The organism is Flavobacterium ponti, from assembly GCF_042652765.1.
GTDB classification, from domain to species: Bacteria; Bacteroidota; Bacteroidia; order Flavobacteriales; family Flavobacteriaceae; genus Flavobacterium; species Flavobacterium ponti.
On record NZ_JBHSGW010000004.1, the window covers coordinates 115,344 to 173,014 of the forward strand.

Here is a 57,671-nt window from a genome sequence, read left to right on the forward strand (position 1 = left end):
TTTTAGAGGAATTATTTGCTAAGTATCATTTTGACGGAGTACTACATTTAGCAGCAGAATCTCATGTAGACAGATCGATTACTGACCCTTTGGCATTTGTTAAAACCAATGTAATTGGAACAATGAACTTGTTAAATGTATGCAAAAAGCATTGGAAGGATAATTTTGAAGGCAAACGATTTTATCACATTTCAACCGATGAGGTATATGGAACATTAGGAGAAACAGGTCTTTTTACTGAAACAACAGCTTATGATCCAAATTCTCCTTATTCAGCCTCAAAAGCAGCTTCTGATCATTTTGTTAGAGCTTATGGAGAGACTTATGGATTGCCTTATGTGATTACGAATTGTTCTAACAATTATGGGCCTAATCACTTTCCAGAAAAATTAATTCCATTGTTTATAAATAATATAATTGAGAAAAAACCTTTACCAGTTTACGGTGATGGAAAATATACGCGTGACTGGTTGTTTGTAGAAGATCATGCCGTGGCTATTGATTTGGTTTTTCATGAAGGTAAAAATTATGAGACCTACAATATTGGAGGATTCAATGAATGGCAAAATATCGATTTGGTAAAACTATTGTGTCAACAAATGGATGCCAAATTAGGAAGAGAAGTTGGTGAGTCTGAACAATTAATCACTTACGTAAAAGACCGACCAGGACATGATTTACGCTATGCGATTGATGCTTCCAAAATCAACAAAGAACTAGGTTGGAAACCATCAGTAACCTTCGAACAAGGCTTGGCTAAAACTATTGATTGGTATTTGGCTAATGAAAAATGGTTGAAAAATGTTACTTCTGGAGAATATCTGAAGTATTATGAGGAGCAATATAAATAAAAGTTACTTTCTGAAAGTTAATTAAACAAATCAAACGAATAATTGAAAGAAACTAAAAGTCTATTAAGTCTAACAATTCTTTATACTGTAGGAAATCTATCTTCTAAAGTAATTAGTTTTGTATTGGTTTTTTTTACAACTTTTTATCTTTCAAAAGAAGATGTTGGGGCTTATGATTTAATTCTTATAACGTTAAGTTTAATTAGTCCTTTTGTAACTTTTCAACTTACAGATGCTGCATTGCGATGGCTTTTGGACAATGATAAAGAAGAAAATAGTAAAAAAGTATTTTCAACAATCACAGCGATTTTTTTAGTTTCACATAGTATATTATATGTTTTAATGTTTATATATGATTACTTTTTTTCCATAAAATATTTTAACCTGCTTTTTACTTTAGTACTTTTTCAGTCTATATATTTGTTTTTGTTGCAATGTATTCGTGGTTTAGGAAAAAATAAGATGTATGTAGGTGTTGGATTGATTAATACTTTTATTTACGTAAGCTTAGCAATTATTGCTTTAGCCATTTTTAATTTTAAAGTAGAAGGTTTAATATATGCTAGCATAATTGCAGGATTAGTTACTAGTATAATTCTTTTATTTTCAGGTAAATTATACACATTATGGGATTCTAAAAGTGTTACGGTTGAATTTAGTAAAACACTATTACTTTATTCAGTTCCTCTAATTCCAAATTCATTAAGTTGGTGGGCTATTTCTTCTGCAAATCGCTATATAATATTATTGTATTTAGGAGCAGCTGCAAATGGAATATTTGCAATAGCTTATAAATTACCTACTATTTTATTAATGTTTGTAAATATATTTTATTTAGCTTGGCAAGAAAAATCAATATTGAGTTATGAAAGAGAAGACAGAGACGAATATTATACTACAGTATTAAAGAAATACATTCGCATATTGTTTTCCATATCAATTTTGATAGTTGCTACCAATAAAATAGCCTTGTCTTATATTGTAAGTAAAGAATTTTTTGAAGCATGGCAATATACTCCTATATTGTTGTTAAGTATTATTTTTAGTTCAATCGCTGGGTTTTATGGTACAGGATATCTAAGTGCTAAAAAAACAAGAGGAGCTTTAACTAGTAGCCTTTTTGGAGGAATTGCAACAGTTGGTTTGTCTTTTTTACTAATCCCTAAGTTTGGTTTATTTGGTGCAAGTTTTGCAATTGTATTTGGATATTTAGTATTGTTGATAATTAGAATCATTCACATGAAGAATATATTTTCAATAATTTTTCCATATAAATTGGTAATAATAATGTCTTTTTTATTGATATTAGTTTCCGTTTTGAATTATGGGAATAATTACGTTTTATTTGGGAATGTTTTATTAGCTATTATTTTGTTAGCTTTTATTAATAAAAAAGAATTAATTGAGATGAGAATATTAATTCAAAACAAGTTTGGAAGATGATTTCAATTATAATGCCCGTTTACAATGTTGAAAAATACATTGCTAAAAGTATTCAAAGTGTTTTAAATCAAACTTATCAAGATTTTGAGCTTTTGGTTATTATTGATGGTTCACCTGATAATAGTAAACAGATTGCTGAAACATTTAATGATGAAAGAATTACTATTTATGAAAAATCAAATGGAGGACTTTCTGATGCAAGAAATTATGGGTTAAAAAGAGCTAAAGGAGAATTTGTTTATTTTTTAGATAGCGATGATTGGATTGAGCCAACATTATTACAAGATACTATTTGCGTTTTTGATAAAAAAGAAATTGATTTAGTAATCTTTGGTTATTTTTTAGACAATGAAGATTTAGAAGGAAATTTAATATCAACTAAAGAAATATCAACCAAAGATATTCAATTTGATAAGGATTTAAATAATTTAGATTTAGACGAAAAAACTTTAAATATATTAGGCTATGCTTGGAATAAATTATATAGAATTAGTTTTTTGAAAAATAATAATATTATTTTTGACAAAGGTGTTTCATTGGTTGAGGATATTTTATTCAATTCAAAAGTATATAAGAATTCAAATACATTAACTTTCATAAATAAAAGATTATATCATTACATTAATAGACCATCTGAATCTTTAATTAAAACATTTCATAAAAATTCATTTGAATTATATCTAGAAAAGAGTAATTCAATTGAAAGCTTTCTTGATTCATGGAATATTTCAAATGATAAAAAAAATAAAATTTTAGCTTCAGTTATTGTATCAGGAATTAGATATTGTGTGAACAATTTATTTGCCTTTAAAAATGATTTAAATGAGGGACAAAAAATCGCTTACATAAAAATGATGTTGCATAATGCTGACACACAAAAGTTTATAAAATCTTATGATGCTATTTCTTCATTTGATAAATTGTATAAAAAAATAATTAGTAATAAAGCAGTCTTTCTATTGTACCTGCTTTGCAAAATAAAAAAATAAAATGTTTTTAAGTAAATATATTTCATTCGAAAATAAAACAAGGATTCTTTTGTTTTTACAAAAATTTAAAAGCCAAAATTCTTTTTCATTTTTAAAAGGTAATACAGCAAAAAAGGCTTTTGTTTTTTTAGCAGCTGATTATGGAAATTTAGGAGATGTTGCCATTACTTATGCACAAACTCAATTTTTAAAAAATTCACTACAAGGCTATGAAGTTATTGATGTACCAATTAGTAAGACACTAGAAGGAATCTCTATGATTAAAAAAACAATAAAAAATAGTGATATTGTTACCACTGTTGGTGGAGGAAATTTTGGGGATTTATATGATCAAATTGAGTTTTATCGTCAGCTGGTTGTGGAAAGTTTTCCCAATAACAAAGTAGTTTCTTTTCCTCAGACTATGGATTTTTCAAATTCAGAAAAAGGGAAAAAAGCATTAATGCAAGCTAAAAAATGTTACAGTAAGCATAAGAACATGATTTTTATTGCAAGAGAGCAAATGTCATTTAATATGATGCAAGATAATTTTACAAATAATACTATTATTTTAACTCCAGACATTGTTATGAGTTTAAATAAAATGAAACCTGAACTTGAAAGAAAAGGGGTTGTGTTGTGCTTGAGAGATGATGACGAAAAGTTATTGAAACCTAATGAAAAGGCAAAACTTTTAGAGTTAGTTGATGAAAACTTTGAAGTTAAAAGCAATTATGATACACACATCAATAAAAATAATTTAAGTATTGAAGAACGAATTGATGAACTAGATAAAATTTGGACTGCCTTTAAAAAAGCAGAATTAGTAATAACAGATAGGTTGCATGGAATGATTTTTTGTTATATAACTAAAACTCCTTGTTTGGTATTTCAAAATAATAACCATAAAGTAAAAGGTTCATACCAATGGATTAAAGATAAGAGCAATATAAAATTAATTGATAATTTTTCAGAAAGTGAAATAAATGACTTTCTAAAGAATCAAGAATTTTCAGAATTGAATTTTCAAACTTTAAAACATGATTTTAATGTTTTAACAAACTTATTAAATTCATGAAACGAATACTACATATAACAGGCTCAATGAATAGGGCTGGAGCAGAAACAATGTTGATGAATTTATACAGAGAAATTGATAGAACAGAATATCAATTTGATTTTGTGGTTTTTACTAATAAAAAAACTGATTATGAAGATGAAATCATTTCATTGGGTGGTAGAATCTATAAAATAAATGAATCAAACCCATTAAAAAGATTTAAAGCTTTAAAACATTTATTTATAACTAATGAAGATTATCAAATAGTTCATTGTCATACAAATTTCAGTAATGCATTACATTTATTAGCTGCTAAGTTTGCTAAGGTTAAAAAAAGAATAGCACACTCACACAATACTGTTGATAAATCTCACAACAAAACAATCAGATTTTTTTATCATTCAATTTCAAAATTTATTATCAATAATGTTGCGACACATTTTGTTTCATGTGGACAAGAAGCCAGTGATTTGTTATTTTATAAAAATAAAAAAGTTCTATTAATTCCAAACTCTGTAGATGTCACTTCATTGTCAAATTTTGAAAACACACATAAGAATTATGTTAATGAAATGTTTAATTTAGAAAGTACAGTTTTAAAGTTGATCCAAGTAGGCAGATTTCAAAATGAGAAAAACCATGAGTTTACTATAGAAATAGCAAATTTGTTAAAATCTAAAGGAGTCAATTTTAAAATGTTTTTTTTAGGTGTTGGAGAATTAGAGCACATTTTAAAAAATAAAGTAAGTGAATTAAATCTTGAAAAAGAAGTTGTTTTTCTAGGTATAAGAAGTGATGTGCCTGAATTTATGGCAGGTTCAGATATATTATTAATGCCGTCTTTATACGAAGGTTTTCCTGTCGTTTTGGTTGAGTCTCAAGCCGTTGGAATTCCTTCATTGATATCGGATTTAATTTCTCGAGAAGTTGATTTGGGTGTAGGAAAGATATTTTTTGAAGACATTACTAAACCACAAATTTGGGTTGATCAGATTAATAATGTTATGAATTCAAAAAAAATATCTACAATTGATAGATTAGATATAATAACAAAAAAAGGTTTTGATACAAAAAGTAATGTTCAATTTTTATTGGAATTCTATAATTCAAATTAAATATATATATGTGTGGATTTGCAGGTTTAATAGCTAAAACTAGTCTTGAAAAAGAACAATTTACAAAATTCATTAAATCAAGTGAATTAATGAATCATAGAGGTCCAGATTATAGAGGGATTTTTCAAGAAGATAATGTATTGTTAATCCATTATAGATTAAGTATTTTAGACTTGGATAAAAGATCAAACCAACCTTTTTATTCAAAATCTAAGAATAACATATGTGTTTATAATGGAGAAATTTATAATTATAAAGAAATAGCAAATAAAAATCAAATTGAAACTATAACTACTTCTGATACTGAAGTTATGATAGAAACTTTTGAAAAAAATAGTTTCAATGCAATAAAAAATTGGAATGGTATATTCGCAACTGCGATATACGATAGACAAAAAAAACAAATTCATATTCTAAGAGATAGATTAGGTATTAAGCCATTGTATATTTATGAGAATGAAGATGTATTATTATTTGCCTCTGAAGCAAAAGTAATTTTAGATTGGTTAGAATCATTTGAAATAAATTATAAAGGATTGTCTCAATATATGTGGTTTGGTAACACAACTGGTGAACAAACCATGATAGAAAACTTAATTAAATTAAAACCAGGAACTGTAAATACTTATTCAACAGTTGATGGTGCATGTTTAAATAAAAAAGAGTATTGGTCTATTAAAAATGATGTAAAAGAGAATAATTTATCTGAAGCAGAAACTATTGATGAAATAAAAATTAGATTAGAAGCTGCTGTTTCAAGACAGTTAATTTCTGATGTTCCAATAGGAGTATTATTGAGTGGAGGAATTGACTCAAGTAGTATGGTGGCTTTTGCGTCAAAAAATTATTCATCTAAAATTGACACTTACACAGTATCATATGATTTTAATACAAATGGAAAAGATGAGTTACAAAATGCAAAATTGATAGCCCAAAAATTTAATACAAACCATCATGAATTAGTTGTAACTTCAAATAATGTTAAAGAAATATTTTGCAATTTAGTTTTTCAATATGATGAACCATTTGCAGAAGCAGCAAGTATTCCTCTTTATCAAATTAGTAAATTGTGCGCACAAGATAAAAAAGTTATTCTTCAAGGTGATGGAGGTGATGAATTATTTGCAGGTTACAGAAGATATAATGTATTAAATTCGTTTAATTTTTGGAAGTTTACCTCTAATTTATACCCCTTGATACCAAAGAAAGAATGGAAGGAAAGAATGAGACGAATGGCATTTATATTAAATCAAAACACTGATGCATCTATAATGGCTTATTACATGTCTCAAGATGTCCCTTATAAAAGTCCTTATCAAATTTTTAATAAAGAAATACAAGTTAAACTAGAAAATCAAGCTTGGGATGAGGATTATATTAAGCAAGCAGATAATTTTGTGAATGAGGATAAGGTTCAAAAAATGCTTAAAACAGATGGTAATATTTTGTTACCACATACTTATTTAGAAAAAGTTGATAAAGCTACAATGATAAATAGTATTGAAGCTAGAGTCCCTATGTTAGATAATGATTTAGTAGATTTTGCATTTTCTATTCCTTCTAGGTTAAAAGTAAAAAATAATGAAAAAAAGTACTTATTAAAAAAAGCTCTCGAAGGTATTATACCTAATCAAATTTTGTATGGTCCAAAAAATGGGTTTAATACACCAATTAGTTCATGGTTAAAAAGCGATTTGTATGATTTTGCAAAAGAATCCTTTGAAAATAATCAAAATATTTTATTAGACAAAAACAAATGCTTAGCTATTTTAGAAGCACACAAAAAGAATGAAAAAGATTATAGTTTTCTTTTGTGGAAGATTTTAGTTTTAAATACTTGGCTAAGTTTCTACAAAAACAAGTTTAAATTGAAGAGTAGTATAATTTTATAATATATGTTTGATTTTATTCCTGTAAATGATTATTCTTATTATTATTATCAATTCTATTTGATAGTAATACTTTTTATATTTATAAACTCTTACTTACATAATCTTAATAATAAAAAAAGCATTGGAGTTTTAAATCTTTTAGGTTATATATCATTGTTCTTTACAATCTTATATATGGGGTTAAGACCTATAAATGGTGTTTTTATTGACATGACCATGTATGCATATATGTTTGAAAGATTTCAAGATAATGATCCTGTAATTATTTATGATGACTTTGGATTTTATTATTTTCTAGAGTTTTGTTCAAAGATTATGACTGTTGAGTTTTTCTTTTTTATTTGTGTATTATTATATGTTGTTCCATTATATTTCTTTTCTAAAAGAAATTTTAAAAAATACTGGGCTTATTCTTTTATAATGTTTTGTATTTCTTTTTCTTTTTGGGCATATGGAACTAATGGAATTAGAAATGGAATAGCAACCTCTTTTTTTATCTTAGGTTTAGCTTATCGTAAAAATAAATATTTGTCTTTTGGTTTGATGTTGTTTGCTTGTACATTTCATCAAACTTTATTACTTCCTACCATAGCATATTTGCTCACAAATTTTTATAAATCCACGAAAGTATATTTGTTGATTTGGCTTATTGTTATACCAATTTCTATAATATTAGGGAATTATTTTGTTAAACTTATTGAAATATCTGGTTTTGGTTCTGATAAGGTAGGTGTGTATTTTACAGATGAAGTTAATGAAGAATTTGTTGGGTCAGGCTTTAGATGGGACTTTCTTATTTATAGTGCAACAGCAGTTATTATAGGTTGGTTTTATATTTTTAAAAGAAATTTTAATGATGTTTTTTATAAGCATATTTTCAATACATACTTAATATGTAATGTTTTTTGGATTTTAATCATTAAAGTAAATTTTTCAAATAGATTTGCATACTTATCATGGTTTCTTATGGCTATAATTTTCATTTACCCATTATTAAAAGATAAAATTTTTAAGTTTCAAAATGCAAGAATAGGATTATTAGTATTTTTATACTTTATTTTTACTTACTTGATGAATGTTATATTAATAAAATAAAAACTATGAAAGTTACAATAGCTATTCCATTCTACAACGCAGAAAAGTTTTTAGCAGAAGCTATAAAATCTGTTTTTGCACAAAGCTTTCAAGATTGGGAATTATTACTTATTGACGATGGTTCAACAGATAATTCATTAGCTATTGCAAAATCAGTCCAAGATGATAGAGTTAGAGTTATTTCTGATGGTAAAAATAAAAGATTAGCTGGCAGATTAAATGAAGTTTCGCATTGGGCAAAATATGATTATATTCTAAGAATGGATGCTGATGATTTAATGATGCCTAACAGAATTGAAAAACAATTAGATATATTGATAAATAATGATGTAGATATAGTAACAACTGGTGTTTATTCTGTTCTAAATAATTTAGAACTTATTGGAACAAGAGGGATGAATTATGATTCAGCAACTTTTGATGAGATTATATCTAAAAAGGTTGGAATCACTCATGCCGCATTAATTGCTAAAAAATCATGGTATCTTAGAAACCAGTATGATGAAACATTAAGTATAGCTCAAGATTTAGATTTATGGTTGAGAAGTTCCAAAAATAATGATTTAAAAATTATCTCGATAAAAGACCCTTTGTATATTTATCGCGAAGAAAATAATGTTACTAAAGATAAATTATTGAGAGCATACAAGAATGAAAGAAATATGATTAGGAAGTATAAAGGAACCTCTTTTGATGGTCTAATTTTTAAATCCTATCTAAAATCAGTTATTGTTAGTGTTCTAAGTATGTTGAAAAAAATAGATGTTTTGCAAAAAAGAAGAGGACAGAATCAAATTTCCGAAAAGGATAGTAAAGCTTATAATGAAGCCATAGCTGTAATAAAAGGCACAAAAGTAAAAGGACTAAATGCGTAAGAAGAAATTTTTTATTGTTACAACTATACCCTTATCACTTATTTTTTTTAAGGGGCAACTTTTATTGTTACAAGATGAGTTTGATGTGACCTTGATTTCTTCTCCTGAAGAAGAGCTTTTTAAAACGGCAAATTATAATAAAGTTAAGAGTTATGGTATTGTCATGAAACGTGAGATTTCATTGCTTTATGATTTTCTCAGTTTATTTAAATTGGTTGTTTATTTTTATCGAAATAAACCGGATATAGTTCATGGTAATACCCCAAAAGGGAGTTTTTTATCAATGATTGCTTCTTGGCTTTGTCGAGTTCCTACTAGAATTTATTACGTACATGGTTTACGATATCAAGGAACTACTGGTTTAAAAAAAAGAATATTGATTTATATGGAGAGAATATCCTGTAAATCAGCTACGGATATTTTTGCAGTTAGTAAAGGTGTTAAAGATGTAATGTATGATGATGGTATTACAAGAAAAAAAATAAATGTAATATGGAATGGCAGTATTAATGGAATAAATTCTGATTTTTTTGATCCAGAAATTATAGAATGTAATAGTTTACAACAACAGTATAAAATTAAAAATGGAGATTTTGTTTTTGGTTTTATTGGTAGAATTGTTGCTGATAAAGGAATTAATGAATTAGTTGGGTCTTTCAAAAATCTGAATGAGTTATATCCAAACACAAAGTTGTTGTTAGTTGGAAACTATGAGCATGATTTAGACCCTTTGTTACCCGAAACAAGAATTGAATTAGAACAAAATAAAAATATAATTATAGCTGGTTTTCAAAAAGATACAAGACCATTTTATAAATTGATGAATTTATTTGTTTTTCCATCATATAGAGAAGGTTTTGGTATTTCACTTATGGAAGCTGCTGCAATGAATATTCCTGCGATTTCATCTGACATAATTGGATGTAATGAAATTATTGAAGATAATGTAAATGGTTTTTTAATTCCTTCAAAAAATAAAAATGCACTTTTCGAAAAAATGAAATTTAGTATTGAAAATATTGATAAAATTAACTTAATGTCAACTATAACAAGAGATATTATCCTATCTAAATTTGAACAAAAGAAACTTTGGAGTAAAACAATGGATATCTATAAGCAAATAAGTGAATAAATGTATAAATCCTTTTTTAAAAGACTATTAGATTTTACGGCAGCCTTAGTAGGTTTTATCCTTTTAAGTCCTGTTTTTGTGTTTGTAATGATAGGATTGTTTTTTGCCAATCAAGGGAAACCATTTTTCTTTCAAACACGTCCTGGTAAAAACGAAAAACTTTTTAATATTATCAAGTTCAAAACCATGAATGATAAAAAAGATAGTAATGGAGAGTTGTTGTCAGATAGTGAGCGATTAACTACCATTGGTTCTTTTGTTAGAAAAACGTCTTTAGATGAAATTCCTCAATTATTAAATGTAATCAGAGGTGACATGAGTTTAATTGGACCAAGGCCTTTGCTGGTTCAATACTTACCTTTGTATAATGTTTTACAGAAACAACGACACAACATAAGACCAGGTATAACAGGTTGGGCACAAATCAATGGTAGAAATGCCATCAGCTGGACTCAAAAATTTGAGTATGACGTTTGGTATGTGGAACATTGTAGTTTTTTATTAGATTGTAAAATACTATTTTTAACCCTAAAAAAAGTATTTGTGAGAGAAGGCATTTCTCAAGAAGGGCAAGCTACTATGGAAGCCTTTAAAGGAAACGATTAAAAAAAAACAGTATATGAAAAGTAGTAAGTATCTTTATGGAGCAAGTGGTCACGCAAAAGTGATACTAGATATTTTGTTTTCTAATGAAGATGAAGTTGTGGCTGTTTTAGATGATGAACCAAATTTTCCTAAACTGTCCAATATTCCAGTAATTCACTCTACAAAATTTCAACCAACCAATGACCATGAATTTATAATTTCAATTGGAAATAATTCGACAAGAAAGAAGATTGTAACAAATAATACTTTTAAATATTTCAAAGCTATTCATTCAAAAGCAACGGTATCTTCCTTTGCGTCGATAGATGAAGGAACTGTTGTTATGCCACAGGTAGTGGTAAATGCAGATGCTAAAATTGGTAAACATTGTATCTTAAATTCAAAATGTGTGGTGGAGCATGATTGTGTTTTAGAAGATTATGTGCATATTTCTCCCAATGCATCTTTAGCAGGAAATGTAACGGTAGGAGAAGGTTCGCATATAGGTATTGGAGCAAATGTAATTCAAGGTGTAAAAATTGGAAAATGGGCTACTATTGGAGCGGGAGCCGTAATTATAAATGATGTTCCTGATTATGCTGTAGTAGTAGGTAATCCAGGAAAAATAATTAAAATAACTTTGATGTAATGCTTCTAAAAAGAATATTTGATTTTACAATTGCATTTCTCTCACTTATTTTATTTTTTTGGGTCATTCTTATTTGTATATTTGTTGCCAGTATAGACACTAAATCTTTAGGAATCTTTCTTCAAGAAAGAATAGGTCAATATGGTAAGTCATTTAAGATTTTTAAAATTAAATCAATGAATGATACGACTCAGCAAATATCTTCCTTTGGCACTTTTTTAAGACAATCAAAATTAGATGAACTACCGCAATTGGTTAATATTTTATTAGGACAAATGTCTTTTGTAGGTCCTAGGCCTGATATTTCTGGCTATTATGATAAATTAGAAGGAGAAGATAGAAAAATATTAGAATTAAAGCCAGGATTAACCTCAGAAGCCTCCTTAAAATATGCCAATGAAGAAGAATTATTAAAGCAACATGCTAATCCTTTGTATTATAATGATAATGTCATTTTTCCTGATAAAGTGAAGATGAATTTGGCGTATTATTATAATCGGAGTTTTTTTGTAGATTTGCGGCTGATTTTTAGGACGGTTTTTCGGTAGCAGTTAAGAGTGAGGAGTGAGTAGTGAAGGGAGAAAGGGTGATGAGATGAATAGTTAAGAGTAAATATAATTAAGTATAACTATAAAAGCCTAATTCGTTTAGGTTGAAAATTTAATAAAAATGAATACAATGCAGAGAGTAAGTTTGGTTTTGTTATTTTTAACTTCGTTAATGGCTTCGGCTCAAGTAGAAAAAAATTGGAATAGATTTTCAATTGAAACAGGATATGGATATGTAAATCCTTCAAAATTATATGGCAATCAATTTGATAAAAGCGATTTATCAGGATTTAACCACTTTGACATTGGTGTGCGTTATATGATTTCTGAAGAAATAGGTTTAAAATTAAATTATGGAAGAGATAGTTTTTCAAAAGATGATGCAGGAGTTACCTTTAACTCGATTAATATTTCAGGAGTATATAATGTAGGTAGTTTATTTAATTTAAATTATGCAACCAATGAAAGAGTTGGATTATTAGGTCGAGTTGGAGTAGGTGTTACTTTTGCTAAGCCAGAAAGCATTAGTGATAATGAGAGAATAGGTACAGCAACAATTGGTTTAACACCTCAAGTAAAGCTTTCAGAGCGCATTAGTCTTTATGGAGATTTAGCTTATGCTTTTCGTTTTAAACAACATTATGGATTTGATGGTGTACTTTTAAATAGTGATTATAACTCTGAAGTGGGTAAAACTACTGTATTTTCTTTAGGTCTGATGTTTTATATTGGAGATAAAGACAGACATGCTGATTGGTATTAGGAAGAAGAAAGAGGAAAGAGGAAAGAGGAAAGAAGAAAGAAAATGTTTCATTAGCTTTTTTTAAGACTGTAATTTTAAATACAATTTTTAAAAAATGAATCCAGGAAAAATATGGTTGTCTTCTCCACATATGGGAGGCAACGAACAAAAATACGTACAAGAAGCATTTGATACCAATTGGGTAGCTCCTCTTGGACCTAATGTGAATGGGTTAGAACAAGATTTAGAAGCCTATTTGGGTGAGAAGTCGTATGTAGCAGCTTTGAGTTCAGGAACGGCAGCTTTACATTTGGGTTTGGTTTTGTTGGGAGTGCAAGCAGGAGATGAAGTAATTTGTCAAAGCATGACTTTTTCAGCTTCAGCTAACCCTATTTTATATTTGGGGGCAACTCCTGTTTTTATTGACAGCGAAAAAGACACATGGAACCTTTGTCCTGTTGCTCTAGAAGAAGCTATAGTGGATAGAATAGCAAAAGGAAAAAAGCCAAAAGCCATTATAGCAGTCCATTTGTATGGAATGCCTTTTAAAGTGGATGAGGTGATGTCAATTTCAAAAAAATATGATATTCCTGTTCTAGAAGATAGTGCAGAAGCCTTAGGGAGTACTTATAAAGGACAAAAATGCGGTACATTTGGTCCCTTAGCTGCTTTGTCTTTTAATGGTAATAAAATCATTACCACTTCTGGAGGAGGAGCTTTGGTTTGTCAGCATAAAGAATATAAAGAGAAAACTGTTTTTTTTGCTACTCAATCAAGAGATAATGCACCACATTACCAACATTCGGAAATTGGTTATAACTATAGGATGAGTAATATTTGTGCTGGTATTGGACGAGGGCAAATGGAAGTTATTGATGTAAGGGTGTCTCAACGTAGAGGCATGAATGCTTTTTATCAAGCACTTTTTAAAGAAAGTAATGAGGTACAATTGTTTATGGAACCAACTGCGGATTATTATTCAAACCATTGGTTAAGTGCTATAGTTCTATCATCTTACGAGAAAAGAGAGGCCTTACGATTGGCTTTGGAAAAAGAAAATATTGAGTCTAGACCTTTGTGGAAACCCATGCATTTGCAACCCGTTTTTGAGAATTATCCTTATTATGGTAGTACTGTTGCTGAGGACCTTTTTAAGAATGGATTGTGTTTACCTTCTGGTTCAAATTTGAACGAAGAAGATAAAGTGAGAGTAGCTAAAAATATTAAAGCTTTTTTTGCTACATTTGAGTAAAAAATAATGTTTTTTTAAGTATACCTATTTAGTTTAAAATTTGAAAAATAACCTTTTAAGTAAGACCTTGCAAGCTCTTTTTACCAATAGAGTACATTCATTTGGTTATTTGCCAAGATGGATCATCTTTTGTATTGATATTACTATTATAGTTTTTGCTAACTTTCTTACCTATATAATGCTGTCCAATCTTGTTCCGAGATTTTATGATACTTTCGGTGTTTTTGAGCGTTATAGTATTATTGTTTTTGTAAACATTATCTTTTTTATTTTTTACAGAACCTATGCAGGAATTATTAGACATAGTAGTTTTATAGATGCGGTGAAATTATTGTTTTCTACCTTCTCCTCATTAGTGGTCTTGATAGGTTTTAATTATACCTACTATTTTATTTATGGAAAAAAAATATATTTATTTCCTGGATTAATTTTAAGTTTTGTATTATCGTTCACCATCTTATTTTTCTTTAGAATAATTGTAAAATTTATCTTTGAAAATTTTATAAATTCAACAGATTCTAAAAAACTTACACCTACGATTGTATATGGCTCTGATGCTAACGCGATTGCTGTAGCTAATGCCATTAAAACCGAAAGCCCAGCTAGATTCAAAGTGGTAGGTTTTATGGATAATTCAAAATCCAATAAATCAAAAAGTATTTTAGGGTTACCTATCTTATACAACAGCAAGAAAACTTCAGTAATTATGCGAAGTTATAGGGCTAAAGCTCTTATTATAGCTGAAAAATCACTTTCGAAAGACGAGAAATTGAGTATTATTGATGATTGTTTAGCACATAACTTAAAAGTATATACTATTCCAATTATTACCAATTGGGAAAATGAAAAAGAAATATCAAAACAAATTAAAAGTTTTCAAATTGAAGATTTATTAGAAAGAAAACCTATTGTTTTGGATAATAAATTGGTTTCTAGTCAATTATCCAATAAGACGGTTTTAATTACTGGAGCAGCTGGTTCTATTGGTAGTGAAATTGTTTGGCAAGTATTGGAATTTAATCCAAAGCGATTGATCATAATTGATCAAGCCGAAACCCCATTACATCATCTTTCTTTGGAAATAGAAAAATCTCAGAAGAAAGTAAAAGTATTTACGGTTATTTCAGATATTAGAAATAAATCGAGCGTGGAGCGTGTGTTTGAGAAACATAAGCCTGACGTTGTTTTCCATGCTGCAGCCTATAAGCACGTGCCCTTGATGGAAGACAATCCTTGTCAAGCCATATATACCAATGTGTTAGGGACAAAAAACATAGCTGATTTAGCGGTGCAATATGGTGCTAAAAAATTTGTAATGGTTTCCACGGATAAAGCAGTTAATCCTAGTAATGTAATGGGAGCTAGTAAGCGAATTGCTGAAAAATATGTGCAGTCACTACACTATAAACATATTTTAGAAAATGAAGATGCTACTAAGTTTATAACTACACGTTTTGGAAATGTTTTAGGGTCTAATGGTTCAGTTGTGCCTCTTTTCAAAAAACAAATTGAAAATGGAGGACCTATTACTATAACTCATCCGGAAATTATTCGTTATTTTATGACTATTCCAGAAGCTTGTCAATTGGTTTTGGAGGCAGGAGGAATGGGTAAAGGTGGTGAAATCTATATTTTTGATATGGGAAAACCTGTTAAAATTATTGATTTGGCTAAAAAAATGATTCAGTTAGCGGGTTATGAGCCTGATAAGGAAATTGAAATTAAGATAATTGGATTGCGACCTGGAGAAAAACTCTTTGAAGAATTATTAAATGATACCTCTAAAACTCTTCCTACCCACCACGAAAAAATAATGATTGCTCAAGAAGAGGAAGAAGATTTTACTCAAATTATTGAGGATATAAATGAATTAATCCAAATAGCATTAAGTAAGGAAGAAGTTGAAATTGTACAATACATGAAACGAATAGTTCCTGAATACAAAAGCTTGAATTCAACGTATGAATTACTGGATTAATCGTTGTTTTCGTTTTCCGTACAGTATATTTGCCTTATATTTGCCCTTTTAAAAATACAATATGATTCGAATTTATCAATTTCTTCTTGTAACACTGATAGGTCTATTATTGACTTCTTGTGCCTCTTCAGAAAAGTTTGCTTTATTGCAAAACGTATCAGCTACTAGCGGAGAAAAAATAGCTGATTTTCAAGCCACTTTGCAACCAGATGATCTTTTGATGATTATCATTTCAGCTGAGAACCCTATTATAGCACAACCTTACAATCTGTTAACTGTAGCTGTTTCTAACAATACTGAGATGGCTTCTAGTCAGCAAAGAGTTTTATCTTATCAAATTGACCAAGAAGGAAATATTCAAATGCCCGGTTTAGGTACAGTACATGCTGCTGGAAAAACAAGAAACCAATTAGTTGAGGAAATCAAAAAGCTATTAACTGGAAAAATAAATAACCCAGTGGTCACTGTTCGTATTTTAAATTATAAAATATCTGTACAAGGTGAAGTTAATCATCCAGGCACTTTTCCAATCACTAGCGAACGTGTTACCTTATTGGAGGCTTTAAGTATGGCAGGTGATTTAACTATTTATGGGAAAAGAGACAATATCCTTGTTATAAGAGAAGAAAATGGTGTGAAGAGTTTCCAAAAAGTAGATATTACTAAAGGAGATTTTATCAATTCACCTTATTATTATTTGTCACAAAATGATGTGGTGTATGTAGAACCTAATAAAACCAAAGTTAATTCTTCCGTTATTGGTCCAAACATCACTGTGGGAATTTCTGCTTTATCCTTAATCATCACCATAGTAGCTTTAACAACAAGATAATATGCAAAACGATTATACAAAGACTAATAATTTAGAACAAGATGATTCTATCAATATAAGAGAAGAAGTAGAAAAGTACTTGTTGCAATGGAAATGGTTTCTATTGAGCGCTTTTGTTTTTTTATTGCTAGCTTTTTTCTACTTGCGTTATTCTACACCGATTTATAAGTCAACAACGACTATACTTGTAAAAGATGATAGAAAAGGAGGAATAGCTAATGAATTGGCTGCTTTTTCTGAACTAGGTATATTGTCAGGTGCCAAAAGTAATGTGGATAATGAAATAGAAATTATCAAGTCAAGAACCCTGCTAGAAAAAACCATTAAAGATTTAAATCTTAATATTAAGTACTACAATAAAGGAAGAATTAAGGATGGGGAATTATATGGAAATCTTCCTTTTAAAGTTTTCTTTTCTAATTATGAAGAAGATTTTTATCAATTATCTCATTCTTATTTCATTACCAAGATTAACAATCAAAAGTTTAGTTTGTTTGATTCTAACGATAAAAAATTAGGAGATTTCAACTTTGGACAAAAAATAAAGCTTGAATATTCAGATTTAGTAGTTGTTAATCAAGACGCAAAAAGCGATAAAAACAAATCCATAGCAGTACAACTTGTTCCTTTAAAAAATTTAATTGAAAGTTATGCTACTCGCTTAGTAGTTTCAGCTTTAAGTAAAAATACTAGTGTAATAGAGCTTTCTATCACAGATCCTAATAAAGAAAGAGGAGAAGATTTTTTAGATACTTTGGTTAAGAATTATAATGAAGATGCTATAGCGGATAAAAATTATGTTTCAGAAAGTACTTCTAATTTTATTGATCAAAGACTAGTGTTGATTTCCAAAGAATTAGAAGATGTAGAAACGGATGAAGAGTCATTTAAGACCAAAAACAAATTGACAGACATTCCATCTGAAGCAGCTCTTTTTTTAGAAAATGCCTCTGAATACGAAAAGAAAGTGGTGGAGAATGAAACCCAAATCAAAGTGGTTGCTTCTATTAGTGACTATGTTTCTAATAATGATAAAGAATTAATTCCAGCTACTATTATAACAGCAGAAAGTGGAGCAAGTGAACAAATCAATCAATTTAATGAACTGATTTTAACTAGAAATAGTTTTTTAGAAAGTAGTGCTGGCCCAGAAAATCCTAAAATTATAGCCATAGATAAACAAATAGCAGAATTAAAGGCTAATATAAAAAGCAGTTTAAAAAGTTTAAAACAAACTCTTGAGATAAAAAGACGTGATTTGAACCGACAAGGAGCTATTTTAGACGGTAGAATTTCACAAGTTCCTGGACAAGAAAAAGAGTACAGAAGTTTAGTAAGGCAACAAAACATAAAGCAATCTTTATATTTGTACTTGTTGCAAAAGAGAGAAGAGGCTGCTATTTCACTAGCGATTACTTCTGCCAATGCAAAGGTTATTGACCCAGCTATATCTTCTATTAACCCAGTTTCTCCTAATCGAAAAATAATTTATTTAGGATCATTTTTGGTAGGTTTGTTATTGCCTTTTAGTATTATATACATCAAAAATTTATTAGATACTAAAATTAAATCTAGATTGGATATTGAAAAGAATACTTCGATACCATTCTTGGGTGATGTGCCAAAATCAGATTCATCGGATCAAATTATTGACATCAATAGCCGTTCAAGTACAGCAGAAGCTCTTCGAATTATTAGAACTAATGTAGAATTTTTATTTAACAATAAAAAAGAGGATACTGCCAAAACAATATTTGTAACTTCCACTTTTCCTAAAGAAGGAAAAACGTTTTTATCAATTAATATTGCTGCCACTATTGCACTTTCGGGTAAAAAAGTATTATTGGTAGGTATGGATGTTAGAAACCCAAAATTAAGTGAATACTTAACGGTTCCTACAGCGGGTTTAACTAATTATTTAACATCAAATGCTAAGGATGTTTCCAAATTTATAGTAAAGCAAGAAGGTTTTGAACAGTTTTATATACTACCTTCAGGGATTATTCCTCCTAATCCTGCGGAATTATTGATGGGTAAAAAAGTAGATGAATTGTTTGAAACGTTGAAACAAGAATATGATTATATAGTTGTTGACACAGCACCTGTAGGATTGGTTACTGATACTTTTGTAATTGCAAAACATGCTGACTGTTTCTTATATGTAGTGCGAGCAAACATGTTAGATAAGCGTATGTTGAGAATTCCAGAAGAATTATATCAAGAAAAGAAATTACCTAATATGGCTGTTATTTTGAATGATACTGAAACTACTAAAGGATATGGCTACGGTTATGGGTATGGTTATGGGTATGGAGCTGAAGTTGAAGAAAAAAATTCTTGGTTTACGAATGTATGGAAAAAATTTAAATCGTAAATTAGGTTAAAAGGTTAAGAGTTTATGAGGTTAAAAGGGAAAGAGTAGTTGATTTCAGCTGCTCTTTTTTTGTGAGTAGTGAGGAGTGAGTAGTGAAGGTTTAAGAATGAGAAATGAAGAGTGAGATAGGCTTTGGGTTAGAGAAATAGCTGTACACCGTCAGTTCGAGTGGTTTTTAGGGATGAAAATGTTAGTTTTTATTGCTGAAAATTGTATCGAGAACCGTTGTAATGAAAATGATTTAGTGAGTTTTTTGGAACACAGATTGAAGAAATTAAAGTAATCTTTATAATTTTTTTAACTCATAACTCCTAATTCAAAACTGATAACTGACAAACCGTAACTTAAACACTACCCACAAACTTGTCACCCTGTAAGGGTCTCACTTGTTTTTTTTGGGTAGAGTTGTTTCAAGTTGTTTTATTTGTTTTAGGTTGTTTTTTTGGAACACAGATTGAAGAAATTAAAGTAATCTTTAAAATCTTTTTAACTCACAATTCCCAATTCAAAACTGGTAACTGACAAACCGTAACTTAAACACTACCCAATAACTTGTCAGCCTGTAAGGGTCTCACATGCTTGTTTTTTGGGTTGAGTTGTTTCAAGTTGTTTTATTTGTTTTAGGTTGTTTTTTGGAACACAGATTGAAGAAATTAAAGTAATCTTTATAATTTTTAACTCACAACTCACAACCGACAACCTCGTTACTAACTTGCCCTTCTCACCCTTCACTTCTCACTTCTCACTAAAAAAAACAATTATTCTCAAAGGCTTTCTTTAATCTTTCCGTTTCCTTTATAATGATTGGATTTGAAAAAGATTTAATATGGTTTTTGTGATGAAAATCAGAACCCACAAAGTCTATCATGTCTTTTTTTAATAATTCATCAGCAATTTTTGCAACTTCTTTCCCATAATAACCCGTTGCAGAAAGTAAATTCATTTGAAAGTAACAACCTGCTTTTTTTAATTTGGCATAATTGGAAAAATCAGAGTGATAAAAAACATAGCGTTCCGGATGTGCCAAGACGGGAATATATCCTGCTACTTGAAGATTAAATAAATAATCAAATAATTGAATAGGAGGATTGATGTAGGACATTTCCACTAAAACCAAATTATCTTTAAGGGTCAACAGATTTCCTTGTTCAAATAATGTTACAAAATGGTCATCAAGAATATATTCGGAAGCAGCTTTTAAATTCACTTTGTCGGTCAAGTTTACTAGGTTTTCTTTTGTAAACGCTAAGGCCTTTGATATGGTTTCAGGAGTATTATTCCAAATATTTTCAATCGTATGAGGTGAGGTGATGATTTTTGAGAATCCAAAATCTATCATGTTTTCTAATAAAAACTTTGAATCTTCAATAGTTTTTGCCCCATCATCAATTCCAGGTAATACATGGGAATGGATGTCAACGAAATTTGAGGGGATTAAATCAAGTAAATATTTTTTCTTTTTAAAAATCGAAATCACCTTATTATTTTTTACAAAAGTAATAGTTATTATTGAAAGGATAACATTGAATAGTAATTAAAAAGTTTGTTCCTCAATTCAATTTAGTTTAATTTTGAACCAATTATAAGATTTTGATTTTAAATGAAAAAAGACATAACTAATGAAGTAGAATGGTTGTTTGAGATAAAACCAAAAAACAATTTTTTTTCATTAAACTTAAAAGAAGTTTGGCAGTATAGAGATTTACTATTTCTTTTTGTAAACAGAGATATAGTTACGGTTTACAAACAAACTATATTAGGGCCTTTGTGGTATTTAATTCAACCTTTATTTACTTCTGTAATTTTTACAATAATTTTTAATAATGTGGCAGGAATTCAAACTGGTAATATACCACCATTCTTGTTCAATTTAGCAGGGATTATGGTATGGAATTATTTTACTTCTAGTTTAAATGATACTTCAGACACCTTTAAAAAGAATGCTAATATTTTTGGAAAAGTGTATTTTCCTAGAATCATTGTTCCTTTGTCAATTGTAGTTTCAAACCTTCTTAAATTTGGTATTCAATTTTTGATTTTTGTTGTTTTTTATTGCTATTATGTTTATGATGGAATGGAAATTAACTTGAGTAGTATCTCATTGTTTTTTCCGTTGTTAGTTATATTGATGGGTTTTTTAGGATTAGGTCTCGGGATGATAATATCCTCTTTAGTTACAAAATATAGGGATTTAAGTTTCTTGGTTGGATTTGGAGTTCAACTATTAATGTATCTTTCCGCTGTTATGTATCCAATGGCATTACTAAAAGAAAAACTACCTTCTTTTGGTTGGTTAATTGAATACAATCCTTTAGCATATGTCGTAGAAACTTCGAGGTATTTGTTGTTAAAAGAGGGGGCGATTTCAGGGTTTGGTATGATTTATACCGTTATAATTACTTTTTTAATAGTACTTTTAGGATTGTTGATTTTTAATAAAACAGAGAAGAGTTTTATTGATACGGTTTAGTTGGGTTATGGGTTATGGGTTATGAGTTATGGGTTTAAATTGTTAGTTTAATATGAGTGAGAAAAAGTCATATAAGGATTTAGAGATTTATTCAATTTCTTTAGCATTATATTTTGATTTACATCCTTTGATTTTACAACTTCCTAAATATGAGCTTTATAAATTAGGAAGCCAAATGAGACGCTCTTCAGATAGTGTGGTTTCTAATATTGTAGAAGGATATGGGAGAAGAAGATATAAAGCTGATTTTATTCGTTTTTTAGTGTTTTCACATTCTAGTTGTTTAGAAACTATTAATCATATTCATAAAATTTGTGTGCTATACAGCGATTTAGAACCAAAGTTTAAACCATATGTGTTGAAATATGAGTTGTTGGGAGGTAAAATTTTCAATTTTATTAAATATGTTGAACAAAATTGGAATAACACAAACACATAACTCAAAACACATAACTGAGAAGAAAAGAAAATGAATAATAAAAACATTATATTAAAAGCCGAAAATATATCGAAGCAGTACCGTTTAGGAACTGTTGGGACAGGTACATTGAGCCATGATTTGAATAGATTATGGCACAAGATAAGAGGTAAAGAAGATCCTTATTTGAAAGTTGGGGAAGTTAATGATAGAACTTCTAAAGGTTCAAGTGAGTATGTTTGGGCCTTAAAAGACATAAATTTTGAGGTTGAAGCTGGAGAAGTACTAGGAATAATTGGAAAAAATGGTGCTGGAAAATCAACTTTATTGAAAATACTTTCAAAAGTAACTTCTCCTTCAACAGGGTCAATAAAATCTCGTGGACGAATAGCATCATTATTAGAAGTAGGAACAGGTTTTAATCCAGAATTAACAGGAAGAGAAAACGTTTATCTAAATGGAGCTATTCTTGGAATGACCAAAAAAGAAATCACTTCTAAACTTGATGAAATAATAGAGTTTAGTGGTTGTGAAAGATATATTGACACCCCAACAAAACGTTATAGCAGTGGAATGACTGTTCGTTTGGCCTTTGCAGTAGCTGCTTTTTTAGAACCCGAAATTTTAGTAGTGGATGAAGTTTTAGCAGTTGGAGATGCAGAATTTCAAAAGAAAGCCATTGGTAAAATGCAGGACATATCCAAAGAAGGAGGAAGAACAGTTTTGTTTGTTAGTCATAATATGGTTTCTGTCCAAAATTTATGTACTAAAGCTATTTTGATGGAGCATGGAAAAATTATAAATTATGGTGATACTAAAGATGTAATAGATTTCTATTTAAGTCATGATCAAATAAATTTTTCAAAAGAATATTCAGTTGAAAAATCTGAAAAGGAAGTTTATATTAAAAATTTTAAAGTTTTATCAGATATACAAACAGGTCAATCCTTTCATTTTAAAGTGGAAATTGAATCTAAAGTTTCAGTAATCACTCAATTTGCTTTATCCATTAGTACTATTGAGTCGCAACCCATATATCAAATTTATTCAGGACATGTAGGAGAAAGTTTTACTTTAAACGAAGGAAAGAATACGATAGAATGTAGAGTTGATTCGTTGCCTCTAGTACATGGAGTTTATGAAATGAATTTGTGGTTAGGCACTTCTGCTGTAGCCTACGATTTCTTAAAAGGAGTTATTAATTTTGAAGTAATTGAAGGAGCAATAAAAAGAAATGGGCCCATTTCAAGTAAAAATGGATATTCAATAATACAAGACGCTAATTGGAAAATTTATGGTTAAAAAGAAATATGCAACACATGCAAGAGAGCCTTTTTTTGAAATTGCTAACAAGAATATAAAAGCTGATTCCAAAGTTTTAGACATTGGTGCAGGAAGTGGTAAATTTTCAAATTATTGTAAAAGAAAAGACTTTTATCTATTTGATGGTAATCAAGATACTGTTAATTTTTTGAAAGAAGAAAATACTAATGTCTTTTTGGGAGAATTACCCATTTTGCCTTTTGAGAATGATTTTTTTGATCTGATTCATTGTAGTCATGTAGTTGAACATTTAACACCTGATGTTTTTTATCAAACTTTAAAGGAAATGGATAGATGTTTAAAAGTTGGGGGTTTCATTGTGGTTTCAGCTCCCATATTATGGAGTGGATTTTACGATGATTTGTCACATGTTAAACCTTATTCTCCTGGTGTTTTTATGAATTATTTAGTTGGAAAAAACAAGAACTCGAGAACAAGAGAAATTGTTTCAGAAGATTATGTTTGTGATGAATTAACTTATAGGTTTTTAGAGAATAAAAATCCAAGCATTCTATTTTCCAATAAAAACAATAAATTTTTGGTTAAAGTAATTTTAAAAGGAATAGAAATTCTAAAAAAAATGGGACTAACCTCTTATGAAAGAACAGGATTTACAATAGTAATGCGAAAGATAAAATAAAATCTATTGCATAATTGCAGTACCATTTTCATGAAAAACCCTTTAATTTCTATAATAATTCCAGCATACAATCGCGCTCAATTAATAAGAGAAACGCTAGATTCTATATTAGCTCAAACTTATGAGAACTGGGAATGTATAATTGTTGATGATGGGTCTACAGATAATACGGAAGAAGTTTTGAAAGAATATCAAGCTTCCGATAATCGATTTCAGTTTTATAAGAGACCTAATGATAAACTAAAAGGTGCAAATGCTTGTAGGAATTATGGTTTTCAATTAAGTAGAGGAGAATATGTTGGATGGTTTGATAGTGATGATATAATGTCAGTTCAAAAAATTGATATTTCAATGGAAAATTTATTGACTTATGAGGCTGATTTAGTAGTTACTAAAAATAATAAAACTGAAAGTTTTTTCGATAAGCAACTATTAAATTTAAGAATTGTTGAAACAGCTAATTTTTATAAAGAATATATAGTAAATAGACTTTCAATTTTAACAGGTGATGTTATTTTTAAAAGAGAAGTTGTTGAAAATTTTGAATTTGACGAAAATATGCATAAGGCTCAAGAGTTTGAATTCTTCACTAGAGTTTTCAATCAAAACTTGAAAATAGCTTTTACAGACTCACGTTTATGGTATCATAGAGAAAGTGCGGATTCCATATCTGCTTTAGCAAGCAAAATGAATTTAAAACAAGTAAACTCTTTGATATATCTATCTTCAAAATTACAGCAAAACTTCTCTTTAGAAAAAGATATAGTAAAGGAAGCTAAGAGAAATGGGAGAAAACTCTATAAAAGCATTATCTGTAAAAACAAGATGGCTATATTTTTTAATAACTATAGTTTTTTTGCAAAATGTTTTTCCATAAGCCACATTGAAATGTTCTTCTGGTTTTTATATAACTACTTAACAAAAAGGGGTTTTGATACCCTTAAAAAAAGAGCAAAAAGAAAGCAGTGAAATCTATAATACTCATATTACCTTATTTTGGAAAATGGCCTATTTGGTTTGAAGCGCACTTGTTGTCTATTGCTAAGAATCCTACAATTAATTGGTTAATTGTTACGGACTGTGAGATTCCTGAAAATTATCCTAAAAACATCAAGTTTGTTAGTACAACTTTAGCACAATTAAATGTTAAAGTGAATACAATAGTTGAAACAAATGTACCTTTGACACCTAGGAAATTTTGCGACCTAAAACCGGCATATGGAGCTATATTTAGTGAATATATTGAAACATATGATTTTTGGGGTTTTTGTGATATGGACATTATTTGGGGAGATATCAGAAATTTTATTACAAAAGAAATTTTAGAAGATTATGATATAATTTCGAGTAGAAAAGAAGCAATTTCAGGCCATTTTAACTTGTTTAAAAATATTGAATCGCTAAATAACCTTTATAAAGAGATACCTAATTATAAAACATTATTTGAAGCACCAGAGTTTAAATGGTTTGATGAACATGTCGTAACAAACTTTATAAATAAAAATATTGCAAATAAGGTATTTAAGTACAATTTATATTGGCCTACAATTCTTTTAAATCAAGAAAAAGGAAGAGATTCACATCAGGAGTATTATTTGGATAAATGGCAATGGCAAAATGGCAAAATGGTTGATATACATACAAAAGAAGAAGTTATGTATTTGCATTTTATCAATTGGAAAAAAACCATGAAAGAATGTGAAGTAAAGTATTTCGGGAGTAAAAAAGAGTTTTATATTTCTTATTCAGTTATTCATTATGATAGACATTCATCTTTTGAGTTTTTTTACAATCATTTTACAAACCTATTCAATGGATATTATAGAAAAGAAAGTCGAAGAACTATTAAATTAAAAGCAAAATCAATAGTGAAACGAATTAAAAAGAAATTAAAAAAATGTTTGGAATTTTAAGAACACTCTTAGCAATTAACGTAATACTATTACATATTTTTGGAATTCCTGCATTAGGAAATTATTCAGTTCATTTCTTTTTTGTATTGTCAGGCTTTTTAATGACTTATATAATGCATGAGAATTATCACTTCACTTTTGGAGGATTTAGTAATTTTTGGATCAATAGAGTTTTACGATTGTATCCAATATATTGGGTTTTACTATTTTTAATGATATTAATTATTTTGGTTTACCCAGAAGCTAATAGAGGTAGTTCAATTAATTTGCCAACTACATTTAAAGAATGGTTCTTTAATTTTAGTCTAATTTATCCGGATAGAATTCCAACACGTATAGAACCAAAGCTATTACCTTCAAGTTGGGCTTTGACAAATGAAATTATCTTTTATTTATTGATTTCAATAGGTATTTCTAAAACAAAGAACAGAACTTTTTTTTGGTTGTTTACAAGTGTTTTGTACTATATTTTTACATATTATTATTTCAATTTAGATAATTATAGATATGCTGCAATTCCAGCTGCTTCTCTACCATTTGCAATTGGATCTCTTCTCTATTGGTTGAAAGAATTAAAATTTTTTAAAGTTAAATTTATAACTGTTATACTTTTTTATATCTTATTTTTAGCAAACGCATACTTATTTTCTGGTATAAATAATTACACAAAACAAGTTTCAATTTATGTTAATTTTATTTTAGCTGCATTTATTATCTTATTTTTATTTCACGCGAAATTTAAGAATAAATTTATAAAGAAAATAGATAATTATGTTGGTAGATATAGTTATGCGTTTTATTTATCTCATGAAATGATATTAATTATTTTTCTGTTACTCTTTAATGACTATGGAATGCTTAACAAAAATGCTTTTAAGCTAAATTTTACAGCTTTTATACCTTATTTTTGTATACTAATACTGTTTAGCTTTAGTATAGTTCATTTAATTGACTATAAAATTGATGATTTTAAAAGTAAATTTAAATAGTACTTTAATTATTAAATCCAAGTCATTATTGTAATATGAAAATCTCTCTTCTTCATCCGTTTTCAGCAAAAGCCATTGGTTTACAAGAGCATGATTTATTGGAATCTCACAGTAAGCCTCATGTTCTAGCCTTACAAGCCATTAGTAAAAAAGATGAAAAACTTACTTTTACAATTGACTATTTTACAGGATCATTATTAAAAAAACAAAAAAATATTGATGGCATTTTAAAACAATTTTGGCCTATTTCATATCCATTTTTTAAAAGACATCAATGGAGAAGTCAGTTTTCTAGAAGTCACTTCAATTCATATAATACTTCAATTCCAGATGTAACTATTATCAATATGTCGGGTCATGCAAGTAAATACATATTCAAACTTGCCAAAAGAATAAAAGAGAAAAAGAAACAATATATTGCCATGATTGGAGGATTACACATGTCATATGATGGTGAAGCCTTAAATTATTATAAAAATGCTCATCACATTATCGTTCATACAAATTACCAAAAGCAAGAATTATTAAAGCATCCTAATTTTTCAAATTTTGATATTCGAGTTTTGCCTTTAGGAATTGATACTGCTATTTTTAAACCAGTAGAAAGAATTGAAAATAAAGATTTTATAATAACCTATGTTGGTAGAATATCGCGTTTGAAACAAATTGAGTTAGCTATTGAGGCAATTGCTTATTGTAAAAAAGAAGGAATAAAAAATATTCAACTAAATATTATTGGACCTAAAAGTGATGCAGTTTATTTTGATGAATTAAATTCATTGATAGAAAAATTAGATTGTCAAGATATTATTCATTTTTTAGGATCAATTTCTCATCAAAATTTAGTAACATATTACCAAAATAGTGATATTTTAGCCTTGCCTAGCATTCACGAGTCATTTGGTATGGTTATGACAGAAGCTATGGCTTGTGAAGTTCCTGTAATAGCATTGAAAGGTTCAGGTGGTCCTGATGAAATTATATCGAATGATGAAGATGGAATTTTAACCACAGAAGAATCCTATAGTCAAGCTCTATTTCAATTACTTTCTGATAAAGAAAAATTAAAAAGAATGTGTATTAACGCAAGAAATAAAGTTGAAAAGAGATTTAGTTTAAATACTACCATTGAATTTTTGCATGAATCTATAAAATCTGCACTACAATAAATGAGTTCTCTAAAAGTTAACATATATACGCCTCAAGAATTAAATCATTCCTCCTACATACAAACTGGATTGTTTGAATTGGAAAAAGATGGGTTTTTATCCACAAAAGTAAGGTTGTCTTTATCCAAAAAATTAGGAACTATTAAAGTTGCTAATAGTGAACTTCTCGAAACCAGTGAACCTCATCCTAAGACTTCATTCTATGAATTAGAAAATACAAGCACTGGAAAAAAAATAAAATTTGCCACAGATTTATATGATGCTTCTCATTCATTTTCAGCCTATGCTTTAGAACACTGCGATTTTGTATTTAAAAGAAATTTTGAAAAAAAAAATATTCAATATTTACCTCAAAAATATCAAGATAAACTTTTACCATTAGGTTTAACTTTTGGATGTCATTCACCACAAAAAAAGCAATGGTATAAATTCGTTATAGGTTATGTTTTAAATGTTTTACTGTTGAATTTTAAAATTGATTCTTATTTTTTCAAGAGGTATCAACGTGAATTTAGGACTATCAAGAATCATTTAAAACACATTAAGACAACGCGATCAATTACAAATTTTGAAGTGTATAAAGCTTCAAATTTATCTAATGAAATATTATTTCAAACCCGTTGTTTTAGTTCTGAAAAGTCAGATGATGTGAAGGGAATTCATTTGCAACGGTATAAAATCATTAAATTATTACGTGATAAATTTCCAAATGAATTCAAAGGTGGAATAATTCCATCAAATATTTCAAAGACAAATTATAGTGACGCATTAACTAATTTATCATCAGATCCAATCTCTTATTTGAATCAAGTAAAAAAAACCAAAATTGTAATATACACAAGAGGTCTTGTAAATTCTCCAGCATGGAAAATGCCTGAATATTTATCTCAAGGAAAAGTAATAATTGCAGAAAAATTAACTACAGAATTACCAATTCCATTAACCCATGGAAAAGAAGTATTGTTTTTTGAAAAGGAAGAAGAAATTCCAACAATTATTCAAAATACTATGTATCATAACGAACTTTGTAACTCATTAGCCAAAAATGCAAGGTCATATTTTGAGCAAAATGTGCATCCTAAAGAAAATGTAAAAAGAATGCTTACTTTTATGCTCCAAAATACCAAGTAATGTCTAACATAATCATACATCATCGTTCTAAACATCATGCTCAAAATTCGGGTTATGGTCAATTGGCTGATTATTTAGAGGGAGAAAAGTTGCCCTATTTGACTTCAAAATTTCCATATAGAATCGCAAAAGCTATGGCTAATTTGGTTAGTAATGAGTATGGAAATTATGACACTATGAGCGTTATTAAGGACTATGAACTATGTAAGCGTATTTTAAAAAACAATGAGAAAGGAATAGTTCATTATTTGAATGGAGAGCGAGATATTCGGTATGGTATAAAACTTAATAAAATATACAACAATTACAAGTTTATAGCTACTTTTCATAAACCACCAGAAATTTTACAAAAGACATTTAATCCAAAGATTTTTAAAAAATTAGATGGTGCAATAGCAGTAGGTGAAAATCAAGTTGATTTTTTAAAGAACTGGTTAAATACAGAAAATGTTGTGTACATTCCTCATGGAATTGATACTGATTTTTTTGTTCCAAATTTAGCCATTAAAGAATCAAAAACAATTTTATTTGTCGGTCAACATATGCGTGATTTTGATACCTTTAATTTTGTAATTCCTAAATTGGTTAATTTAGTTCCTGATTTAAAAGTCAACGTAGTCTTACGAAAAGATTTTACAAATAAAATTCAATACAACCCATGTATTACAGTATATTCAGGTATAGATGATTTACAGTTAAGGACATTGTATCAAAAGTCAACGCTATTGTTTCTCCCTTTGTTAAATAGTACTGCTTGTAACTCTATTTTAGAAGCAATGGCTTGTGGTTTGCCAATTGTAACTACAGATGTTGGTGGAAATAGAGTTTATGTTAGAAAAAGCTTTGGAGTTTTAGCTCAAAATAAAGACAATGATTTACTTATAGAGGAAACTATTAATATCATTAAAAATAATAGTGTTTCAGAATTAATGTCTCAAAACGCAAGACTTTCTTCATTAGATTATGATTGGAAGCTTATTGCTAATAAAGTTCATTCATTTTATAAATAATTTTTTTAAAAATTGAAAAAAATAAAAGTACTCTATACCATACCCAATTTTGATACCGCAGGAAGCGGTAAAGTGCTCTATGATCTAGCTAAAGGTTTAGATGCAGCAAAATTTGAAGTCATGATTGCTTGTTCCAATGGTAAAGGCTCTTTTTTTGAAGAAGTTGAAAAATTAGGATTCCCCATTTTTATTAGACCTATAACGAAACCTTTAAAACCTTATTATTCTCTTTTGTTTCGTTTAAAAGAAAATATCCATTTCATAAAAAAAAATAAAATAGACATTGTCCATTCCTGGCATTGGAGTAGCGATTGGACAGAAGTTTTAGCCGCTCGTTTAGGTGGTGCAAAATTTGTTTATACTAAAAAAGCTATGACATGGGGTAATATCCATTGGAAAATTAAAAGTTATTTAAGTAATTTCATCATCACCATCAATGAAGAAATGAAAAACTATTTTCCCTCAAAAAAAGCTCAAAAACTAATACCTTTGGGATTGGATGCAAACTATTATAGTCCTGAATTTTTTCCAAGGAAAGATTCAACTATTTTTAAAATAATAACAGTTGCTAATTTAGTTCCAGTAAAAGGAATTGAAGTGTTAATTAAAGCTATTCAAATGCTCAACAATTCTAATATTCATTTAGAAATTTTGGGTGATGATAGAGCCGAATATGCTTCAAAATTAAAAAAAATAGTATTGGATTTAGGATTGCAAAATCAGATTGTCTTTTTAGGTAAACATAATGATGTGAGACCTTTTTTGACTCAAGCAGACTTATATGTAATTCCTACACTTGATGAAGGTAGAAAAGAGGGAATGCCGATGGCTTTAGTAGAAGCCATGTGTATGGCAAATCCAGTTTTGGGTTCCAATATTTCGGGCATAAACTATGTTTTAAAAGATTTTCCTGAATTCTTGTTTCAAGCGAAAAATGAAAAAGAATTGTCAGAGAAAATTAATGATATATTTCACAAAACGAGAAACGAAAGAAAAGAAATAGGAGATAAATTGAGACACTATTGTGTAGCACATTTTTCCTATGAAAAATTTATTGCAGCACACGAACAGTTATATACTAAATTAGTTAAATAAGCATCATGCAGTCTATTAAAAACACAATAATTCCAAGTAAACCAACTTTTGTTGGAGCAAAGAAAACACTTGATTATGAAGCTATATGTGTTTTTGCAGCTACTGGCTTTTTTTTAGATAGTGATACTTATTATAAAAAACTAAAAGTACTAAAACCTGCTACTTCCTATTCCATTGAAAACAACAAAATAACTACTGAAGAATCTAATTTTAAATGGCATTATACTCCAATAGAAAGACCATTACAACAAATTGTTCAAGAATTTGCTTCACTATTTGAAACAATCATAAAAGAACAAGTTCAAGATAAAACAGTAATTTTACCTCTTTCAGGTGGATTAGATAGTCGCACGCAAGCAGTTGCTTTATATCATTTGGGAAATAAAGTAAACAGTTATAGCTATGAGTTTCAAAACGGACATAACGAAACTTATTATAGTGAAAAAATAGCTAAAGCTTGTGGCTTTTCGTTCCAAAAATGGCAAGTTCCAGCAGGCTATTTGTGGAATAAAATTGAAAATTTAGCCCAAATTAATCAATGTTATTCTGAATTCACTCATCCAAGACAAATGGCTTTTATAAAAGAATATGTTGAAATGGGTGATATTTTTAGTTTAGGTCATTGGGGAGATGTTTTATTTGATGATATGCAAGTTGCTGATGATTTGTCAAATGTGCAACAGGTAGATATTTTACTAAAAAAAGTCGTTAAAAAAGGAGGTTTAGAACTTGCAAATAGTTTGTGGAAATCATGGAATTTAGAAGGTGATTTTGAAACGTATTTTAAAAACAGAATAAGTACTCTATTAAATGAAATAAATATTCCTTCCAATGCTAATGCTCAAATTAGAGCTTTCAAAAGTTTGTATTGGGCACCTCGATGGACCAGTACTAATTTGTCAATTTTTGAAGCTGTAAGGCCAATTTCGTTACCTTATTATGATGACAGAATGTGTGAATTTATTTGTACCATTCCAGAAAAATATTTAGCAGAAAGACAAATTCAGATTGAATATTTAAAATTAAGAATGCCTGCTTTAGCTAAAATAACCTGGCAAGATCATCGTCCTTTTAATTTGTACAATTATAAGAATAATAAATTTCCCTATAATTTTCCGTATCGTGTATTTGATAAATTAAAACGTATTGTTACCAACAAATATTTCATACAAAGAAATTGGGAATTACAATTTCTAGGTGCAGAAAACGAAATTCAACTTAAAAAATGGTTGTTTGAAAATAAAAATTTCAAAACTTTAGTAAGTCCTGAGATTGTTCAAGAGTATTATGCAAATTTCAAAAATAAAGATTCAGTTTATTATTCACACGATGTCAGTATATTGTTGACACTTTCTTTGTTTTCTAAAATAAATGGCCATGAAAAATAAATCAATAGCCATCTACTCTGGAGAAATTCCATCCACTACTTTCATTGAAAGATTGATAGCTGGATTAGCTTCCTCTGGAAACACTATTTACCTTTTTGGAAAACAAAAAAAGAAAGTTATTTATCCTAAAAACATTAAAAAAATAGGCTATTCAAGTAAGTTAACTAAGTTTATTACTTTGTTAAAATACACCCTTTTACTTTCTATTTTTAAGTCTAATGAAAAACAAAAGTTAGACGGAATAATAGATAAGCAAAAAGGAAATAGAAAAATAAAACAGCTAAAATATTATCCAGTTCTATATCATAAACCTGATATTTTTCATTTGCAATGGGCAAAAGGTATTGAAGATTGGTTATGGGTAAAAGAATTCGGAATCCAATTTGTTTTAAGCTTAAGAGGAACACATATTTCTATTAGTCCAATTGCTGATGATGCTTTACATACAAAATATATAAACAATTTTCACAAAGTCGATGGTTTTCATGCTGTTTCAAGAGCTATTTTGGAGCAGGCAAAAGACTATGAATCTGATTTAAAAAATACGGCTGTTATTTATAGCGGATTGGATTTAGATAAGTTGATTTACAAGTCTAAAAGAACGATAAATTCTGAACTTAAAATACTTTCTATTGGACGTTCGCATTGGCTAAAAGGTTACAGTTATGCTCTCGATGCTTTTTCTATTTTAAAAGAAGAAGATTTTAATTTTCAGTATAAAATTATAGGTATTGATAATGACGAAGAGTTACTTTTTCAAAGAAATCAATTGCATTTGGAAGAAGAAGTAATTTTCCAAAAAAACGTTTCTTTTGAAAAAATTATAGCAGTAATTTATGAATCGGATATTGTATTATTACCAAGTTTAGAAGAAGGAATTGCCAATGTAGTTTTAGAAGCTATGGCATTGGGAACTTTGATTATTTCAACAGAATGTGGTGGAATGACTGAAATTATAAAGCATAATGAAAACGGATTTATTGTACCCATTAGAGACTCAAAAGCAATTGCTGAAACGATTAAGCGAGTTAATCAACTTGGTTTAGAAAAATATAATGCCATTGGTTTTAATGCTAGAAAAGCTATTGAAAATCAGCATGGAAAAGATAAAATGATACATGATTTTGAGGTTTTTTATGATAAAATCAATAATTCAAATCCAACCGTATGAAAATAGGTATTGTACTTCCATCGGTTCCAGGTTATTCAGAGACTTTTTTTACTAGTAAAATTAGAGGTCTTCAAGCCAATGGTTTTGAAGTTATTTTATTTGTCAATAATTTTTCTAAGAAAACGAATTTAAACTGTACTATAATTCCTTCTCCTGCATTTTCAAAAAACAAATTAGGGAATAGTCTTTTAAGTCTGTATATTCTTTTTAAAACACTTATTTTTAATTTTAATCAAGTTCAAAGTCTTTATAAATTAGACAAAAAAGATAACTTGTCTTTTTCAAAATGTATAAAAAGTATCATCATTAACAGTCATCTTTTATCGCAAAAATTGGATTGGTTGCATTTTGGATTTGGAACAATGGTTATCGATAGGGAAAATGTTGCAGAAGCTATTGGAGCAAAAATGGCTGTTAGTTTTAGAGGGTTTGATTATTATGTATACCCAATTAAGAATAAAGATTGCTATAAGTGTTTGTTTTCAAAAAAAGTAAAATATCATGTGCTTTCTGATGGAATGAAAAGTGGTTTGATCAATAATTCGATTTCTCCGGATAGTATTGTTAAAATTACACCTGCTATTGATACTAAAAAATTTTCATCTCATTCAGAGCTCAAAACTAAAAACAATTTTATCACAATCGCAAGGTTAAATTGGATTAAAGGATTGGATTATACACTTGAGGCCTTGTCAATTTTACACAAAAGAGGAGTAGATTTTAGTTATAAAATTGTTGGAGATGGAGTAGAAAAAGAACGTTTAAAATTTTTAGTGCACCAACTCGATTTAAATAAGAAAGTTGTATTCTTAGGAAAATTAGAACATGATGAGATTAAAAATGAAATGGAAAAAGCCACCTATTATATTCAATATAGTTTACAAGAAGGTTTTTGTAATGCAGCATTAGAAGCTCAAGCTATGGGTTTACTATGTATCGTTAGCGATGCAGAAGGTTTGTCAGAAAATGTTATTAATAACGAAACTGGATTTATTGTTCCTAAAAGAAAACCAGAACTATTAGCTTCAAAAATTTTGGAAGCAATGTCATTAGAACAAAATGAAAAAGAAACTATCATTAAAGATGCTAAGACAAGAATAAAAACTAATTTTACGATTGAAAATCAAATTAACCAGTTTGTTGCTTTTTATAAAAATAATTAAGATTGAAAGTATATATAGCACACAAAAATATTCCCATAAAAAACAAAAAAAGTCTTTTTATTTTAACCAGACCTTTTTTGAAAGATTTGAATTGGCAATCTGTAAGTAATGAATACTTTCAGTATGAAGTGGATGTCAATAAAGCAGATATTGTTTTGTTACCCTTTTCAATTAATCACTATTTTGAATCAAAACAAGATTTTTTACTAAAAGAAATCAATGAGATTTGTATTCAAAATAATATAAAAGCTTACGGTTACATTGGTGGAGATTTTGGTTTTCAATTTAAAGAGTTTTCAAATATTATTTATTTTAGACAAGGAGGTTTTAAATCGCAATTAAGTAATAAAAACAAAGGTTTTCCAGTTGGACTTTCAGATCATTTTCAGGGAATATTTAAGTTAGAAAATCCAATTCCAAATGAAAAGAAAGCTTTTCCTTTAATAGGTTTTTGTGGTCATGCAACAGTTTCAAATGTAAAACGTTTTAAGGAAATCCTAAAGTGCTCAATTGAAAATGGAAAGCGTTTTATGAAAAATCCTTTTAATAAAGTGTATGAACCTTTATTTGCATCAGCTTATGAACGAGCTAAATTATTAGCTTCTTTAGATAATTCGAATCAAGTAAAAACTAATTTTATTTATAGGAATCATTACAGAGGTGGAGCTTTAACAGAAGAAGAAAGAACAAAAACAACAATAGAGTATTATAATAATATTTTAGAATCAGACTATATTTTATGTATTCGAGGAGCTGGTAATTTTTCTGTGAGACTCTATGAAACCTTAATGTTAGGAAAAATTCCAATTTTTATCAATACTGATTGTTTGTTGCCTTTTGACGATAAAATTGATTGGAAGAAACATGTGGTTTGGGTAGAATGGAAAGATAGAAAAAACCTAGCTCAAATTGTTTCCCATTTTCATGCTAATTTATCAACAGATGAATTTGTACATTTGCAACTCAATAATAGAAAACTATGGAAAGAGACACTTTCTGTAGAAGGAATGTTAGCAATGATTTCGAATGATATTTAACCATTTAAAATATATAAAACCCATTTGGTATTTTAATTTGAAATCTCTTAAAGATTTTGGTTATTTTCCAACTGAAGAGCAGTTGAAACATGCTGGTTTTTATATTGAAAAAGACAAAAATTACAAAAATAAGACGGCACAAACTTATGATTTAGCTTGGAGTGCTTTTCAATCAGGGTTTATTTCAAAAGAAGGACAAGAGGGTATTGATGTTTGGAAGCACCATGCATTTTCAATGGAAGATGAATATCGTTTTTTAAATAAAAATTTTCACAAAGCATGGGTTGTTTACGTTTTATTAATTCGTTTGCTTACATTTCATAATCCATTTAAAGAAATTAAAGGGTTTTTAAAGACAAGAAAAGTAAAACGAGTTGATTATGCTAAAAACCTTTTAAATGATGTTTCGTACGAATCTTTTGAAAGTGAATTAGTAGCATCAAATCCGTTTATTTCTGTGGTGATTCCAACTTTAAATAGGTATGAATATTTAAAAGATGTTTTAAAAGACTTAGAGCATCAAACCTATAAAAATTTTGAAGTTATTATTGTGGATCAAACCGATGATTTTAAAAAGGAGTTTTATGATGGTTGGAATTTAGATTTGAAATTTTGGTTTCAAAAAGAAAAAGCTCTTTGGAAAGCCAGAAATGAAGCGATACAATCAGCAAAAGGTGACTATATTTTATTGTATGATGATGATTCTCTAGTAGAAAGCGATTGGGTTTACGAGCATTTAAAATGTTTGGATTTTTATAATGCCGATTTGTCTTCAGGAGTTTCAATCAGTAAGGTTGGAGCAGAAGTTCCCAAACATTACAATTATTTTAGATGGAGTGATCAATTAGATACTGGGAATGTTTTATTGAAAAAAGAAATATTTTACCAAATAGGTTTTTTCGATTTGCAATTTGAAAAACAACGCATGGGTGATGGAGAATATGGACTAAGATGTTATTTAAACGGTTATAAAAATATATCCAATTACAAGGCCAAACGAATTCATTTAAAGGTAAGTCAAGGAGGATTAAGACAAATGGGTAGTTGGGACGGATGGCGACCTAAAAAGCTTTTTGGACCAAGACCTGTTCCTAGTGTGTTGTATCTTTCTAGAAAATATTTTGGTAGTAAATTGACAAAACTATATATATGCAAAACAATTTTACCATCATTAATTCCCTATAAATTTAAGAAGAATAAATTCTTAAAATTTTTATCCTTCATTTTTTTACCTGTATTTTTGCCTTTAGTTTTGTTTCAAGTTTTTAAATCTTGGAGTCAAGCTTCAAAAATGCTGAGAAAATAAAAGAAAATGAATGCTCAAAAAATTAAAATACTACAAGTTATTGATACCTTAAATATTGGAGGAGGTGAGAGAGTATTTGTTGATATGTGTAATATTTTAAAAGAAAATAAAGAAGATTTCGAAGTTTTTTATTTACTTGAATCGGGCAAATTACATAAGGAATTAGATACTGAAATAATCTTTTATGAACTCAAAAGAAAAGGAAAATGGAATTTTTCTAAAATGCATCAAGCTAGTTTGTTACTCAAAAAATATGATATCATTCATTGTCATTTTAGACATGTTTATAGATACATTGCTTTAGTTTGTTTTATTTTTAGAATTAAGTCTAAAATTATCTTGCATGATCATTATGGTTCTATTGATGTAAATAAAAAGATTCCTTTTTTGTTCAATACCTTTTTAAAACCAAAATTATATATTGGAGTGAGTAAATCATTAAGTGATTGGGCAATTAATTGTTTAAAAGTCAATAATAAAAATGTTTTTACACTTCAAAATATTATACTAAGATCTGACATTATTGAGAAATTAGAAGACCAGACAGATTTAGTTTTAGTCTCGAACATAAAACCTGTCAAAAACAATGAATTTGCTATTGATATTATAAAAAAAAGCAATTTTTCTTTATCTATTATTGGTAAGAATCAAGACCAAGAATATTTTAATAAATTAGTGACTAAACAATCTGACTTAAGCATTGAAATCATTCAAAATATTGAAAATGTACAGCCTATACTTTCTAATTTTAAGCTAGGGTTGCATACTTCATTTTCAGAATCAGGACCATTAGTTTTAATAGAATATTTGGCTCAAGGTCTTCCTTTTTTGGCTCATGAGACTGGTGAAGTTGCCAAAACTTTAAAACCTTATTTTCCTGAATATTTTATTGATAATTTTGTTGTAGAAGAGTGGATCGATAGAATTGTAAAATTAATCAATACTCCAAAGAATACTACTTTAATGAATACTGTTTTTGAAAAGCATTTTGGCAAAACGGATTATTATAATAGGTTAAAAAATATTTATTATGTATAAGACCTTGACTATAGTTTCTGATACTGCTATTTGTTATAAAAATGGGACTTATTATGGTTTTAACGCAGTAGTAAACGAAATTAAAAGTTTTGAAAATTTATTTGATAAGATTATTTGGATAGGTTATAATTATCCAGAAAGGCATTCAGATAAGACTCTTATTGAAATTGAATCAAAAAATGTTGAGGTTGTTTTATTAAAAAAACTTGGAGGTAAATCTATTTTTGCACTAATAGCTATACTTTTAAATTATCCCTTGATTTTTTTTAAAATCTTAAAATATATTAGAGAAGCAGATGTTGTACATACAAGAGCTCCATCTCATCCGGCTTTTATTGCAACTGTTATTTCCTTTTTCTGGAAGAATAAAATTTGGTGGCATAAATTTGCTGGCAGTTGGAATGCTGAAACTTTACCTTTTTTCTACAAGTTTCAAAGAAATTTATTAGTTAGAGCCAAGCATTCAAAAGTTACGATAAATGGTTTTTGGGATAATCAACCTAAACATTGCTTGTCTTTTGAAAATCCATGTTTAACTACAGACAATATCATCAGAGGAAAAGAAATAATTCAATTCAAAAAATTTGACGGTAGATTTACTCTTTGTTTTATAGGAAGATTAGATGAGTCAAAAGGAGTAGATGTTATATTGGCTTCCCTAAAGCAAATTGATTTAGACAAAATAGAGAAAATTCATTTTATTGGCAATAGTAATAGTACAAAAAGAAGTTTTTTTGAGAAAGAGGCTTTATTTTTAAATGATAAAGCAATTTTTCACGGATTTTTGGGTAAAGACAAAGTTCATCAAATTTTATCAGAATCTCATTTTTTATTACTTCCTTCAAAGTCAGAGGGCTTTCCAAAGGTGATTGCTGAAGCAGCATGTTATGGTACTATTCCGATTGTATCTACAGTTGGTAGTATACCTCATTATATTACTGATTCCAATGGCTTTTTATGGGATAAGGAAGTTGCAATTAGTTTTGAAGAAATTTTAATGTCAGCCTTCGAAGAGAAAGTAAATTTTTTAGAAAACAAATCAAGAAACTTATCCATATTGGCAGAAAAGTTTACTTTTACCAACTACCTCACAAAATTGAAATCAGATATATTACTTTAAATGGAAATTAAAAATATTACATATACAAAATTGTTACTATTCCACATTTTTATAGGTGTTTTGGTTTTTTTTGTTCCATTTTTATCAAAGATTTTAACTATCCTTCTTTTTTTTCTTTTTTTAATGGTTATAGTAAAGAAGAAAAATCAAAATAATGAAGCATTAATTTTTGCAGGATATATAGTAGCTAGTGAGGTTTTTTTTCGGATGACACATGGAGTGCCAAATAATGAATTTGGAAAATATTCTGTTATAATTTTCTTGTTAGTAGGGCTATATTTTTCTGGGCTCTCCAAAAAATCATTCATTTATTGGCTCTTTATTTTGTTTTTAATTCCAGGTGTTTTTATTGGAATTAGTGCCTTAAATTTTGAAATAAATATAAGAAAAGCTATTGCTTTTAATTTATCAGGTCCAGTCTGTTTAGCAATTTCTGCTATTTATGCTTATCAACGAAAAGTCACTAAGAAAGAAATGGAGTTTTTAATAACGTCAATGATTTTACCTATAGTTTCAATGGTAACTTATATGTATTTATATACACCAAGTAATAGAAACATCTTTATGGGAACAGAATCTAATTTTGAAACCTCAGGAGGGTTTGGACCTAATCAAGTTTCAACAATTATCGGATTGGGTATGTTTTTGGTTTTTATACGATTAGTATTATATACCAAAGAAAAGAGATATTACTTTATAAATATTATTTTATTGGCTTATATTTCTTATCGCGGAATTTTAACCTTCTCAAGGGGAGGAGTTTATACAGGGATAATTATGATAGCTTTAAGCTTGTTCTCGATGTATTTAATTTCGAATTTAAAAGGCAGATTTAAAATTAATATAATTTTTATTGTTTCAATTTTTGCAGGAATACTAATTTTTATCTACAGTTCTATTCAAACAGGAGGAATGATCAACAAAAGGTATGCAGGAGAAGATGCTTTAGGAAGAGAAAAGTCAAGTAAATTTTCAGGAAGGGAAAAATTGGTGGAAAGTGAATTAGTTATGTTTTTAGATAATCCAATAACTGGAGTTGGAGTTGGAGTCAATAAACAATTTAGAGAAGAATTAACAGGTATAGAATCTGCGTCACATAATGAAATTTCAAGAATGTTAGCCGAACACGGGGTGTTAGGTGTAATAAATCTTTTAATTTTATTACTCATGCCTATTTTTTTATTTCTTAATAACAGACAAAATATTTTTTTGTTTTCTTTTTATATGTTTTGGTTGTTAACTATTAACCATGCTGCTATGCGAATTGCAGCACCTGCATTCATCTATGCATTATCTTTACTCAATTTTACATTAAATGAAGAAACTACTCTACATAGGGAATAAATTAAATAGTCACGGATTTAATAAAACCTCTATTGAAACCTTAGGTTCTTTTTTGGCAGAGGAAGGATATATTGTTGAATATACTTCTGATAAAAAGAATCAAGTTGTAAGGCTATTCGATATGATGATTACCACTTTTTTTAGAGCAAAAAAAGTGGATTATATATTAATTGATACCTATAGTACTTCGAGTTTTTGGTATGCTTTTCTTTGCAGTCAAATAGCGAGTTTTTTTAAAACTAAATACATTCCGTTGTTAAGAGGAGGAGACTTACCCAATCGCTTAAACAAGAATCCTTATTTATGTAAACTGATTTTTAAACATTCTTATGCTAATGTGGCTCCTTCTAATTATTTATTAGAAAAATTTAAAGAAAGAGGATTTAAAAATGTAATTTTTATACCCAATTCAATTGAATTAAAAGACTATCAATTTAAGAAAAGAACAGTAATTCAACCTAAAATTTTATGGGTTAGGTCTTTTGCAAAAATATACAACCCAAAAATGGCTGTAGAGGTTTTAAAATTACTGAAAGAAAAATACCCTATTGCTTCGCTAACCATGGTTGGACCTGATAAAGACGGTAGTTTGCTGGAAACAAAAGAATTTGCCAAGAGTTTAAATTTGGAAGTGAATTTCACTGGTAAACTTTCCAAAAATGAATGGACTGATTTAGCAGCCGAATATGATATTTTCATAAACACGACTCATTTTGACAATACTCCAATAAGTGTAATTGAAGCTATGGCATTAGGTTTGCCTGTTGTTACCACTAATGTAGGAGGAATTCCTTATATGTTGACTAATGGACAAAATGCTCTGTTAGTAGGTGATAATGCTACGGTAGCTATGGTTCAAGCTGTAGAAATTTTATTGACAGAAACACCATTGGCTCAAAACCTTATCGATAATGCTAAGATACTTATTGAAAGTATGGATTGGCAACAAGTAAAGTATCAATGGCACAATTTGTTAGCTTAATTTATCGTCAAAAAAAAAGTTTTTTTATAGTTTAACTGTAAATTTATTGGTTAATTTGCACTGGTAAAACCAACACATGAAAGCCAAAAAGAAAATACATTTAGAAATTTCGGAAAGAAAGATTCTACTTCGAATTATCGATGTTATTTTTGTCTTGTTTTCTCTTTATATTGTAGGAGAAGTCTTTAGTTTTTCTTATTTTTATCTTAATACATCTAATTTTTATTGGACAATTGTTTTAAGTGTTTATTTAACTTTTTTTGGAACTGTTTTTGAATTGTACAACTTGCAAGTAGCTAGTAATCAATACCAAATGGTAAGAAGTGTAATTCTGACTTCTTCAGCAACGGTTTTGTTTTATCTATTGACTCCTATTTTAACTCCAGGATTACCCTCTAATAGAATTCAACTTATTTATTTCTTTTTAGCGGTTTTCTTTGCCCTGCTGATTTGGCGTTTTATTTATTTGAGATTTTTTGCCTCCAAACGATTTGTAAAAAGGGTTTTATTTGTTTGTGATAGCAAATCACTAAATAAAATGGTTAAAGATTTAGTTATTGTAAATCCGCATTATGAAGTTTTAGGATTTGTTGCTGCTAGTGTGGAAGCGGAAAATAAATCTTCCTATTATAAAATACCTTTTGATGAGCTAGAAGATTTTGTGTATAATAATTCACTTAATGAAATCGTCATTGCTTTTAAACCCAAAGATGAAATATCTGTTAGTTTGTATGAAAAACTACTTAATTTACTTGAATATGGTGTGGTTGTAAGGGAATATGATCAAGTTTATGAAGCAAGTACAAACAGGTTACCCGTAACTTATTTGTCTAAAGATTTTTACAAGTATTTTCCCTTTAGCAGAAGTAATCAAAATAAGTTTTATTTGACTGTAACTCGATTTATTGATATTCTCTTTTCGCTCATTGGAATTTCAATTGGATTGCTAATCTCACCTATACTATTATTTTTTAATTTACTTTGGAACAGAGGACCATTTTTTTACACACAAGAAAGAGTTGGTAAAAACAACATCAATTTCACGATTTATAAACTTAGAACTATGGTGAAAGATGCTGAAAAACATGGAGCTGTTTTTGCAACAACAAATGACAGTAGAATTACACCATTTGGAAAATTTTTGCGTAAGACAAGATTAGATGAATTTCCTCAATTTATCAATATTTTAAAAGGAGATATGTCAATTGTTGGACCAAGACCAGAACGACCAATATTCGTAAAGCAAATTGCAGAAAAATTACCTTTCTATCAAACGCGTCATGTGATTAAACCAGGTTTAACAGGTTGGGCACAAGTAAATCATGCTTACACAGATACTATTGATGATGCTTTGATAAAATTACAATATGATTTATTCTACATTAAACATAGAAGTGTTTTCTTAGACATTAATGTTTTGATAAAAACTATTGGAACGGTTTTGTTTTACAAAGGACAGTAGTTTTTTTAATTACGAATTACGAATTATGAATTGCGAAGGTTTTGATTTTTTATTAGTAATTCAAAATTAGTTAGTTGATTGTATTCTAATTCTTAGTAATAGAATAAAATTTGCAATGATTATTGGTAATACAGAAATAAAATAGACTTTGTTTAGTACTACAATCACATAAATAACCAACATCAACAGAATTAACCATTTTACTCTTTTGGCTTTAATTATATTATTTCTGTTGTGAAAATAAAGAAATACCAGATAAAAAGGATTAAATAGTAAAACATTATAATTCCAAAGTACTTCTTCATGAAAAGAATATAATCCAATCAAACTAAAAAATAAACCAAGTAATCCTAATACTATAAAATAGATTGAAATCACTTTTTGATTATTTAGTACAACTATAATTCCAAGTACTACAATTAGTAAATAAATAGAATCAAAAAAATTAAAACCAGAATTTTCTTTTTGTGCTTCAAAAACAGTTGTTGTTTCTTTTACTAAAGGCTTTCCGTTGTAGGTGATTGTTTTTAATTCTTGCATCAAATCTAATGGAAGAAACAATTTAGAAGCCTCTTGATCTACTTTGGTTCCAAAAATAATATTGATTCCCAATTGCTGAAAAAACTGCTCGTTAGCATAAGGAAATAAAACACTTCTATAGGTCTTCTCTTGAGGTTTTTGAAAATCTATTACTTTTTTTCCTAGGGCTTCATTGACTTTATCAATAACCATAGTTGTACAATTCTTATCTATAAATTTATAGGTATAAAAACGTTCGTCTGAAGTTAAAGAATTATTTATTTCTGTGTATAAAGTTCGGATTTTATCAATAGGTAAATCAAGCTTTTGTTCATAGATACTTCGGTTTTCGTATCTGTAACTGTATTCAAAGTCAGCATAAGTATTACTCGTTACAAAATATTGCAAATCACCTTTCACAAATCGCAGCATGAAATTAGGAGTGTCAAAGTCAAAAGCACCATAATTAAACACTACATCAAGATTAGTAGAAATGTCCGTAAAACGAATTCCTGTGTGACCGTATAGTGCGTAAGAAGGTGAAGCAGTTCCAATGGTTATAATGGAAACTTCAGCATTGTTAGATAATGGGACAGTTTGAGAATATCCTGTAAGAAAAAGAATAAAAAAAAATAAAGTAAGTATTTTTCGAGTCATATTTTTTAATAATTTTCTAACTTCTAACAACTATCTGCTAAAAATATCCAAATCGACTTTCAATGAAAAAATATTGGAATACAAAGCAGCACTTTGATCTCCTAAATCCGTCAAAGCATAATCCACTTGAATTCCTTTATATTTAAAACCAACACCAATATTAGGTTGAAAGCTTAATTTTTTTGAATCGTCAATTTGAGTGATTTGTTGAAAATTTCCAACACCAGCTCTTAAGAAAACCAAATCCGTATAACCCCATTCAAAACCTAAAGCAGGATCAATACTGACAGCTTTTGTAGAAATGATATCATTAGTTTGAGCAAATTGCATGTTCAAATTTCCAGCAGCCAAAAGACTCATTTCATTATGGAATTCAAACTTTTTAGAAATTCCTAATTGTGCTTTTGGTAAGGTTATTTCACTAGTTTCCGGTAAATCTTGATTTTCACCAGGAACAGCATCTTTTATTTTTTGGTATTCTTCTTCATTAATAGTCCAAGTGTTGTAGGTTGTAGTGATGTCTCTCAACATCAAACCCACTTTCCATTCATTGTCACTTTCAAACTGCAATCCAAAGTCAAAACCAAAACCCCAAGAATTGGCAAAATCTCCAATAATTCTTCGAACCACTTTAGCATTTACACCATAATTAAAACCTTCAATGGGTAAAGCTCGTGCATAAGAAACTGTTAAAGCATAATCAGCTGTAGAAAATAGCGAAATTCTATTGTAATCAATATTTCCTTGGCTGTCGATTAATTGTGTTGTGTTTAAGATGTCGTCCACTCCAAAACGGATTAATGAAACTCCAAAGGCACTTCTATCATCAATTGGCATTCCAAAAGCCGCGTAATCATATTGTGCAATATTGGCAAAATAACTCGCGTGCATGATGGATACTTGTTTGTCTTCTAATTTCAATAAACCAGCTGGATTCCAATACCCAGAATTCACATCACCAGTACTTGCCACAACTGCATTGCTCATTCCCAAAGCAGCTGCATCAACACCAATGCTTAAAAATTCATTTGAATATTTTCGCACAGCTTGACTCCATACCAATACTGGAAGTAATATGAGGATAATTACAACTAACTTTTTCAATGCAATTGATTTTTTTACAAATATCGAATAAAATTCTTAATTACTAAACTCTAAAAGTATTAACTTATTGTATTACATTTGCTATAAATATGAGTAAACGATTATGGAAATTAAAAAACACATCCCCAATTTTATAACTTTATTAAATCTTTCTAGTGGTTTGCTAGCTATAATTGCCATTTTTAAAGGTTATTATGACGAAGCATTTATTTTTGTTTGTTTAGGGATTTTCTTTGATTTTTGGGATGGCTTTTTTGCGAGAAAACTTAATGTATCAGGTGAATTAGGATTGCAATTGGATTCTTTGGCAGATATGGTAACTAGTGGAGTAGTGCCAGGTTTGATGATGTTTCGATTGATTGAAACCATTCAAATGAACCAAACTGCTTACAACGTTACTGAAGAAACTTTTTACATGGGAATTGTTCCTTATTTTGGGTTTTTAATTACGATAGCATCAGCTTATAGGTTAGCTAAATTTAATATTGATAAACGTCAAATTGATTCTTTTATAGGTTTGCCAACACCAGCCAATGCTTTGTTTATCATGAGTATTCCAATGATTCAGTTTTATGGAGCTTATGAATGGATTTTTGATTTGTTAAATAACCCTTATGTATTGATGTTTATTACATTTTTAAGTGCTTATTTCTTAAATGCCAATATTCCATTGTTTTCATTGAAGCTAAAATCTTTCAGTTGGAACGAAGCCAAATTGCAATATTTATTTATGGGTTTTGCTGTGCTAATGTTCTTGTTTCTTGATTTTATAGCTATTCCTATAATAGTTTTATCTTATATACTTTTGTCAGTTATTATCAATTCAAAATCGAAACCAGCAATTGGCTAAAAAGAAAGCAACAGTTAAACGAACTAAAAAAAATAAAGAAACATCACTAACCAAATTAGTGGTGTTTTCTGTTTTAGCGTTGTTGTTTGTCATGCTGGCTATTGTGGCTTATCAATATCGTGATGGTGTTTTGTATTATTTGGGTTATAAATCAAAACATTCCAATGTACTATCTCCAAAAGACAGAGAGTTACATGACATTCGAATTTATGAGGTTTTGTCAACATACAAAGAAAAAACTATTGGAATTGATGTTTCTCAATATCAAGGAGACATTGATTGGTCAGAATTGAAGCAAATTAACGGTGACTTTGTAGTTGATTTTGTGATTGTTCGTTCCACAGCTGGGAAAGATAAAGTAGACGAAAAGTTTAAGTACAATTGGAAAAATACCAAAGGAAAATACATTCGTGGAGCTTATCATTATTATCGTCCCAACGAAAATTCGTTACTCCAAGCAGAAAATTTTATTAAAACAGTGAAGTTGTCTAAAGGAGATTTACCACCCATTTTAGATATTGAAAAATTACCAGAAACTCAATCCATTGATAGCTTAAAAGTAGGATTAAAAAGATGGTTGACAAAAATTGAAAAACATTATAAAGTAAAACCCATTATTTATTCTGGAGAGAGTTATTACACTGATTTCTTAAAAGATGAATTTTCAGAATATCCGTTTTGGATAGCCAATTATAATTTTTGGAGAAAAGAAATGGATAGCGATTGGCTTTTGTGGCAATTCACTGAAAAAGCACAAGTAAATGGAATTGATGGTTTAGTAGATGTAAATGTTTTTGATGGAATTAAACTAGAATTTATTGAAAATTGTGTGAAGTAGGATTTTTGGAACACAGATCTTAGAAATTAGAGAAATTAAAAAAATATTGTAACGTCAAAAGCTAAATCAAAACCAATCCTATAACCTATAACCTATAACCTATAACCTATAACCTATAACCTATAACCTATATCCAAAAAACTAAAACTCTAACTTCTTTTTTCTCAATTCAAAGTTTTGGCCTAAATAAACCCTTCTCACCATTTCATCTTCTACTAATTCTTCAGGAATTCCAGCTTTTAAAATTCCACCTTCAAACATCAAATAGGTTTTATCGGTAATTGCTAATGTTTCTTGAACGTTATGGTCGGTTATTAGAATTCCGATATTTTTATTTTTCAATTGAGCTACAATTCTCTGAATATCTTCTACAGCTACAGGGTCAACTCCAGCAAAAGGTTCGTCTAACAAAATAAATTTTGGATCAGTTGCTAAACATCTAGCAATTTCCGTACGACGACGTTCTCCACCAGAAAGCAAATCACCACGATTCGTTCTGATGTGTTCCAAAGAAAATTCAGCAATCAATTCTTCCATTTTTGCTTCTTGTTCTTCTTTGGTTTTATTAGTCAATTGCAGTACACTCAAAATGTTATCTTCAATACTCAATTTTCTAAAAACAGAAGCTTCTTGAGCCAAATAACCAATTCCATTTTGAGCACGTTTGTACATTGGAAAGTTGGTAATATTCATATCATCAAGATAGATATTTCCACTATTTGGTTTTACCAAACCTACAATCATGTAAAAAGAAGTTGTTTTTCCAGCACCATTTGGACCTAAAAGACCCACAATTTCACCTTGATTCACTTCTACAGAAATGCCTTTTACAACACTTCTTTTTTTATAGGTTTTGATTAAATTTTCTGCTCTAAGTTTCATAGTTTAGATTATGAGTTTAAAAGGTTATGAGTTTAAAAGGCATTGAGCTACAAATAAACAAATAAACAATTTAACAGTTAAACGAATTAACAATTATTTAGTTTCCTCAAGGGCTTCCCAGAATTCATAAGCTCTTCTTAAATGAGGAATTACGATAGTTCCACCAACTAAGGTTGCAATTCCCATGGCTTCCATCATTTCTTCTTTTGAAATTCCGTTTTTGTAAGCCGTTTCTAAATGGTATTTGATGCAATCATCACATCTTAAAACCGTTGAAGCTACTAATCCTAATAGTTCTTTTGTTTTAACATCCAAAGCTCCTTCAGCGTAAGCATTCGTATCTAAATTAAAAATACGCTTTACTATTTTATTATTGTCTGCCAATAATTTCTCATTCATTTTTGAACGATACTCATTAAACTCTTCTACTACATTTGCCATTTTTATGCTTGTTTAAGTTCTCTTTTTACTACAACACCACTAATTAAAATACTGATTTCATATAACAACATGATTGGAATAGCAACAATAATTTGACTAATAATATCTGGTGGAGTTATGATTGCAGAAAGAATTAATACTATAATTAAAGTGTATTTTCTATATTTTTTAAGGGATTCAGGTGTTACTAATCCCAATTTGGTTAAAAAGTAAATCAAAATAGGTAATTCAAAAATCAATCCACTGGCTAAAACCGATGTTTTTATCATTCCTGTATAAGATTCTAAGTTAAATTCATTGACAATTTCTGGACTGGCTGAAAAAGAACCAAAGAAATAAACAGATAAAGGTGTTATGATAAAATAACCGAATAAAACCCCTAAAAAGAATAATAACGAGGAAACTACTATAAATAGGACAGCATATTTTTTCTCTTTGTCATAAAGTGCTGGACTGATAAATTTCCAAATTTCCCATAAAATAAAAGGAAATCCTACTATAAAACCAACTGTGATACAAGTCCAAATCATGAAAGAGACTTGTCCACCCATATCGGTATTTTGAATGATAAAAGGCATTTCTGCATTGCAAATTCCAGAATCTTCAAAACCAAAAGAATTTGATATGTTGCAAAAGAATTGATAGGTGATAAATTTTGGATTCTTTGGTCCAAATAAAATTTCACTATAAATATAATCAATGAAAAAATAGGAAGCACCTGCAAATACTAAAATAGCAATTGTACTTCTTATCAATAACCATCTTAATTCTTCTAGATGATCCAAAAATGACATTTCTGCTATATTCTTCTTAGCCATTATACAATTCCTTCTTTAAGAATATCGTGTAAGTGAATGATTCCTTTGTAAGTTCCTTCATCAATTACAACCAACTGAGTGATAGCATTGTTTTCCAAAACATTTAAGGCTTCGCTAACTAAAATTGATGAAGAGATATTTTTTGGATTTTTGGTCATAATATCTTTTGCCGATAAGTCAGCAAAAGTATCTCTCTCATTCAACATTCTACGAATATCACCATCCGTTATTATACCAATTACTTGATTGTTTTCAACAACAGCAGTTACACCCAAACGTTTTTCAGAAATTTCCATAATGACTTTCTTAATACTAGCTTCAGGACTGACTTGAGGAGTGTGAGTTGTATCTAACATATCTTTCACACGAAGTAATAATTTTTTACCCAAAGCTCCACCAGGATGATAAATGGCAAAATCTTCACTTTTAAAATTTCGCATTTCCATTAAACAAACCGCTAAAGCATCTCCTAATACAAGTTGTGCTGTAGTAGAATTTGTTGGAGCTAAATTATTTGGACAAGCTTCACTGTCTACATGAGCATGCAAAATATGATGTGATTCTTTTCCTAAAAACGAATTTAAATCGGCTGTCATTCCAATTAAAGTGTTGCCAAAGCGTTTTAATAAAGGCACTAAAACTTTTATCTCTGGACTATTTCCACTTTTAGAGATACATATAATGATATCCTCTTTCAATAACATTCCTAAATCACCATGAACAGCTTCAGAAGCATGTAAAAACATTGAAGGTGTACCTGTTGAGTTTAAAGTAGCTACTATTTTTTGAGCAATGATAGCACTTTTGCCTATTCCTGTTATGATTACTCTTCCTTTGCAATTGAAAATTTTTTCAACACTATGGGCAAAATCAGCGGTTAAATAATTTACTAATAATGCAATGCTTTCGCTTTCAGCTAGTATTGTTTTTTTTGCGTTAAATAAGATGGTTTCGGATGTGTTCAAAATTTATTATTTAATTTTTTTTTGTTTTTTAAAGAAAGTTGTATATTTATAATTGCAAATTTAGGCAAAATCATATTAATACATAAGAAATTGTTAAGTATAAAATTTACATCATTTTTTTATGAAATTCAATATGAGTGTCCTTCAAAAAATTAAATGCACATATAAGAATGAAATCAACCGAAATAGATTTGCATAAAGAGTTAAAAAAGTATTTTGGATTTAATCAATTTAAAGGATTACAAGAAGGTGTTGTAAAAAGTATCATTACTGGAAACAATACCTTTGTAATTATGCCAACAGGTGGTGGAAAATCATTGTGTTATCAACTTCCTGCTTTGGTGTTAGAAGGAACAGCTATTGTTGTTTCTCCTTTGATTGCTTTGATGAAGAATCAAGTAGATGCCATGAGAAGTATTAGTTCTGAACATGGAATTGCTCATGTTTTAAATTCTTCACTGACCAAAACGGAAATCAATCAAGTTAAAAGCGATATACGATCAGGTGTTACCAAGTTACTATATGTTGCACCAGAGTCTTTAGCTAAAGAAGATTATATTCAATTTTTCAATGAAGTTCCAGTTTCATTTGTAGCCATTGATGAAGCCCATTGTATTTCGGAATGGGGACATGATTTTAGACCAGAATATAGAAATCTTAGAAATATAATTAAACTTTTAGGAGACATACCAATCATAGGATTAACAGCTACTGCTACTCCTAAGGTACAAGAAGATATTTTGAAAAATCTTGAAATGTCAAATGCCAATGTTTTTAAAGCATCTTTTAATAGGCCTAATCTATTTTATGAAATACGTACTAAAACTAAAAATGTTGAGTCAGATATCATTCGATTCATCAAACAACACAAAGGGAAATCTGGAGTGATTTATTGTTTAAGTAGAAAAAAAGTGGAAGAAATTGCACAAGTTCTACAAGTAAACGGAATTTCTGCTGTGCCTTATCATGCTGGTTTAGATGCTAAAACTAGAGCTAAACATCAAGATATGTTTTTGATGGAAGATGTTGAGGTTGTGGTAGCTACAATTGCTTTTGGAATGGGAATTGACAAACCAGATGTTCGTTTTGTAATTCATCACGATATTCCTAAATCTTTAGAAAGTTATTACCAAGAAACAGGTCGTGCTGGTCGAGATGGAGGAGAAGGTCATTGTTTGGCTTACTATTCATATAAAGACATTGAGAAATTAGAAAAATTTATGTCAGGAAAACCTGTGGCAGAGCAAGAAGTTGGATTTGCTTTGTTGCAAGAAGTTGTGGCTTATGCGGAAACATCGATGAGTCGTAGAAAATTCTTATTGCATTATTTTGGAGAAGAATTTGACGATGTAAATGGAGAAGGAGCAGACATGGATGATAATGTTCGAAATCCAAAGAAAAAAGTCGAAGCACAAGATCAAGTGGTTATTTTACTGAATATGGTAAAAGACACTAAACAAATATTCAAGTCAAAAGAGTTAATTTTTGCCTTAGTTGGAAAAATAAACGCTATCATAAAAGCTCAAAAAATTGATTTACAACCTTACTTTGGTAAAGGAAAAGCTTTCGATGAAAAATATTGGATGGCTTTGATTCGTCAAGTTTTAGTGGATGGATTGCTAAATAAAGACATAGAGAGTTATGGTGTTTTAAAACTTAGTAAAAAAGGAGAAGCTTATTTGAAAAAGCCAGTTTCTTTTATGATGTCAGAAGATCATGAATATAATGAAGTTGAAGATGATGCTATCGTTACTGCTTCAAAATCTACAGGAACAGCTGATGAGGCATTAATGGCCATGTTAAAAGACCTTCGTAAAAAAGAAGCTAAAAAATTAGGAGTTCCTCCTTTTGTGATTTTTCAAGATCCTTCTTTAGAAGATATGGCTTTGAAATATCCAATTTCTATTGAAGAATTAAGTAATATTCACGGTGTTGGAGAAGGAAAAGCTAAAAAATATGGAAGTCCATTTGTTTCTTTAATAAACAGATATGTTGAGGATAACGATATCACTCGTCCAGATGACTTAGTGGTTAAATCTACTGGAGCAAACTCAGGTTTAAAACTTTATATTATTCAAAATGTGGATAGAAAGTTAGCTTTGGATGACATTGCAAAAGCCAAAGGTTTGTCTATGGATGATTTGCTAAAAGAAATGGAACAAATAGTTTATTCTGGAACTAAATTAAATATAAAATATTGGGTTGATGATATTTTAGATGATGATCAACAAGAAGAAATTCATGAATACTTCATGGAATCTGAATCTGACAAGATAGATGCAGCACTTAAAGAATTTGATGGGGATTATGATACAGAAGAATTACGCTTAATGCGAATTAAGTTTATAAGTGAAGTTGCAAATTAATTTTAGAAATAGAAATTAAAACATTTAAAAATCCAAATTCCAAATAATCAACTTTGGTATTTGGATTTTTTTTTTTTGAAATTTCATTCAAAAACTTCTCCACGATGAGGTTTCAAAGCATCACGGACCATTATCATGTCTTTTTCATCCACAACCATAAAAGCTATAGTATGCATTTCGTTTAGTATTTCAAAACCTGTGATGTTTAAACCTAATTTTTCAGCCTCTATAAATTCTTTCAAATGAATTTCATGATGTTCGGCTGTTTTTGCAGCAACTTCTCCTCTAAAATCCCAAATTAACTTTATTTTTCGCATATTTTTATTTTCAAAAAATCAAAGTTACAAAGTCAAAAATCAAATCACTATTTTTGCATAATTATTTTTCTAAAATATAAACTGAATATCTAATAAAATGCCAAAAGAACTCCAATTTCAAGTTTCACCTGAAGTAGCTGCCAATGAAGATTTGTTGAAACAAGCTGCGGCTAAACAATTGCATATTTCTTTTAAAGATATTCAAAAAGTTGTGGTTCAAAAACGTTCGATTGATGCTCGTCAAAAGGCTATTAAATTCAATATCAAAGGACAAGTTTATTTACAAAATGAGACTTTTGTTGAAACTGAAATTAAATTACCTAATTATCCAAACGTTTCCAATAAACAAGAAGTTATTGTTGTTGGAGCTGGACCAGCCGGATTATTTGCAGCCTTACAATTAGTTGAATTGGGTTTAAAACCAATGGTAATTGAAAGAGGTAAAGATGTTAGAGGCAGAAGAAGAGACTTAAAAGCCATAAATGTAGACGGAATTGTCAATGAAGATTCCAATTATTGTTTTGGTGAAGGAGGAGCAGGAACTTATTCAGATGGGAAACTTTACACAAGAAGCAAAAAACGTGGTGATGTTGATAGAATTTTACAACTTTTAGTCGCTTTTGGAGCAACTTCAGAGATATTAGTTGAAGCTCATCCACATATAGGAACTAATAAACTACCACAAATTATACAAGATATTCGTGATAAAATAATAGCATGTGGTGGACAAGTTTTATTTGAGAAAAGAGTTACAGATTTTACCATAAAAAACAATGAAATTCAAGGAGTAGTTTTACACGATGGAACTTCAATTGCATCTAATAAAGTCATTTTAGCTACAGGACATTCAGCTAGAGATATTTTTGAATTATTACATCAAAAAGAAATTTTCATTGAAGCCAAGCCTTTTGCATTAGGAGTAAGAGCAGAACATCCACAAGATTTGATTGATAAAATTCAATATTCTTGTGATTTTCGTGGAGAATTTTTGCCACCAGCACCTTATTCCATTGTAAAACAAGTTGCAGGTCGTGGAATGTATTCATTCTGTATGTGTCCCGGTGGAGTAATTGCTCCATGTGCAACAAGTCCTGGTGAAGTAGTAACAAACGGTTGGTCGCCATCAAAAAGAGATCAAGCAACAGCTAATTCTGGAATTGTGGTTGAATTAAAATTAGAAGATTTTCAACCGTATAAAAAATTTGGGGCTTTAGCAGGTATGGAATTTCAAAAAGCCATTGAGCAAAAAGCATGGCAACTAGCTGGAGAAACCCAAAAAGTTCCCGCTCAGCGTATGATAGATTTTACTCAAAAGAAAGTTTCGTCATCAATACCAAAAACCTCTTATGTTCCTGGCACAACATCTGTAGAGTTAGGAGAAGTTTTTCCAGATTTTCTAACACAAACTATGCGAGAAGGTTTTACACATTTTGGAAAATCAATGAAAGGTTATTTTACAAATGAAGCAATTTTACATGCTCCAGAAAGCAGAACCTCTTCACCAGTTCGTATTCCCAGAGATAATCAATCTTTAGAACATGTTCAAATTAAAGGGTTATATCCTTGTGGAGAAGGAGCAGGTTATGCTGGTGGAATTATTTCTGCAGCTATAGATGGTGAAAAGTGTGCCTTAAAAATAGCAGAATCTCTAAAACTATAATTCAACAGCCGTTAAACTTTTACTAAAATTATTTTCACCTTTGAAAATGCTACTTTTTTCGTATTTTTGAAAGGAATTAAAAGCTATGATTGAAGAAAAAGTAATATTAGTAGATATCAACGATGAACCTTTAGGTTTAATGGATAAAATGGCAGCACATGAGCAAGCCTTGTTACATCGTGCCTTTTCTGTGTTTATTTTGAATGATAAAAATGAAGTTATGCTACAACAACGTGCTTCACACAAGTATCATTCACCTTTATTATGGACCAATACCTGTTGTAGTCATCAAAGAGCAGGTGAATCAAATATTCAGGCTGGAAAAAGACGTTTGAAAGAAGAAATGGGTTTTGAAACAAATTTAAAAGAGCTGTTTCATTTTATTTATAAAGCACCTTTTGACAATGGTTTAACAGAGCATGAATTAGACCATGTGATGATTGGTTATTCCAATGAAGAGCCAAACATAAACAAAGAAGAAGTTGAAAGTTGGAAATGGATGAAAATTGAAGATATTAAAGAAGATATGTTACTTCATCCTGAAATTTATACTGTTTGGTTTAAAATTATCTTTGATAAATTCTATCATTATTTAGAAAGTCAAACTCTATAAACTATCACTTAAAATCATTACCATCAATGCAAGTCACTGTTTCAAGAAAAGCCCATTTTAATGCAGCTCATCGATTGTATCGTAAAGATTGGTCCATGGAAAAAAATGATATTGTTTTTGGAAAATGTAATAATCCCAATTTTCATGGTCATAATTATGAATTAATCGTCAGTGTAACAGGAGAAATTGATAAAGAAACAGGTTTTGTGGTTGATGTCAAAATACTTTCAGAATTAATTAAGGAACACATTGAAAACGCATTTGATCATAAAAATTTGAATGTTGAAGTTCCAGAATTTAAAGATTTAAATCCAACAGCTGAAAATATAGCAGTTGTTATTTGGAATAAATTGCGACCACATATTGAATCAAAAAATGATTTAGAAGTTGTTTTGTATGAAACTCCTAGAAACTTTGTAACTTATAAAGGAAACTAATATGGCATTAAAAGAAGGAGATATTGTTCCAGACTTCAAAGCCAAAACTCAATCTGGTGAAAAGTTTGAATTGTCCAATTATTTGGGAAAGCCTTTGGTTATTTATTTTTATCCAAAAGACAATACACCAGGTTGTACCACTCAAGCTTGTAGTTTTAGAGATCAATACCAAGATTTTCAAGATTTAGGAGCTGAAGTAATTGGAGTAAGTGGAGATTCTGAAGAGTCACATGATAAATTTGCACAAAAACATAAATTACCTTTTATATTATTATCGGATGAGAGAAAAAAAATAAGAAATTTATTTGGTGTTCCTACTCATTTTTTTGGGTTATTGCCAGGAAGAGTTACTTATATCATTGATAAAGAAGGAAAAATTGTTTCTGTTTTTAACAGTATAAAAGCAACTGTTCATATTGAACATGCTTTGGATATTGTGCGAAATATCAAATGATTTAAACCCTACTTATATTTTGTTTATCTATCAAACTAAACTATTTGTCGAAGAACTTAAACGAATAGGTTAATTTTATTGATATTTGCATTGAAAAAAGAAATTTATGAAATTTTATCCATTAACATTTGAACCCATTCTAAAAGAACGTATTTGGGGTGGTACAAAATTAAAAACCTATTTAAACAAACCTATTGCTTCTGATAGTACAGGAGAGAGCTGGGAATTATCAACTGTTCCAAACGATGTTAGTGTTGTTAAAAATGGTGTTTTTAAAAGCAAGAATGTCAATGAACTGATACAACTATATCCTAATGAATTTTTAGGTTCAGAAACAATTACTCGTTTTGGTACAGAATTTCCTTTATTGTTTAAGTTTTTAGATGCTAAACAAGATTTGTCTATTCAATTGCATCCTAATGATGAATTAGCCAAAAAACGTCACAATTCTTTTGGTAAAACCGAAATGTGGTATGTGATGCAAGTCGATGAAGGTGCTAAAATTATCGTTGGATTTGAAAAAGACTCTAATCCAGAAGAATACCAAAAAGAATTAGATAGAAAAAACTTAGTTTCAATTTTAAAACAAGTTGAGGTAAAAGTTGGAGATGTTTTCTTTTTAGAAACAGGAACCATTCATGCTATTGGAGCTGGAATTGTTATTGCAGAAATCCAACAAACTAGTGATATTACTTATAGAGTTTATGATTTTGATAGAGAAGATGTCAATGGTGTAAAAAGAGAATTGCATACTGAATTAGCTTTGGAAGCTATAAATTATAAAACTACAAAATCTCAAATAGAATATGATACTAAAATAAACACAAGTAATAATATTGTTGATTGTGCTTACTTTAAAACAAACATAATTCCGTTAGTTGAGGTATATAATTGGGAAAAAACTAAAGAAGCTTTTACGGTTTTAATGTGTACAAAAGGAGCATTTGAAATTGAATATAATGATTCAATTACCACCTATAAAATGGGAGACACTGTTCTGTTGCCTGCAATTTTAGATAAAATAAAGTTAAAAGGAAATGCAACACTACTAGAAATTTCTATTTAATTTGCTGTTTCACAAATATATTATGTAATTTTGCATCAAATTTTAAAATAAGAAAAAATGGCAAGCGTTAAAAACTTGAAAAAAGAAATCAACTACGTTTTAGGAGATATTGTAAATATCGTTT

55 protein-coding genes (2 of these 55 cut by a window edge) are annotated in these 57,671 nt (G+C 29.1%); 47 read left to right on the plus strand and 8 right to left on the minus strand.

Annotation, left to right across the window (positions count from 1 at the left end; all coding sequences use genetic code 11):
• The 17 genes from rfbB to ACFO3U_RS05940 form a co-directional block, all read left to right on the plus strand.
• A protein-coding gene (gene rfbB, locus ACFO3U_RS05860) for a dTDP-glucose 4,6-dehydratase (protein ID WP_379739111.1) crosses the window boundary here: on the plus strand, positions 1–851 show its 3' portion. Its footprint begins 196 nt before the window's first position; only the last 851 of its 1,047 coding nucleotides appear in the window; its start codon lies off the left edge, out of view; the stop codon is at positions 849–851.
• Between the two features lie 42 nt (positions 852–893).
• A complete protein-coding gene (locus ACFO3U_RS05865) occupies positions 894–2,294 on the plus strand; it encodes an oligosaccharide flippase family protein (RefSeq protein ID WP_379739114.1) in 1,401 nt (466 codons plus the stop codon).
• Positions 2,291–3,283, plus strand: coding sequence for a glycosyltransferase family 2 protein (locus tag ACFO3U_RS05870; protein WP_379739119.1), 993 nt, complete (start codon positions 2,291–2,293; stop codon positions 3,281–3,283). The genes ACFO3U_RS05865 and ACFO3U_RS05870 overlap by 4 nt, the downstream gene beginning before the upstream one ends.
• Positions 3,284–3,332: 49 nt before the next feature.
• Positions 3,333–4,340: a polysaccharide pyruvyl transferase family protein gene (locus ACFO3U_RS05875; RefSeq protein WP_379739122.1), complete on the plus strand. Its 1,008-nt coding sequence runs from the start codon at positions 3,333–3,335 to the stop codon at positions 4,338–4,340.
• Positions 4,337–5,437: a glycosyltransferase gene (locus tag ACFO3U_RS05880; protein ID WP_379739125.1), complete on the plus strand. Its 1,101-nt coding sequence runs from the start codon at positions 4,337–4,339 to the stop codon at positions 5,435–5,437. The genes ACFO3U_RS05875 and ACFO3U_RS05880 overlap by 4 nt, the downstream gene beginning before the upstream one ends.
• An 8-nt stretch (positions 5,438–5,445) precedes the next feature.
• The gene (gene asnB, locus ACFO3U_RS05885) at positions 5,446–7,329 is read left to right on the plus strand and encodes an asparagine synthase (glutamine-hydrolyzing) (protein WP_379739128.1); all 1,884 of its coding nucleotides are present in this window, start codon (positions 5,446–5,448) and stop codon (positions 7,327–7,329) included.
• A gap of 3 nt (positions 7,330–7,332) precedes the next feature.
• Positions 7,333–8,424: an EpsG family protein gene (locus ACFO3U_RS05890; protein ID WP_379739131.1), complete on the plus strand. Its 1,092-nt coding sequence runs from the start codon at positions 7,333–7,335 to the stop codon at positions 8,422–8,424.
• 5 nt (positions 8,425–8,429) lie between these two features.
• On the plus strand, positions 8,430–9,299 hold the full coding sequence (locus tag ACFO3U_RS05895; RefSeq protein ID WP_379739134.1) for a glycosyltransferase family 2 protein: 870 nt from the start codon (positions 8,430–8,432) through the stop codon (positions 9,297–9,299).
• A complete protein-coding gene (locus ACFO3U_RS05900) occupies positions 9,292–10,431 on the plus strand; it encodes a glycosyltransferase family 4 protein (protein WP_379739137.1) in 1,140 nt (379 codons plus the stop codon). The genes ACFO3U_RS05895 and ACFO3U_RS05900 overlap by 8 nt, the downstream gene beginning before the upstream one ends.
• Positions 10,432–11,037, plus strand: a complete 606-nt coding sequence (locus tag ACFO3U_RS05905; protein ID WP_379739139.1) for a sugar transferase — start codon at positions 10,432–10,434, stop codon at positions 11,035–11,037.
• 13 nt (positions 11,038–11,050) lie between these two features.
• Entirely contained in the window at positions 11,051–11,665 is a 615-nt protein-coding gene (locus ACFO3U_RS05910; RefSeq protein ID WP_379739142.1) for an acetyltransferase, read from the plus strand.
• Positions 11,665–12,213 carry a sugar transferase gene (locus ACFO3U_RS05915; RefSeq protein WP_379739145.1) on the plus strand — a complete coding sequence of 183 codons (549 nt, stop codon included), beginning with the start codon at positions 11,665–11,667 and terminating at the stop codon, positions 12,211–12,213. The genes ACFO3U_RS05910 and ACFO3U_RS05915 overlap by 1 nt, the downstream gene beginning before the upstream one ends.
• Before the next feature lie 121 nt (positions 12,214–12,334).
• Positions 12,335–12,976: an outer membrane beta-barrel protein gene (locus ACFO3U_RS05920; protein ID WP_379739148.1), complete on the plus strand. Its 642-nt coding sequence runs from the start codon at positions 12,335–12,337 to the stop codon at positions 12,974–12,976.
• A 94-nt stretch (positions 12,977–13,070) separates the two neighbouring features.
• Entirely contained in the window at positions 13,071–14,207 is a 1,137-nt protein-coding gene (locus ACFO3U_RS05925) for a DegT/DnrJ/EryC1/StrS family aminotransferase (RefSeq protein ID WP_379739151.1), read from the plus strand.
• 40 nt (positions 14,208–14,247) lie between these two features.
• Positions 14,248–16,185 carry a polysaccharide biosynthesis protein gene (locus tag ACFO3U_RS05930; RefSeq protein WP_379739154.1) on the plus strand — a complete coding sequence of 646 codons (1,938 nt, stop codon included), beginning with the start codon at positions 14,248–14,250 and terminating at the stop codon, positions 16,183–16,185.
• A gap of 61 nt (positions 16,186–16,246) precedes the next feature.
• Positions 16,247–17,017 (plus strand): polysaccharide biosynthesis/export family protein, encoded by a 771-nt coding sequence (locus tag ACFO3U_RS05935; protein WP_379739157.1) that lies wholly within the window; start codon positions 16,247–16,249, stop codon positions 17,015–17,017.
• A 1-nt stretch (position 17,018) separates the two neighbouring features.
• A complete protein-coding gene (locus ACFO3U_RS05940; RefSeq protein ID WP_379739159.1) occupies positions 17,019–19,391 on the plus strand; it encodes a GumC family protein in 2,373 nt (790 codons plus the stop codon).
• Between the two features lie 745 nt (positions 19,392–20,136).
• Here the strand turns inward: ACFO3U_RS05940 and ACFO3U_RS05945 are convergent.
• Positions 20,137–20,868 (minus strand): tyrosine-protein phosphatase, encoded by a 732-nt coding sequence (locus ACFO3U_RS05945; RefSeq protein ID WP_379739162.1) that lies wholly within the window; start codon positions 20,866–20,868, stop codon positions 20,137–20,139.
• 123 nt (positions 20,869–20,991) lie between these two features.
• Here ACFO3U_RS05945 and ACFO3U_RS05950 point away from each other — a divergent pair, with 123 nt between their 5' ends.
• The 21 genes from ACFO3U_RS05950 (at position 20,992) to ACFO3U_RS06050 (ending at position 43,560) form a co-directional block, all read left to right on the plus strand.
• Positions 20,992–21,861: an ABC transporter permease gene (locus ACFO3U_RS05950; protein ID WP_379739165.1), complete on the plus strand. Its 870-nt coding sequence runs from the start codon at positions 20,992–20,994 to the stop codon at positions 21,859–21,861.
• A 52-nt stretch (positions 21,862–21,913) separates the two neighbouring features.
• On the plus strand, positions 21,914–22,300 hold the full coding sequence (locus ACFO3U_RS05955; RefSeq protein WP_379739168.1) for a four helix bundle protein: 387 nt from the start codon (positions 21,914–21,916) through the stop codon (positions 22,298–22,300).
• A 30-nt stretch (positions 22,301–22,330) separates the two neighbouring features.
• Positions 22,331–23,581, plus strand: a complete 1,251-nt coding sequence (locus tag ACFO3U_RS05960) for an ABC transporter ATP-binding protein (protein ID WP_379739171.1) — start codon at positions 22,331–22,333, stop codon at positions 23,579–23,581.
• A complete protein-coding gene (locus ACFO3U_RS05965) occupies positions 23,574–24,242 on the plus strand; it encodes a class I SAM-dependent methyltransferase (protein ID WP_379739174.1) in 669 nt (222 codons plus the stop codon). Before ACFO3U_RS05960 ends, ACFO3U_RS05965 begins: the two co-directional genes overlap by 8 nt.
• 30 nt (positions 24,243–24,272) lie before the next feature.
• Positions 24,273–25,211: a glycosyltransferase family 2 protein gene (locus ACFO3U_RS05970; RefSeq protein ID WP_379739177.1), complete on the plus strand. Its 939-nt coding sequence runs from the start codon at positions 24,273–24,275 to the stop codon at positions 25,209–25,211.
• Positions 25,208–26,155 (plus strand): DUF6625 family protein, encoded by a 948-nt coding sequence (locus ACFO3U_RS05975; protein ID WP_379739180.1) that lies wholly within the window; start codon positions 25,208–25,210, stop codon positions 26,153–26,155. The genes ACFO3U_RS05970 and ACFO3U_RS05975 overlap by 4 nt, the downstream gene beginning before the upstream one ends.
• A complete protein-coding gene (locus ACFO3U_RS05980) occupies positions 26,140–27,144 on the plus strand; it encodes an acyltransferase family protein (protein WP_379739183.1) in 1,005 nt (334 codons plus the stop codon). The genes ACFO3U_RS05975 and ACFO3U_RS05980 overlap by 16 nt, the downstream gene beginning before the upstream one ends.
• 35 nt (positions 27,145–27,179) lie before the next feature.
• Complete coding sequence (locus tag ACFO3U_RS05985; RefSeq protein WP_379739185.1) at positions 27,180–28,313, plus strand: glycosyltransferase family 4 protein; 1,134 nt, start codon at positions 27,180–27,182, stop codon at positions 28,311–28,313.
• Complete coding sequence (locus ACFO3U_RS05990) at positions 28,314–29,444, plus strand: hypothetical protein (RefSeq protein WP_379739188.1); 1,131 nt, start codon at positions 28,314–28,316, stop codon at positions 29,442–29,444. It abuts the gene before it with no gap.
• Entirely contained in the window at positions 29,444–30,454 is a 1,011-nt protein-coding gene (locus tag ACFO3U_RS05995; RefSeq protein ID WP_379739191.1) for a glycosyltransferase family 4 protein, read from the plus strand. Before ACFO3U_RS05990 ends, ACFO3U_RS05995 begins: the two co-directional genes overlap by 1 nt.
• A 12-nt stretch (positions 30,455–30,466) precedes the next feature.
• Positions 30,467–31,549 carry a glycosyltransferase gene (locus ACFO3U_RS06000; RefSeq protein WP_379739194.1) on the plus strand — a complete coding sequence of 361 codons (1,083 nt, stop codon included), beginning with the start codon at positions 30,467–30,469 and terminating at the stop codon, positions 31,547–31,549.
• A 5-nt stretch (positions 31,550–31,554) separates the two neighbouring features.
• Entirely contained in the window at positions 31,555–32,937 is a 1,383-nt protein-coding gene (locus ACFO3U_RS06005; protein ID WP_379739197.1) for an asparagine synthase-related protein, read from the plus strand.
• Entirely contained in the window at positions 32,927–34,108 is a 1,182-nt protein-coding gene (locus ACFO3U_RS06010) for a glycosyltransferase family 4 protein (protein ID WP_379739200.1), read from the plus strand. The genes ACFO3U_RS06005 and ACFO3U_RS06010 overlap by 11 nt, the downstream gene beginning before the upstream one ends.
• Positions 34,105–35,271 carry a glycosyltransferase family 4 protein gene (locus ACFO3U_RS06015; protein WP_379739203.1) on the plus strand — a complete coding sequence of 389 codons (1,167 nt, stop codon included), beginning with the start codon at positions 34,105–34,107 and terminating at the stop codon, positions 35,269–35,271. Before ACFO3U_RS06010 ends, ACFO3U_RS06015 begins: the two co-directional genes overlap by 4 nt.
• 2 nt (positions 35,272–35,273) lie before the next feature.
• Positions 35,274–36,308, plus strand: coding sequence for an exostosin domain-containing protein (locus ACFO3U_RS06020; protein ID WP_379739206.1), 1,035 nt, complete (start codon positions 35,274–35,276; stop codon positions 36,306–36,308).
• A gap of 37 nt (positions 36,309–36,345) precedes the next feature.
• On the plus strand, positions 36,346–37,614 hold the full coding sequence (locus tag ACFO3U_RS06025; protein WP_379739209.1) for a glycosyltransferase family 2 protein: 1,269 nt from the start codon (positions 36,346–36,348) through the stop codon (positions 37,612–37,614).
• A 6-nt stretch (positions 37,615–37,620) separates the two neighbouring features.
• Positions 37,621–38,652 (plus strand): glycosyltransferase family 4 protein, encoded by a 1,032-nt coding sequence (locus ACFO3U_RS06030; RefSeq protein ID WP_379739212.1) that lies wholly within the window; start codon positions 37,621–37,623, stop codon positions 38,650–38,652.
• Positions 38,645–39,772, plus strand: a complete 1,128-nt coding sequence (locus ACFO3U_RS06035; RefSeq protein WP_379739215.1) for a glycosyltransferase family 4 protein — start codon at positions 38,645–38,647, stop codon at positions 39,770–39,772. Before ACFO3U_RS06030 ends, ACFO3U_RS06035 begins: the two co-directional genes overlap by 8 nt.
• Before the next feature lie 123 nt (positions 39,773–39,895).
• A complete protein-coding gene (locus tag ACFO3U_RS06040; RefSeq protein WP_379739218.1) occupies positions 39,896–41,116 on the plus strand; it encodes an O-antigen ligase family protein in 1,221 nt (406 codons plus the stop codon).
• Positions 41,088–42,098: a glycosyltransferase family 4 protein gene (locus ACFO3U_RS06045; protein WP_379739221.1), complete on the plus strand. Its 1,011-nt coding sequence runs from the start codon at positions 41,088–41,090 to the stop codon at positions 42,096–42,098. Before ACFO3U_RS06040 ends, ACFO3U_RS06045 begins: the two co-directional genes overlap by 29 nt.
• A 76-nt stretch (positions 42,099–42,174) precedes the next feature.
• Entirely contained in the window at positions 42,175–43,560 is a 1,386-nt protein-coding gene (locus ACFO3U_RS06050; RefSeq protein WP_379739224.1) for a sugar transferase, read from the plus strand.
• A gap of 66 nt (positions 43,561–43,626) precedes the next feature.
• Here the strand turns inward: ACFO3U_RS06050 and ACFO3U_RS06055 are convergent, their stop codons facing one another.
• The gene (locus tag ACFO3U_RS06055) at positions 43,627–44,736 is read right to left on the minus strand and encodes a lipoprotein N-acyltransferase Lnb domain-containing protein (RefSeq protein ID WP_379739227.1); all 1,110 of its coding nucleotides are present in this window, start codon (positions 44,734–44,736) and stop codon (positions 43,627–43,629) included.
• A gap of 30 nt (positions 44,737–44,766) precedes the next feature.
• Positions 44,767–45,840 (minus strand): putative type IX sorting system protein PorV2, encoded by a 1,074-nt coding sequence (locus ACFO3U_RS06060; RefSeq protein WP_465254191.1) that lies wholly within the window; start codon positions 45,838–45,840, stop codon positions 44,767–44,769.
• A 109-nt stretch (positions 45,841–45,949) separates the two neighbouring features.
• On the opposite strand from ACFO3U_RS06060, the gene ACFO3U_RS06065 reads away from it, so the two are divergent.
• Both ACFO3U_RS06065 and ACFO3U_RS06070 read left to right on the plus strand, forming a co-directional pair.
• The gene (locus tag ACFO3U_RS06065; RefSeq protein WP_379739899.1) at positions 45,950–46,690 is read left to right on the plus strand and encodes a CDP-alcohol phosphatidyltransferase family protein; all 741 of its coding nucleotides are present in this window, start codon (positions 45,950–45,952) and stop codon (positions 46,688–46,690) included.
• Positions 46,683–47,528 carry a glycoside hydrolase family 25 protein gene (locus ACFO3U_RS06070; protein ID WP_379739230.1) on the plus strand — a complete coding sequence of 282 codons (846 nt, stop codon included), beginning with the start codon at positions 46,683–46,685 and terminating at the stop codon, positions 47,526–47,528. Before ACFO3U_RS06065 ends, ACFO3U_RS06070 begins: the two co-directional genes overlap by 8 nt.
• Positions 47,529–47,669: 141 nt before the next feature.
• On the opposite strand, the gene lptB is transcribed toward ACFO3U_RS06070, so the two are convergent.
• From lptB to ACFO3U_RS06090, 4 genes are all read right to left on the minus strand, one after another.
• Complete coding sequence (lptB, locus tag ACFO3U_RS06075) at positions 47,670–48,410, minus strand: LPS export ABC transporter ATP-binding protein (RefSeq protein WP_379739232.1); 741 nt, start codon at positions 48,408–48,410, stop codon at positions 47,670–47,672.
• A 93-nt stretch (positions 48,411–48,503) separates the two neighbouring features.
• Positions 48,504–48,851, minus strand: a complete 348-nt coding sequence (locus ACFO3U_RS06080; RefSeq protein WP_379739235.1) for a carboxymuconolactone decarboxylase family protein — start codon at positions 48,849–48,851, stop codon at positions 48,504–48,506.
• Positions 48,852–48,853: 2 nt separating this feature from the next.
• On the minus strand, positions 48,854–49,669 hold the full coding sequence (tatC, locus tag ACFO3U_RS06085) for a twin-arginine translocase subunit TatC (protein ID WP_379739238.1): 816 nt from the start codon (positions 49,667–49,669) through the stop codon (positions 48,854–48,856).
• Positions 49,669–50,634 carry a KpsF/GutQ family sugar-phosphate isomerase gene (locus tag ACFO3U_RS06090; RefSeq protein WP_379739241.1) on the minus strand — a complete coding sequence of 322 codons (966 nt, stop codon included), beginning with the start codon at positions 50,632–50,634 and terminating at the stop codon, positions 49,669–49,671. The genes tatC and ACFO3U_RS06090 overlap by 1 nt, the downstream gene beginning before the upstream one ends.
• 170 nt (positions 50,635–50,804) lie before the next feature.
• Between ACFO3U_RS06090 and recQ the strand changes: the two genes are divergently transcribed.
• Positions 50,805–53,000 (plus strand): DNA helicase RecQ, encoded by a 2,196-nt coding sequence (gene recQ / locus ACFO3U_RS06095; RefSeq protein WP_379739244.1) that lies wholly within the window; start codon positions 50,805–50,807, stop codon positions 52,998–53,000.
• Positions 53,001–53,083: 83 nt separating this feature from the next.
• Here the strand turns inward: recQ and ACFO3U_RS06100 are convergent, their stop codons facing one another.
• A complete protein-coding gene (locus ACFO3U_RS06100) occupies positions 53,084–53,317 on the minus strand; it encodes a hypothetical protein (protein ID WP_379739247.1) in 234 nt (77 codons plus the stop codon).
• A gap of 97 nt (positions 53,318–53,414) precedes the next feature.
• On the opposite strand from ACFO3U_RS06100, the gene ACFO3U_RS06105 reads away from it, so the two are divergent.
• The 6 genes from ACFO3U_RS06105 to ACFO3U_RS06130 form a co-directional block, all read left to right on the plus strand.
• On the plus strand, positions 53,415–54,977 hold the full coding sequence (locus ACFO3U_RS06105; protein WP_379739250.1) for an NAD(P)/FAD-dependent oxidoreductase: 1,563 nt from the start codon (positions 53,415–53,417) through the stop codon (positions 54,975–54,977).
• A gap of 85 nt (positions 54,978–55,062) precedes the next feature.
• Positions 55,063–55,590, plus strand: coding sequence for an isopentenyl-diphosphate Delta-isomerase (gene idi / locus ACFO3U_RS06110; protein WP_379739252.1), 528 nt, complete (start codon positions 55,063–55,065; stop codon positions 55,588–55,590).
• Between the two features lie 26 nt (positions 55,591–55,616).
• The gene (locus ACFO3U_RS06115; RefSeq protein ID WP_379739256.1) at positions 55,617–56,027 is read left to right on the plus strand and encodes a 6-pyruvoyl trahydropterin synthase family protein; all 411 of its coding nucleotides are present in this window, start codon (positions 55,617–55,619) and stop codon (positions 56,025–56,027) included.
• Between the two features lies 1 nt (position 56,028).
• Positions 56,029–56,481, plus strand: coding sequence for a peroxiredoxin (locus tag ACFO3U_RS06120; protein ID WP_379739258.1), 453 nt, complete (start codon positions 56,029–56,031; stop codon positions 56,479–56,481).
• 106 nt (positions 56,482–56,587) lie between these two features.
• Positions 56,588–57,547: a type I phosphomannose isomerase catalytic subunit gene (locus tag ACFO3U_RS06125; protein ID WP_379739261.1), complete on the plus strand. Its 960-nt coding sequence runs from the start codon at positions 56,588–56,590 to the stop codon at positions 57,545–57,547.
• 57 nt (positions 57,548–57,604) lie between these two features.
• Positions 57,605–57,671, plus strand: partial view of a hypothetical protein gene (locus ACFO3U_RS06130; protein ID WP_379739264.1) — the 5' end (the start) only. The gene runs 203 nt beyond the window's last position; only the first 67 of its 270 coding nucleotides appear in the window; the start codon lies at positions 57,605–57,607; its stop codon lies beyond the right edge, outside the window.

Bases quoted from the DNA above. Each gene is read 5' to 3' on its own strand.
- ACFO3U_RS05870 (WP_379739119.1), top strand. From the start codon at position 2,291: ATGATTTCAATTATAATGCCCGTTTACAATGTTGAAAAATACATTGCT.
- ACFO3U_RS05880 (WP_379739125.1), top strand. From the start codon at position 4,337: ATGAAACGAATACTACATATAACAGGCTCAATGAATAGGGCTGGAGCA.
- asnB (WP_379739128.1), top strand. From the start codon at position 5,446: ATGTGTGGATTTGCAGGTTTAATAGCTAAAACTAGTCTTGAAAAAGAA.
- ACFO3U_RS05890 (WP_379739131.1), top strand. From the start codon at position 7,333: ATGTTTGATTTTATTCCTGTAAATGATTATTCTTATTATTATTATCAA.
- ACFO3U_RS05895 (WP_379739134.1), top strand. From the start codon at position 8,430: ATGAAAGTTACAATAGCTATTCCATTCTACAACGCAGAAAAGTTTTTA.
- ACFO3U_RS05900 (WP_379739137.1), top strand. From the start codon at position 9,292: ATGCGTAAGAAGAAATTTTTTATTGTTACAACTATACCCTTATCACTT.
- ACFO3U_RS05905 (WP_379739139.1), top strand. From the start codon at position 10,432: ATGTATAAATCCTTTTTTAAAAGACTATTAGATTTTACGGCAGCCTTA.
- ACFO3U_RS05910 (WP_379739142.1), top strand. From the start codon at position 11,051: ATGAAAAGTAGTAAGTATCTTTATGGAGCAAGTGGTCACGCAAAAGTG.
- ACFO3U_RS05915 (WP_379739145.1), top strand. From the start codon at position 11,665: ATGCTTCTAAAAAGAATATTTGATTTTACAATTGCATTTCTCTCACTT.
- ACFO3U_RS05920 (WP_379739148.1), top strand. From the start codon at position 12,335: ATGAATACAATGCAGAGAGTAAGTTTGGTTTTGTTATTTTTAACTTCG.
- ACFO3U_RS05925 (WP_379739151.1), top strand. From the start codon at position 13,071: ATGAATCCAGGAAAAATATGGTTGTCTTCTCCACATATGGGAGGCAAC.
- ACFO3U_RS05935 (WP_379739157.1), top strand. From the start codon at position 16,247: ATGATTCGAATTTATCAATTTCTTCTTGTAACACTGATAGGTCTATTA.
- ACFO3U_RS05940 (WP_379739159.1), top strand. From the start codon at position 17,019: ATGCAAAACGATTATACAAAGACTAATAATTTAGAACAAGATGATTCT.
- ACFO3U_RS05950 (WP_379739165.1), top strand. From the start codon at position 20,992: ATGAAAAAAGACATAACTAATGAAGTAGAATGGTTGTTTGAGATAAAA.
- ACFO3U_RS05955 (WP_379739168.1), top strand. From the start codon at position 21,914: ATGAGTGAGAAAAAGTCATATAAGGATTTAGAGATTTATTCAATTTCT.
- ACFO3U_RS05960 (WP_379739171.1), top strand. From the start codon at position 22,331: ATGAATAATAAAAACATTATATTAAAAGCCGAAAATATATCGAAGCAG.
- ACFO3U_RS05965 (WP_379739174.1), top strand. From the start codon at position 23,574: ATGGTTAAAAAGAAATATGCAACACATGCAAGAGAGCCTTTTTTTGAA.
- ACFO3U_RS05970 (WP_379739177.1), top strand. From the start codon at position 24,273: ATGAAAAACCCTTTAATTTCTATAATAATTCCAGCATACAATCGCGCT.
- ACFO3U_RS05980 (WP_379739183.1), top strand. From the start codon at position 26,140: ATGTTTGGAATTTTAAGAACACTCTTAGCAATTAACGTAATACTATTA.
- ACFO3U_RS05985 (WP_379739185.1), top strand. From the start codon at position 27,180: ATGAAAATCTCTCTTCTTCATCCGTTTTCAGCAAAAGCCATTGGTTTA.
- ACFO3U_RS05990 (WP_379739188.1), top strand. From the start codon at position 28,314: ATGAGTTCTCTAAAAGTTAACATATATACGCCTCAAGAATTAAATCAT.
- ACFO3U_RS05995 (WP_379739191.1), top strand. From the start codon at position 29,444: ATGTCTAACATAATCATACATCATCGTTCTAAACATCATGCTCAAAAT.
- ACFO3U_RS06005 (WP_379739197.1), top strand. From the start codon at position 31,555: ATGCAGTCTATTAAAAACACAATAATTCCAAGTAAACCAACTTTTGTT.
- ACFO3U_RS06010 (WP_379739200.1), top strand. From the start codon at position 32,927: ATGAAAAATAAATCAATAGCCATCTACTCTGGAGAAATTCCATCCACT.
- ACFO3U_RS06015 (WP_379739203.1), top strand. From the start codon at position 34,105: ATGAAAATAGGTATTGTACTTCCATCGGTTCCAGGTTATTCAGAGACT.
- ACFO3U_RS06030 (WP_379739212.1), top strand. From the start codon at position 37,621: ATGAATGCTCAAAAAATTAAAATACTACAAGTTATTGATACCTTAAAT.
- ACFO3U_RS06035 (WP_379739215.1), top strand. From the start codon at position 38,645: ATGTATAAGACCTTGACTATAGTTTCTGATACTGCTATTTGTTATAAA.
- ACFO3U_RS06040 (WP_379739218.1), top strand. From the start codon at position 39,896: ATGGTTATAGTAAAGAAGAAAAATCAAAATAATGAAGCATTAATTTTT.
- ACFO3U_RS06045 (WP_379739221.1), top strand. From the start codon at position 41,088: ATGAAGAAACTACTCTACATAGGGAATAAATTAAATAGTCACGGATTT.
- ACFO3U_RS06050 (WP_379739224.1), top strand. From the start codon at position 42,175: ATGAAAGCCAAAAAGAAAATACATTTAGAAATTTCGGAAAGAAAGATT.
- ACFO3U_RS06055 (WP_379739227.1), bottom strand. From the start codon at position 44,736: ATGACTCGAAAAATACTTACTTTATTTTTTTTTATTCTTTTTCTTACA.
- lptB (WP_379739232.1), bottom strand. From the start codon at position 48,410: ATGAAACTTAGAGCAGAAAATTTAATCAAAACCTATAAAAAAAGAAGT.
- ACFO3U_RS06080 (WP_379739235.1), bottom strand. From the start codon at position 48,851: ATGGCAAATGTAGTAGAAGAGTTTAATGAGTATCGTTCAAAAATGAAT.
- tatC (WP_379739238.1), bottom strand. From the start codon at position 49,669: ATGGCTAAGAAGAATATAGCAGAAATGTCATTTTTGGATCATCTAGAA.
- recQ (WP_379739244.1), top strand. From the start codon at position 50,805: ATGAAATCAACCGAAATAGATTTGCATAAAGAGTTAAAAAAGTATTTT.
- ACFO3U_RS06100 (WP_379739247.1), bottom strand. From the start codon at position 53,317: ATGCGAAAAATAAAGTTAATTTGGGATTTTAGAGGAGAAGTTGCTGCA.
- ACFO3U_RS06105 (WP_379739250.1), top strand. From the start codon at position 53,415: ATGCCAAAAGAACTCCAATTTCAAGTTTCACCTGAAGTAGCTGCCAAT.
- idi (WP_379739252.1), top strand. From the start codon at position 55,063: ATGATTGAAGAAAAAGTAATATTAGTAGATATCAACGATGAACCTTTA.
- ACFO3U_RS06115 (WP_379739256.1), top strand. From the start codon at position 55,617: ATGCAAGTCACTGTTTCAAGAAAAGCCCATTTTAATGCAGCTCATCGA.
- ACFO3U_RS06120 (WP_379739258.1), top strand. From the start codon at position 56,029: ATGGCATTAAAAGAAGGAGATATTGTTCCAGACTTCAAAGCCAAAACT.
- ACFO3U_RS06125 (WP_379739261.1), top strand. From the start codon at position 56,588: ATGAAATTTTATCCATTAACATTTGAACCCATTCTAAAAGAACGTATT.